General features: G+C 45.7%; 61 protein-coding genes and 4 tRNA genes (2 of these 65 cut by a window edge). 10 read left to right on the forward strand and 55 right to left on the reverse strand.

The window, feature by feature from the left end; translation table 11 throughout:
- On the forward strand, positions 1–588 hold the end of the coding sequence (locus tag MKY95_RS23385) for a tyrosine-type recombinase/integrase (protein WP_339194695.1). Its footprint begins 711 nt before the window's first position; 588 of the gene's 1,299 nt are visible here — the last part of the coding sequence; the start codon falls outside the window, past its left edge; it ends in the stop codon at positions 586–588.
- A gap of 106 nt (positions 589–694) precedes the next feature.
- Here the strand turns inward: MKY95_RS23385 and MKY95_RS23390 are convergent.
- Both MKY95_RS23390 and MKY95_RS23395 read right to left on the reverse strand, forming a co-directional pair.
- Positions 695–766 (reverse strand) — tRNA-Val (locus tag MKY95_RS23390).
- Between the two features lie 298 nt (positions 767–1,064).
- The gene (locus MKY95_RS23395; protein WP_155985130.1) at positions 1,065–1,226 is read right to left on the reverse strand and encodes a hypothetical protein; all 162 of its coding nucleotides are present in this window, start codon (positions 1,224–1,226) and stop codon (positions 1,065–1,067) included.
- 240 nt (positions 1,227–1,466) lie between these two features.
- Between MKY95_RS23395 and MKY95_RS23400 the strand changes: the two genes are divergently transcribed.
- Both MKY95_RS23400 and MKY95_RS23405 read left to right on the forward strand, forming a co-directional pair.
- Positions 1,467–1,910: a GNAT family N-acetyltransferase gene (locus MKY95_RS23400; RefSeq protein WP_036614958.1), complete on the forward strand. Its 444-nt coding sequence runs from the start codon at positions 1,467–1,469 to the stop codon at positions 1,908–1,910.
- Positions 1,911–2,022: 112 nt separating this feature from the next.
- Positions 2,023–2,259 carry a DUF3892 domain-containing protein gene (locus MKY95_RS23405; protein ID WP_017687389.1) on the forward strand — a complete coding sequence of 79 codons (237 nt, stop codon included), beginning with the start codon at positions 2,023–2,025 and terminating at the stop codon, positions 2,257–2,259.
- A gap of 75 nt (positions 2,260–2,334) precedes the next feature.
- Here the strand turns inward: MKY95_RS23405 and MKY95_RS23410 are convergent, their stop codons facing one another.
- The 4 genes from MKY95_RS23410 to MKY95_RS23425 form a co-directional block, all read right to left on the reverse strand.
- Positions 2,335–2,616 carry a hypothetical protein gene (locus tag MKY95_RS23410; protein ID WP_036614741.1) on the reverse strand — a complete coding sequence of 94 codons (282 nt, stop codon included), beginning with the start codon at positions 2,614–2,616 and terminating at the stop codon, positions 2,335–2,337.
- A complete protein-coding gene (locus MKY95_RS23415; RefSeq protein ID WP_017687387.1) occupies positions 2,600–2,821 on the reverse strand; it encodes a hypothetical protein in 222 nt (73 codons plus the stop codon). Before MKY95_RS23415 ends, MKY95_RS23410 begins: the two co-directional genes overlap by 17 nt.
- 196 nt (positions 2,822–3,017) lie before the next feature.
- Positions 3,018–3,338: a DUF3889 domain-containing protein gene (locus MKY95_RS23420; RefSeq protein WP_036614744.1), complete on the reverse strand. Its 321-nt coding sequence runs from the start codon at positions 3,336–3,338 to the stop codon at positions 3,018–3,020.
- Between the two features lie 56 nt (positions 3,339–3,394).
- On the reverse strand, positions 3,395–3,703 hold the full coding sequence (locus MKY95_RS23425; protein WP_036614747.1) for a hypothetical protein: 309 nt from the start codon (positions 3,701–3,703) through the stop codon (positions 3,395–3,397).
- A 261-nt stretch (positions 3,704–3,964) separates the two neighbouring features.
- Between MKY95_RS23425 and MKY95_RS23430 the strand changes: the two genes are divergently transcribed.
- Positions 3,965–4,867: a manganese catalase family protein gene (locus MKY95_RS23430; RefSeq protein WP_036614750.1), complete on the forward strand. Its 903-nt coding sequence runs from the start codon at positions 3,965–3,967 to the stop codon at positions 4,865–4,867.
- 220 nt (positions 4,868–5,087) lie between these two features.
- On the opposite strand, the gene MKY95_RS23435 is transcribed toward MKY95_RS23430, so the two are convergent.
- From MKY95_RS23435 to MKY95_RS23490, 12 genes are all read right to left on the reverse strand, one after another.
- Positions 5,088–5,381, reverse strand: a complete 294-nt coding sequence (locus MKY95_RS23435; RefSeq protein WP_036614752.1) for a DUF6809 family protein — start codon at positions 5,379–5,381, stop codon at positions 5,088–5,090.
- Positions 5,382–5,522: 141 nt separating this feature from the next.
- On the reverse strand, positions 5,523–5,702 hold the full coding sequence (locus MKY95_RS23440; RefSeq protein WP_047843716.1) for a ribbon-helix-helix domain-containing protein: 180 nt from the start codon (positions 5,700–5,702) through the stop codon (positions 5,523–5,525).
- Positions 5,703–5,887: 185 nt separating this feature from the next.
- Positions 5,888–6,973 carry a DUF3626 domain-containing protein gene (locus MKY95_RS23445; protein WP_076318891.1) on the reverse strand — a complete coding sequence of 362 codons (1,086 nt, stop codon included), beginning with the start codon at positions 6,971–6,973 and terminating at the stop codon, positions 5,888–5,890.
- Positions 6,974–7,064: 91 nt separating this feature from the next.
- Complete coding sequence (locus MKY95_RS23450) at positions 7,065–7,334, reverse strand: hypothetical protein (RefSeq protein WP_076318890.1); 270 nt, start codon at positions 7,332–7,334, stop codon at positions 7,065–7,067.
- 42 nt (positions 7,335–7,376) lie between these two features.
- Complete coding sequence (locus MKY95_RS23455; protein WP_076318889.1) at positions 7,377–7,787, reverse strand: DUF5071 domain-containing protein; 411 nt, start codon at positions 7,785–7,787, stop codon at positions 7,377–7,379.
- A 48-nt stretch (positions 7,788–7,835) separates the two neighbouring features.
- Entirely contained in the window at positions 7,836–7,964 is a 129-nt protein-coding gene (locus tag MKY95_RS23460) for a hypothetical protein (protein ID WP_339194705.1), read from the reverse strand.
- Positions 7,965–8,065: 101 nt separating this feature from the next.
- Positions 8,066–8,404, reverse strand: a complete 339-nt coding sequence (locus MKY95_RS23465) for a DUF3221 domain-containing protein (protein WP_083669814.1) — start codon at positions 8,402–8,404, stop codon at positions 8,066–8,068.
- Between the two features lie 126 nt (positions 8,405–8,530).
- On the reverse strand, positions 8,531–8,860 hold the full coding sequence (locus MKY95_RS23470) for a hypothetical protein (protein ID WP_076318888.1): 330 nt from the start codon (positions 8,858–8,860) through the stop codon (positions 8,531–8,533).
- Positions 8,861–9,093: 233 nt separating this feature from the next.
- Positions 9,094–10,809 carry an ABC transporter ATP-binding protein gene (locus MKY95_RS23475; RefSeq protein ID WP_076250814.1) on the reverse strand — a complete coding sequence of 572 codons (1,716 nt, stop codon included), beginning with the start codon at positions 10,807–10,809 and terminating at the stop codon, positions 9,094–9,096.
- Between the two features lie 44 nt (positions 10,810–10,853).
- Positions 10,854–11,885, reverse strand: coding sequence for an iron ABC transporter permease (locus tag MKY95_RS23480; RefSeq protein WP_036674863.1), 1,032 nt, complete (start codon positions 11,883–11,885; stop codon positions 10,854–10,856).
- 2 nt (positions 11,886–11,887) lie between these two features.
- A complete protein-coding gene (locus MKY95_RS23485; protein WP_036614761.1) occupies positions 11,888–12,943 on the reverse strand; it encodes an iron ABC transporter permease in 1,056 nt (351 codons plus the stop codon).
- 272 nt (positions 12,944–13,215) lie between these two features.
- On the reverse strand, positions 13,216–13,953 hold the full coding sequence (locus MKY95_RS23490; RefSeq protein ID WP_076250811.1) for a glycerophosphodiester phosphodiesterase: 738 nt from the start codon (positions 13,951–13,953) through the stop codon (positions 13,216–13,218).
- A gap of 231 nt (positions 13,954–14,184) precedes the next feature.
- Here MKY95_RS23490 and MKY95_RS23495 point away from each other — a divergent pair, with 231 nt between their 5' ends.
- Entirely contained in the window at positions 14,185–14,451 is a 267-nt protein-coding gene (locus MKY95_RS23495; protein ID WP_076318886.1) for a hypothetical protein, read from the forward strand.
- Between the two features lie 218 nt (positions 14,452–14,669).
- Here the strand turns inward: MKY95_RS23495 and MKY95_RS23500 are convergent, their stop codons facing one another.
- The 5 genes from MKY95_RS23500 to MKY95_RS23520 all read right to left on the reverse strand — a co-directional run bounded on the left by MKY95_RS23500 (position 14,670) and on the right by MKY95_RS23520 (position 18,312).
- Positions 14,670–14,798 (reverse strand): hypothetical protein, encoded by a 129-nt coding sequence (locus tag MKY95_RS23500; RefSeq protein ID WP_255319930.1) that lies wholly within the window; start codon positions 14,796–14,798, stop codon positions 14,670–14,672.
- Between the two features lie 120 nt (positions 14,799–14,918).
- Positions 14,919–15,503 carry a TIGR00730 family Rossman fold protein gene (locus MKY95_RS23505; protein ID WP_047843721.1) on the reverse strand — a complete coding sequence of 195 codons (585 nt, stop codon included), beginning with the start codon at positions 15,501–15,503 and terminating at the stop codon, positions 14,919–14,921.
- Positions 15,504–15,742: 239 nt separating this feature from the next.
- Positions 15,743–16,162 carry a hypothetical protein gene (locus MKY95_RS23510; protein ID WP_017687369.1) on the reverse strand — a complete coding sequence of 140 codons (420 nt, stop codon included), beginning with the start codon at positions 16,160–16,162 and terminating at the stop codon, positions 15,743–15,745.
- A 19-nt stretch (positions 16,163–16,181) separates the two neighbouring features.
- Positions 16,182–16,850: a uracil-DNA glycosylase gene (gene ung / locus MKY95_RS23515; RefSeq protein ID WP_282320785.1), complete on the reverse strand. Its 669-nt coding sequence runs from the start codon at positions 16,848–16,850 to the stop codon at positions 16,182–16,184.
- 241 nt (positions 16,851–17,091) lie between these two features.
- Positions 17,092–18,312, reverse strand: a complete 1,221-nt coding sequence (locus tag MKY95_RS23520; protein WP_076318884.1) for a MalY/PatB family protein — start codon at positions 18,310–18,312, stop codon at positions 17,092–17,094.
- Positions 18,313–18,562: 250 nt separating this feature from the next.
- Between MKY95_RS23520 and MKY95_RS23525 the strand changes: the two genes are divergently transcribed.
- Entirely contained in the window at positions 18,563–19,270 is a 708-nt protein-coding gene (locus MKY95_RS23525) for a helix-turn-helix transcriptional regulator (protein WP_017687366.1), read from the forward strand.
- A 150-nt stretch (positions 19,271–19,420) separates the two neighbouring features.
- Here MKY95_RS23525 and MKY95_RS23530 read toward each other — a convergent pair whose 3' ends face one another.
- From MKY95_RS23530 to MKY95_RS23540, 3 genes are all read right to left on the reverse strand, one after another.
- Entirely contained in the window at positions 19,421–22,342 is a 2,922-nt protein-coding gene (locus MKY95_RS23530) for an insulinase family protein (protein ID WP_076318883.1), read from the reverse strand.
- A 371-nt stretch (positions 22,343–22,713) separates the two neighbouring features.
- A tRNA-Leu gene (locus MKY95_RS23535) sits at positions 22,714–22,799 on the reverse strand.
- A gap of 426 nt (positions 22,800–23,225) precedes the next feature.
- A complete protein-coding gene (locus MKY95_RS23540) occupies positions 23,226–23,675 on the reverse strand; it encodes a general stress protein (RefSeq protein ID WP_036674857.1) in 450 nt (149 codons plus the stop codon).
- A gap of 207 nt (positions 23,676–23,882) precedes the next feature.
- Between MKY95_RS23540 and MKY95_RS23545 the strand changes: the two genes are divergently transcribed.
- Positions 23,883–24,107: a hypothetical protein gene (locus MKY95_RS23545; RefSeq protein ID WP_076318882.1), complete on the forward strand. Its 225-nt coding sequence runs from the start codon at positions 23,883–23,885 to the stop codon at positions 24,105–24,107.
- 194 nt (positions 24,108–24,301) lie between these two features.
- Here MKY95_RS23545 and MKY95_RS23550 read toward each other — a convergent pair whose 3' ends face one another.
- Complete coding sequence (locus tag MKY95_RS23550; RefSeq protein ID WP_051450038.1) at positions 24,302–24,784, reverse strand: NucA/NucB deoxyribonuclease domain-containing protein; 483 nt, start codon at positions 24,782–24,784, stop codon at positions 24,302–24,304.
- 109 nt (positions 24,785–24,893) lie between these two features.
- Positions 24,894–26,042, reverse strand: coding sequence for an ATP-binding protein (locus MKY95_RS23555; RefSeq protein WP_076318881.1), 1,149 nt, complete (start codon positions 26,040–26,042; stop codon positions 24,894–24,896).
- Between the two features lie 313 nt (positions 26,043–26,355).
- Between MKY95_RS23555 and MKY95_RS23560 the strand changes: the two genes are divergently transcribed.
- Together MKY95_RS23560 and MKY95_RS23565 are read left to right on the forward strand one after the other, a co-directional pair.
- Positions 26,356–26,544: a DUF6199 family natural product biosynthesis protein gene (locus MKY95_RS23560; RefSeq protein WP_083669812.1), complete on the forward strand. Its 189-nt coding sequence runs from the start codon at positions 26,356–26,358 to the stop codon at positions 26,542–26,544.
- A gap of 140 nt (positions 26,545–26,684) precedes the next feature.
- Positions 26,685–27,908 (forward strand): MFS transporter, encoded by a 1,224-nt coding sequence (locus tag MKY95_RS23565; RefSeq protein ID WP_339194718.1) that lies wholly within the window; start codon positions 26,685–26,687, stop codon positions 27,906–27,908.
- 41 nt (positions 27,909–27,949) lie between these two features.
- Here the strand turns inward: MKY95_RS23565 and MKY95_RS23570 are convergent, their stop codons facing one another.
- The 21 genes from MKY95_RS23570 to pyrR all read right to left on the reverse strand — a co-directional run bounded on the left by MKY95_RS23570 (position 27,950) and on the right by pyrR (position 49,536).
- Positions 27,950–28,279, reverse strand: coding sequence for a DUF1904 family protein (locus MKY95_RS23570; RefSeq protein WP_036614785.1), 330 nt, complete (start codon positions 28,277–28,279; stop codon positions 27,950–27,952).
- Positions 28,280–28,439: 160 nt separating this feature from the next.
- Complete coding sequence (locus MKY95_RS23575; RefSeq protein WP_082219140.1) at positions 28,440–28,553, reverse strand: YjcZ family sporulation protein; 114 nt, start codon at positions 28,551–28,553, stop codon at positions 28,440–28,442.
- A gap of 91 nt (positions 28,554–28,644) precedes the next feature.
- Positions 28,645–29,343 carry a hypothetical protein gene (locus tag MKY95_RS23580; RefSeq protein WP_076318878.1) on the reverse strand — a complete coding sequence of 233 codons (699 nt, stop codon included), beginning with the start codon at positions 29,341–29,343 and terminating at the stop codon, positions 28,645–28,647.
- A gap of 171 nt (positions 29,344–29,514) precedes the next feature.
- Entirely contained in the window at positions 29,515–29,694 is a 180-nt protein-coding gene (locus MKY95_RS23585) for a hypothetical protein (RefSeq protein ID WP_036674855.1), read from the reverse strand.
- A gap of 138 nt (positions 29,695–29,832) precedes the next feature.
- Positions 29,833–31,389 (reverse strand): hypothetical protein, encoded by a 1,557-nt coding sequence (locus MKY95_RS23590; protein WP_076318877.1) that lies wholly within the window; start codon positions 31,387–31,389, stop codon positions 29,833–29,835.
- A gap of 236 nt (positions 31,390–31,625) precedes the next feature.
- Positions 31,626–32,048 carry a hypothetical protein gene (locus MKY95_RS23595; protein WP_036614795.1) on the reverse strand — a complete coding sequence of 141 codons (423 nt, stop codon included), beginning with the start codon at positions 32,046–32,048 and terminating at the stop codon, positions 31,626–31,628.
- A gap of 182 nt (positions 32,049–32,230) precedes the next feature.
- Positions 32,231–32,304: transfer RNA gene (locus tag MKY95_RS23600), tRNA-Ile, on the reverse strand.
- A gap of 56 nt (positions 32,305–32,360) precedes the next feature.
- A tRNA-Met gene (locus tag MKY95_RS23605) sits at positions 32,361–32,434 on the reverse strand.
- A 71-nt stretch (positions 32,435–32,505) separates the two neighbouring features.
- The gene (locus MKY95_RS23610; protein ID WP_047843730.1) at positions 32,506–32,697 is read right to left on the reverse strand and encodes a hypothetical protein; all 192 of its coding nucleotides are present in this window, start codon (positions 32,695–32,697) and stop codon (positions 32,506–32,508) included.
- A gap of 106 nt (positions 32,698–32,803) precedes the next feature.
- Positions 32,804–34,255, reverse strand: a complete 1,452-nt coding sequence (locus MKY95_RS23615) for an extracellular solute-binding protein (RefSeq protein WP_036674852.1) — start codon at positions 34,253–34,255, stop codon at positions 32,804–32,806.
- 20 nt (positions 34,256–34,275) lie between these two features.
- Positions 34,276–35,139: an ABC transporter ATP-binding protein gene (locus MKY95_RS23620; protein ID WP_076318876.1), complete on the reverse strand. Its 864-nt coding sequence runs from the start codon at positions 35,137–35,139 to the stop codon at positions 34,276–34,278.
- Positions 35,140–35,141: 2 nt separating this feature from the next.
- A complete protein-coding gene (locus tag MKY95_RS23625; protein ID WP_076318875.1) occupies positions 35,142–38,060 on the reverse strand; it encodes an FtsX-like permease family protein in 2,919 nt (972 codons plus the stop codon).
- Positions 38,060–39,169, reverse strand: coding sequence for an efflux RND transporter periplasmic adaptor subunit (locus MKY95_RS23630; protein ID WP_036614803.1), 1,110 nt, complete (start codon positions 39,167–39,169; stop codon positions 38,060–38,062). Before MKY95_RS23630 ends, MKY95_RS23625 begins: the two co-directional genes overlap by 1 nt.
- Complete coding sequence (locus MKY95_RS23635) at positions 39,132–40,061, reverse strand: ABC transporter ATP-binding protein (protein WP_339194725.1); 930 nt, start codon at positions 40,059–40,061, stop codon at positions 39,132–39,134. The genes MKY95_RS23630 and MKY95_RS23635 overlap by 38 nt, the downstream gene beginning before the upstream one ends.
- A 289-nt stretch (positions 40,062–40,350) precedes the next feature.
- Complete coding sequence (gene pyrE, locus MKY95_RS23640; RefSeq protein ID WP_036614805.1) at positions 40,351–40,992, reverse strand: orotate phosphoribosyltransferase; 642 nt, start codon at positions 40,990–40,992, stop codon at positions 40,351–40,353.
- Complete coding sequence (gene pyrF, locus MKY95_RS23645; protein WP_076318873.1) at positions 40,989–41,729, reverse strand: orotidine-5'-phosphate decarboxylase; 741 nt, start codon at positions 41,727–41,729, stop codon at positions 40,989–40,991. The genes pyrE and pyrF overlap by 4 nt, the downstream gene beginning before the upstream one ends.
- Positions 41,730–41,832: 103 nt before the next feature.
- Positions 41,833–45,051: a carbamoyl-phosphate synthase large subunit gene (carB, locus tag MKY95_RS23650; protein ID WP_036614808.1), complete on the reverse strand. Its 3,219-nt coding sequence runs from the start codon at positions 45,049–45,051 to the stop codon at positions 41,833–41,835.
- Position 45,052: 1 nt separating this feature from the next.
- Positions 45,053–46,195 (reverse strand): glutamine-hydrolyzing carbamoyl-phosphate synthase small subunit, encoded by a 1,143-nt coding sequence (gene carA, locus MKY95_RS23655; RefSeq protein WP_047843735.1) that lies wholly within the window; start codon positions 46,193–46,195, stop codon positions 45,053–45,055.
- A 435-nt stretch (positions 46,196–46,630) separates the two neighbouring features.
- Positions 46,631–47,935: a dihydroorotase gene (locus MKY95_RS23660; RefSeq protein ID WP_036674849.1), complete on the reverse strand. Its 1,305-nt coding sequence runs from the start codon at positions 47,933–47,935 to the stop codon at positions 46,631–46,633.
- Positions 47,936–48,061: 126 nt separating this feature from the next.
- The gene (locus MKY95_RS23665) at positions 48,062–48,976 is read right to left on the reverse strand and encodes an aspartate carbamoyltransferase catalytic subunit (RefSeq protein ID WP_276314456.1); all 915 of its coding nucleotides are present in this window, start codon (positions 48,974–48,976) and stop codon (positions 48,062–48,064) included.
- Complete coding sequence (pyrR, locus tag MKY95_RS23670; RefSeq protein WP_017687330.1) at positions 48,973–49,536, reverse strand: bifunctional pyr operon transcriptional regulator/uracil phosphoribosyltransferase PyrR; 564 nt, start codon at positions 49,534–49,536, stop codon at positions 48,973–48,975. Before pyrR ends, MKY95_RS23665 begins: the two co-directional genes overlap by 4 nt.
- A gap of 709 nt (positions 49,537–50,245) precedes the next feature.
- Between pyrR and MKY95_RS23675 the strand changes: the two genes are divergently transcribed.
- A complete protein-coding gene (locus tag MKY95_RS23675) occupies positions 50,246–52,921 on the forward strand; it encodes a YhgE/Pip domain-containing protein (protein ID WP_076318872.1) in 2,676 nt (891 codons plus the stop codon).
- Positions 52,922–53,018: 97 nt separating this feature from the next.
- Here MKY95_RS23675 and MKY95_RS23680 read toward each other — a convergent pair whose 3' ends face one another.
- From MKY95_RS23680 to MKY95_RS23705, 6 genes are all read right to left on the reverse strand, one after another.
- Positions 53,019–54,323 (reverse strand): DUF6080 domain-containing protein, encoded by a 1,305-nt coding sequence (locus MKY95_RS23680; RefSeq protein ID WP_076318871.1) that lies wholly within the window; start codon positions 54,321–54,323, stop codon positions 53,019–53,021.
- Between the two features lie 31 nt (positions 54,324–54,354).
- Positions 54,355–54,672, reverse strand: coding sequence for an EamA family transporter (locus MKY95_RS23685; RefSeq protein ID WP_082219210.1), 318 nt, complete (start codon positions 54,670–54,672; stop codon positions 54,355–54,357).
- Positions 54,662–54,991 (reverse strand): EamA family transporter, encoded by a 330-nt coding sequence (locus MKY95_RS23690; RefSeq protein ID WP_036614823.1) that lies wholly within the window; start codon positions 54,989–54,991, stop codon positions 54,662–54,664. Before MKY95_RS23690 ends, MKY95_RS23685 begins: the two co-directional genes overlap by 11 nt.
- On the reverse strand, positions 54,979–55,611 hold the full coding sequence (locus MKY95_RS23695) for an HAD-IB family hydrolase (RefSeq protein ID WP_036614827.1): 633 nt from the start codon (positions 55,609–55,611) through the stop codon (positions 54,979–54,981). Before MKY95_RS23695 ends, MKY95_RS23690 begins: the two co-directional genes overlap by 13 nt.
- A gap of 18 nt (positions 55,612–55,629) precedes the next feature.
- Positions 55,630–56,520 (reverse strand): decaprenyl-phosphate phosphoribosyltransferase, encoded by an 891-nt coding sequence (locus MKY95_RS23700; RefSeq protein WP_047844436.1) that lies wholly within the window; start codon positions 56,518–56,520, stop codon positions 55,630–55,632.
- Positions 56,521–56,723: 203 nt separating this feature from the next.
- A protein-coding gene (locus MKY95_RS23705; RefSeq protein ID WP_047843740.1) for an LL-diaminopimelate aminotransferase crosses the window boundary here: on the reverse strand, positions 56,724–57,671 show its 3' portion. It continues 306 nt past the right edge of the window; the window shows 948 of its 1,254 coding nt (coding positions 307–1,254); its start codon lies beyond the right edge, outside the window; it ends in the stop codon at positions 56,724–56,726.

The raw sequence follows: 57,671 nt of genomic DNA on the forward strand, positions 1-57,671 counted from the left end.
TTACTGGTCTTAGGGTCAATGATGGGAGGGTTTCGAAGAGGAGAGTTAGTTGGATTAGAGTGGCCTGAAGTTTTGTTTGAAAATAGTGTAATTAGAATCGAGAACAACATCCCGTTCACGCTGAAAGGAAAGGCTGTTGAAAAAGAACCGAAATCTAGGGCTTCCTATAGAGACGTAGACATGCCTGACTGGTACATGGATGAGTTGCTGAGCTATAAAAAAGAGTGGCAAGAAGAGAGAGAATTCTTAGAAGATAAGTGGCTTGGCGGGGATCGGAAATACGTATTTCATAACGGCGCCGGAAGTCCCTATTACTTTCAACACCCTTCGAGATGGTGGAAAAGGTTTTGTAAAAGGCATGGTATAAGATATATTAAGTTTCATGGCTTGAGACATAGTTCCGGGACCTTGTTGCTTGAAGATGAAGAAGAGGCTAATTTCGACTCTATTCTAATTGTTATTCAAAGGAGATTGGGACACGCTAGGCTTTCCACAACATCCGACATTTATGTGCATGCCACTAAAAAAGTAAAGACTAGAGTAGCTGGAAAGCTAAATAAATTTAACCCCTCAGGATCACAAAAATGATAAAATTTTTCGTCCGTCCCCAGTCCGTCCCCAATCATGTATTTTTCGCGCGGCTACGGTTATCTAAAAAATAAAAAAAGCCTTGCTGTGCAAGGCTTTCGTGATATAGGACGAGTGGGGATCGAACCCACGACCCTTACCCTGTCAAGATAATGCTCTCCCGCTGAGCTATCGCCCTGTAATAATTATGATGTATCAATCACGGTCGTACTACTAAATTTAACTGAGCTAACAGATCATGATATATAATTGTTTCCCAATCAAGTAACAGTATCATATCAAGTAACCGTGTTCATTGTCAATGATTTATTTGGTTATAATTCACCCGAAATGGTGCACAATAAAGGAAAGATTACCATTTCTATAGCGAGGTGAATTCTCTATGAGAAACATAACAAAACGGTCAAAATCCAATAAACATACATTCGCCAAATGCTTCTTTCTCTTTGCTGGGCTTATGATTCTCATTACAACCGTTACTGGTTGCGGCTTAGAGAGGGATGAACATACAGTTCAATTCCAACAATTACAACAGCCCAATGAAAATGGTGAATCTCTGCCCGTTTGGCTGGACGTATACTCCAAATCTGTAATTCAAGATGTGTATTCTCCGCGAGGAAGCAGTGAAGTCTTGCCATGAAGGTTAACAGGTGAATTACTCATCTTCATCCCACTTGCGTGAGTATGCTTTCTTCGTAACGTAATACAACAGAGTAATCATTCCCGCCGACATTAGCAATGTAATTACCATGATGCCTGTCATGCCCATCACTACCCCCTCCTCTCCCAATATGTGTCAGACTTCACTATACAGGAAAAACATTTTTTTGTATAATTCAGTCTGATATGTCGCGCAAGAGCAGAAAGAAGGAATGGAATTGGCAGCTGAGATTAGTTATGTATCGACAGAAGAACAACTGGAGCAAGCCCTGGGAATTCGCCATCACGTTTTTGTGATCGAGCAACAGGTGCCTGCCGAGATTGAGATTGATCAATATGATGTCATCAGTCCGGATGTGCATCATGTATTGTTAAGTACGGATGGCCAAGCTGTAGCCACAGGACGTCTGATCTATTACAGCAAGGATACGGCCAAAATGCAGCGGATCGCAGTGCTTGAATCTCATCGTTCATTTGGTTATGGACGTGTGCTTCTGCTCGCGATGGAGGAGCTGGCACGTGAACTCGGCTTATCCTATTCTGTACTGGATGCGCAATGTCAGGCACAGAAATTCTATGAAAAACTGGGTTATGAAGTGATTTCGGAAGAACCTTTTTATGATGCAGATATTCTGCATGTTCGTATGAGAAAGAGCTTGTAAAACCTCGTCGTTGGAAGGTCTCATCAGCATATGGTGCATACTTCCGATGATTTCGGATAGGCTAATCAGGTAAGCAGATTCCTATCTCGTCATATAAGGAGAGTGTGACATCATGGATCAAACGACACGCGAGAGTTTCACAGCAGTACAGAAAAATGGTGACGGTGACCTGACAGCTTTTCAGACTTCAGCAGGACGCGTACTGGATTATCAGCAGGCACTTGCAGAAGTAAAAGCTGGCGCTATTGCCGGTGTGAATGTATTTAAAGGCAAGGATGGCGAAATGTACATTCGCGGCGATGCCGACGGTGACCCAACCAACAACCTGGACCAACTCCCCCATTTCTAAAATAGATGCACATGTCGTACATGTGACACAATAAGCGCCGATCCGGTTACCCGGGTTGGCGTTTTCTTATTATGATTAGTAGTCCGTAAAATATTTTACGGAATCACCGGAAGGTTGGCTTTTGCGAATCGGCTGTTGTACCTGTTCCCATGCCTGCAAAATCTGTATCCCTTCGAGAGTAGACCGATTCTCCCACGCGATGTGCCCGGTTCGTTCCAGCTCCTGCAGTGACTCATGAATGTATGCTCTGCTTCGTCCCGTCTTGTTCTCCAGTTCATCCATACGCGGCAGCCTGCGCCGTTGTCCTGCATAGTTCACCATAATACGCAAAATCTTGCGTTCAAAGTCGTTCAGCATACTTTACCTCCCCATTCAGATCGGTAACAGGACGCCATGCCAGAATACCTTGCTCCAGAAATGTTCGGGGTGAGCCTTCTTTTCCCGCTGATGCTCTAATCATCCCACCACGTACACTGTTAATTCGAATCTGTCGCTGCGTAATCTGCCCTGCACGATCCATGTAGACAAGCTCCACCATCTGGCCAATATATTTCCCTAGCATAATCATCCCTCCGATAAGAACGTTTGTTTGTATTTCATATTATATGCGAACATAAGTTCTTTATTCAATAGTAAAAAAAGGATTTTGTAAAATAAAAAAAACCAGACTTTCACCTTAATGATTAAGGCAGTCTGGTTTCTCTAATAATGCTGCTCATATAACTACGTGACTTGTAATGACCTAGTTCAGTAGCGGATCAGTGTCGATCCGATTCCGAAAATTGTACTTTCTTTAATTGCTGTGTAGATGGATTAAAATCGACATTCACATAAACTGCAAATTGTTTGCCGTCTTTCGCACGAACCCATAGCTTGAACTGTTCCCGTGATTGATCTGCTGTTAGAGAGGTGCGACCGATATGCTTATAGTCCAAAATATCCACATTATACTTGGTCTGTGTTTCTTTGACCGCAATAATTCCCCACTTCGCATAATCAGGGATAGCGGCACCTGTTCCTGATGTAATTCCGGCTAAACTCAGAACTACCGACATGACGGTAACGATAAGCATTCTCATTTCACTCACTCCTTGGGACAATATGTTTCTGTTATATTGCCCGTCCGGGTTTCATTTTACACGAATAAACGAAAGATCCAGGCCAATGGCCGTAGGGAAAAAGGAACCACATGAACAAGCCGGTCAAACGAATCAGGAGGCTCCGTCCGAAAACTCATTCCCCAGTCACCCGAGAAAAAGTGTTGTTGTGTCTTCGGCTCCTCAGGACGATCCAACCCGTATTTCTTTTCAAGTAACTGCCGTGTTTCTTCATCCACCTGAACCTCATTCGTAACGACATATGCTGTGGCAGGCTCGCTGCTTATGTACATTTGGATCATTAGAAACATCACAATCCCAACTATTTGTATCCAACGCTTGTTCATCTCTTACTCCTTTATGGATTCATGACTCTCTTCTCTTGTACGTGAAGACTCGTTTGAATGTTTGATTATACATAAATTTGACCGTATTGGAAATAACAAATGGGAGAAGAGTTGGGGCATGCGTTATGCGATGCTTAAGTCCCATTTGGTTGATTTTTTGTTTAAAAAACCCAATAGACGTGTAATAGGCCATGACAGAGTGACTTCACGATCTGAAACTCTACACGATCTGCAATACCAATAAGAGGAGGTTACACCCGAATGTTCAAACGCTTGGATGAAATCCTGATTGAGATTCCCAATGTCGAGAAGCCAGATCCGAATGCTGCGGCAGCTATACAAGAATTACTCGGCGGCAAATTCGGAGAAATGTCAACGTTGAACAACTACCTCTATCAATCGTTTAATTTTCGATCCAAAGAAAAGCTGAAGCCCTTCTATGACCTCGTCATGAGCATTACGGCCGAAGAATTGGGTCATGTTGAACTCGTGTCTCATGGTATTAACAAATGCCTCAGAGGTTCAACCGAGTACAAAGAACCCGACGACACACCGCTAGGTTCCGTGAAAGATGCTCGTCTGTCGTATCACTACCTGGCAGGTGCACAAGGCGCAATGCCTTTTGACTCTATGGGTAATCCATGGACGGGAGCAAACGTCTTCAACAGTGGCAATCTGGTCGAGGATCTGCTGCATAACTTCTTCCTAGAATGTGGCGCTCGTACCCATAAGATGAAAGTATATGAGATGACGGATCACCCGGCAGCCCGGGAAGTGGTTGGTTTCCTGCTGGTACGTGGCGGTGTGCATGTCGTGGCATATGCAAAAGCACTTGAGATTGCAACTGGCGTAAATGTGACTAAGCTGGTTCCTATTCCTTCACTGAACAACAAAGCCTTCAACGAGGCTCGCAAATATGAAGAAAAAGGGGTACACACCAAGCTGTACACCTATAGTGATAAAGATTTCAACACGATTGGACAGATCTGGAAAGGAACTCACCCCGAAGATGGACAACCTCTTGAAGTCATCCAAGGGATACCTGAAGGATTCCCGATTCCAGAAGCTCCTGCGGTCGAGGAAGAATTTGCACCGGGCATATCGCAAGAAGACTTTAAGGAAATTGCACGTCGTCTGAAGATGGCAGGGAATATTGCGGATTAAGAAACAATTTTTTTAACAATTTCTTTCCCTATATATATTGTTAACTCTATGTTTAAGTGAAGCCCTCGAACCCTGCTGCTGAATGCAGAGAGGATTTGAGGGCTTTGTTCTAATCAATTTTTGATACCATTTTATGATGCAAAATAAGTATTTTGTATGCCGTCATTTCCTGAGAATTTAGCTGTAAAAGTAACCCTGATCTCTGCTCACATCGTTAAACTTAGTCAAACTCCAACACCGATTCCTCCCGCTGACTCATGACTTCAATCAGCATATTGGCACCCAGACGAAAACCTTGTGCAAACGCTGCTTCCGTATGCATGCCCTTACATCTGCCACACAAGTCAAATAACTGTTCAAGCTCACGGAATTCTTCCTCGCTCAATCGATTCTTCCACTGCTCTGTCAGAGCTGCAATCTGCCGTCCTAACGCTTGGTATTCAGGATGTGTCGGCATCATCATCTCATCCGGTCGAAGTCGTCCATTATATAATGCTTCTAATATCGAATTCATGTGCATCCTCCTGTATATCAATTCGCACCTCACTTGAATGAACGTTCTGCACATGGTAGGATATTTATGCAGTCGCTCATTTAAGTGATTGCGGGATAGGAAGCAGCGGTGTTCTTCGTGGGACTTACGCTGCTTCCTTTTTTATTTTTGGAGCTCGTCGTAAATCTTCTCAATCCCTTTGCGAACGATGTCTGATCGATTCGTATTCAGCTTCTCAGCCGAAATATCGAGCTTGTTCATAATTTCCTCGTCGACACGTATATCAATCGTTCTGCTTTTGGGTTTGTCAGATTTAGGCCGCCCCATCTTTTTGGCGGACATTTGCTTCACCTCTTTTTTTGTCCTGACAACAATATATTATTGTCAGGACAAAAAGTCAATTTAATTATAAAACATACGTTCGTTTTTGTGACAGCAGATTCATAGATAAATCTATAGTCAGTAATCAGTTTCAATAATAAAACAACCTTGAAAGGTTAGGCGCTCAAGGTCGTTAGAGTACTATTTCACTCTTCCATTGGCTTTCCATATCTCACCAAGACATGCCAGAGTAATTTCAACTCTTGTAGAACTTCTTTGTAGGTTCCTCTATCGCTCCAATGACTTGGGTTTTGTTTCAATTCCATAGCTGCAGAACCAATGATATTTGCATCAATCAAATCACTTTTTGCAATTCTCTTGGCTAGTGATGGCATCGAAGGACCTCGAAAATCCATAGGAACGTCATCAACCAATAGTGTAAAGCCCATGTGCCAATGGAGATCAATGGAATACTTTAAACATATCTGCTCTAAGATTCTTCCTGTATGGGTGCCTTTAAATGATGGGTCGGCAACAAGCATCTCTACATCCTTTTCAAGGGAAATGTCACCATGAACCTGAGCTTCGATATAATGATCCAGATTTCGGTTTGGCTCTTGGTTTGATGGATTTTGGAATGGTTTCTCAAGATTGACGTGCATATGGTCAATTAACTTTTGAACCGTTAGATTTCTTTCACCAATGGCAAAATTACTATAGAATACATCCCTCATGAGAGTAGCCAAAACAAGGTCAAATTCCTCATACGTTCCCTTTTCCTCGGGGTCTTGGTGAGAATCCAAATATGTATACGTGCAACGTTGAGAGACCTCAGTGGATAAAAGGAAGTAACATGATCCAAAACGCGGAGCAGGTCCATCGGGATGTAACATAACATTGAGTGCCCCATACTTGGGCCGTTCGCTATCGGTTGAGCCATTTATTTGGTACGCTCCGCCAAACATTTTATTCTCCCAAACGTCACGTTCACCGCCTGAAAATGCGGAGACACTTCCATTTGATAAGAAAGTCTCAAACTGACTTTTATAAACTCCCTGCTCAAGTAGTGCTTCAGCAACGCTTTTCATGGTCGGATCTAATCGATCTGGATGAAAGTGTAACGCGATACTTTCATGAGCTTTTAGTTTGGTGATAGCTTTTTCAAATGTCTTCAGCTCGATGTTGGACATACGAAGGATTTCTCTAATGGTTTGCTCCGCCTCATTTTTGCGGCTTCTTGCATAATTGGTTACATGCTCTAGAGCTAATTGCTGAGACCTTGATAGTTCCATGGGCAGAGGAGTCCTTTCCCTTACTATAAAATCATAATGGCGGTTTCCTTGTTTATCATATAGATTGTAGCCTAATTATAGTTTTGGATCTTCAATCTATTTTTCTAGGGATTAGTTCATTCTCAGAGAAATTCCACCAATTGGATTCCTCATAATAAATTGTTTTTGCCCAAAACTCAGGGGACTCATGAAAAATCAGGTCTTCTTCTGATAAAAAATCATTGCCTTCCCAAAAAGAATTAATCCTGAGAAAAGCTTCCTTCTCTGAAATATCAAATAATTCAATTAATAGTTGAACAATGTGCAAACAATATATTTCCGAACTCAAAAAGGTAGGGAAAAGAAGTTGGTATTTTAGCATTTTTATCACTCCATCTTCAATATTTCAGTCTTTCTTAGAATGCTAATTCCAAGTCTCTATGTATCCAACCTTCATCTTTTCCAAAAGCTCCAAGATAACCTCATCCAACTCCTCAAGTACCTCACTCGGTGTAGGAGATTCCAGTATCCTTACCAAATCCGTCTGTAGCATACTTAGATGAGATATAGGTAATCGATCAATTAATCCGACCAAAATGAAATATTCCCACTGTGGATCTTGGGTTTGCAATACATCTTTAATATGAGGAATTAAGTCTTCGCCTAGTCTCAATAGTATATCCTCTACCGGCTTAGAGATAGGCCAATTCCCGTCTTGCAACCACTCCATAAGCTCTGGGATGATAACTTTTAATTCGACATCACTGAACTTACTTAACTTACGCACCGCTTCATAATCAAACTTATCGCGGGGAAGGCACTCCCTAATATCCATTTAAACTTCCTTCCTCATCTCAATGCGCAAAATCATAAACTCCCTGTGTTAGTCGACTGTCGCTACATCGTCTACTCTGATCTCAATCTCATCTTGATTCTTCGTCGTTGACATCGCATCTCTCATGCGAATAGTCCACGTTCCTGCATCCTGATAATAGTGTACATCTTCAATCACAGGAACACGTAATTTTTCTCCATCTGGTGAGTATAGCCCACCCCGAATTGCGTCCTCCTCACTTAGATGAGCACCATCTGGAGTATTTGGACAAGATACCGCTATCGTTTCTGCTCTAGCCTCCCCACAGGATAGGGTTGATTTTCCGGGCCTCCATCCGTCCAGACTTCAACATAGGAGCCGATCTGCGGATCAGGCGCATTGGAGAACCATTTTGCCGGATAATACCGACTTCCTCCTCCGTTCGCATTGAAATCCTCATATGCGGGATCAACCACAAGAATGGAATTGTCTTTACGATCAACCACATAACCAGTGAATCCATCTTCACTTGGTGCATTCGCTTGAGTCTGCACAGAGTTGCACTCGATCTGTTCTGAACATCCGGTAAGGCATACGATTAGGGTTGAGAGCAACATAAAGACTTGACGATAGGACATATGTAAATCTCCCTTTAATGACACCTCTTTTCTAAATTTAACGTTCCATATCAGTTTATTGTTACAAATACAGCTGTCAGCTCACCCTTAACTTTCTGACGGGCTCAACACGATCAACCCAAATATTCACTTCTTCATATCCCTTTTGTACACATACCTTCCCCATACCACCAACGCCGCACACAACAAGATCACACAATAAGCCCATACAAAAAACATGGCAAGCCCCAACCCGATGTTGGCATCCAGGCGCTTATCAAAGATCTCTGTGTATAGCGAAAAACCGAGTGGCACGGCGCCAACAACGAAAAGTCCAATGGACCATCCACCCCAGCGTTGGAAACCGGACCCCGCACGACTTCTGGAAATTTTGCGAATCCCTTGAGTCAGTAGCCACCAAATCAGAATAAATAATAGACAGGTTATAAGAATTTTCAGCATATCGTTCAACTGCATATCGTGTACCTCCTATATCTTGCAAGATGATGAACATATCTTACACGTTAAGTGTTCTCTTTACTATATTACCCGTTTCCACATCCATGATCACAGGCAGATATGAGCACAGTACCCCTGACCCACTGATTATGAAAAAGAAAAAAACGCCAACGTCCTGACTCCTTCCAAGTCAAGAACGATGGCGTTACTTCTCGTATTTACATTGTTATATCCACATAGGATAGGATAGGTTACGCACCAAACTGCGCATAGTGAAGGCGGCTGTATACCCCACCTGCTGCGAGTAATTCTTCATGACGTCCCTGCTCCGTAATGCCTTGTTCAGCAACGACAATAATGCGGTCTGCATTTTTGATCGTAGCCAATCGGTGGGCAATAACCAGTGTGGTCCGGCCCTCGGACAGCTCAGCAAGGGATTGCTGAATCGCCGCTTCCGTTTCTGTATCCAGAGCAGATGTTGCTTCGTCCAGGATCAGAATTGGCGGGTTTTTCAGGAACATACGGGCAATCGATAAGCGCTGTTTCTGTCCACCGGACAGCTTCACACCGCGTTCACCAATTAACGTATCCAATCCTTCCGGCATCGATTGAATTAAAGGCTCCATCTGGGCCCGTCTAGCGGCCATCCAGATTTCTTCTTCGGATGCATCCAGCTTGCCGTAGGCAATATTCTCCCGAATGCTTCCATCGAAGAGGAACACGTCCTGTTGTACAATTCCGATATGACTACGCAAGGAGTCTAGTGTCATATCCTGTATCTCCTGCCCATCGATCGTGATGCGACCTTCCAACACATCATAGAACCGCGGCAGCAGACTGCATAGCGTTGTTTTACCTGCCCCCGATGGACCGACAAGCGCTACAGTTTCACCTGCACGTACGTTTAGATCAATACCTTTGAGAACAGGTTCCTGATCGGAATAACCAAAGGTCACTTGCTCATAACGGATATCTCCACGCAAATGGGATACCGTAACGGCTCCTGGACGATCTTCCACATCCGGTTCCATATCGAGCAGCTCCGTATAACGTTTGAAGCCTGCAATCCCTTTTGGATACGTCTCAATAACCGAGTTGATCTTCTGGATCGGTGTCAGGAACACATTGGACAACATAATAAATGCAATGAACTGACCGTAGGTCATACTGCCTTGAATGACAAACCACGTTCCGCATACCAGGACAAAGAGGGATACCAGCTTCATCAGCATATAACTGACAGAGGAGTTCCAGGCCATGATTTTGTATGCGATTAGTTTGGTCTGACGGAAACGACCGTTGTTCACAGCGAATTGTGCTTTTTCATGCTCTTCATTGGCAAAAGCCTGAACAACACGAATACCTGTAATATTGTTCTCAACACGAGCATTGAAGTCCGCAATATCACCAAACATTCGGCTGAATGCCTTGGACATTTTGCTACCAAAGTAGAGTGACAGATAAATAATCAGCGGTACGATGATAAAGGTTAACACCGCCAGATTCCCGTTAATGCTCATCATGATGCTGAATGCACCAATTAGCGTCATGACCGCGATAAATACATCCTCCGGACCATGATGGGCAATCTCACCGATATCCATCAGATCGTTAGTCATACGGGACACGAGGTGTCCTGTTTTTGTATTATCGAAGAAACGGAACGATAACTTCTGCACATGATTGAACAGACTTTTACGCATATCCGTCTCGATGTTAATACCGAGCTTGTGTCCCCAATAGGTAACCACGAAGTTGAGAAATGAATTCAATAAGTAGATGCCGAGCAATGCCAGACACGCCCATAGAATCCAGTCCCAGCGGCCGCCTGGCAGCAGATCATCGACTACCCGGTTGACTGCCAGTGGAAAAGCCAGCTCCAGCAGGGCGACTAAAATCGCACAACTGAAGTCAAGAATAAAGAGCTTTTTGTAAGGCCTATAATAGGCAAAGAAACGGCGAAGCATGGACTGAAGTCCTCCTTATGCAACCACACAATGGTGATTACGTTTTATTTCGTCTTGCTTAAGAGGTACAGGAAGTATGGCGCACCAATAATGGCAACCAGGATCCCCGCAGGAATCTCCGAAGGCTGCAGGATGACACGACCCAGCGTATCTGCAACCAGTACAAGCAATGAACCGATCAGTGCAGATGCGGGTAACAGGAATTGATGTTTTGGACCCACCAGACGACGTGCCAAATGCGGTCCGATTAGACCAACAAAACCGATCCCCCCACTCACAGATACACATGAGCCGGCAAGTCCTACAGCAGCCGCAAGCAAAATCAGTCGCTCACGCTCAACCGGAGTCCCGAGTCCACTTGCAGTCTGGTCACCCAGATTCAACACGTTCAGTACACGCGCCTTATACAGGACAAGCGGTACAAGAATGATCAGAAACGGTAGCAATGCCGTTACAAATTTCCAGTTCGAACCCCAGATGCTGCCTGCCATCCAGGTAGCTACAAATTGATACTTTTCCGGACTAAGCCGTAACGTAAGCACGATCATGGCAGAACTGATTCCCGCCGCTACCCCGATCCCCGTAAGTAACATACGAGTAGGCATAATGCCCTCTCCTTTTTTGTAAGAGAGAACGTAGATCAGAAATGCAGCAAAACCCGAACCGATCAGGGCCAGAATTGGCAAAAGAAATACCGGCGCTGCTGTCGTTGTCGGGAAAAAGGAAACAAATAACATGACGACCAGACCAGCACCTGCATTAATCCCCAGGATCCCCGGATCTGCCAACGCATTCCGAGATACTCCCTGCAAAATACAACCAGATAACGCAAGTCCGGCCCCGACCAGCACCGAAATCACAATACGTGGCAGACGGAATTCAAACAGGATCAATTCCTGTTTCGCCGTGCCTCCACCAAACAGGGTTCGCAACACCTCAAGCGGCGAAAGCTTGGTAAAACCTGTGTTCATGCTCACCACAAAAGCCGTAATAATTAATAGGGCAAGCACAATGAGGACAATCGTACTCTTGGTTCTCTTCTTGCGCTCTGCTCCAACTATTGTTGAGGATTCCATCGTTACAGAGTCCTCCTTTCTTTACGCGCCAGATACAGGAAGAATGGTACCCCGATGAGGGCAACCAAAGCGCCAATTGGCGTCTCGTACGGCGGGTTAATCATACGTGCAGCCAGATCCGCAAATACAAGCAACAGACTGCCCATCACAGCGGAACATGGAATAATCCAGCGATAATCGACCCCAACCAGCTTCCGCGTGAGATGGGGAATAATGAGTCCGACAAAACCGACCGCACCCACCACGGACACAGCTGTACCCGCGAGAATCAGTACAACAATCAGGCCTATGAGCTTGATCAGCCCAGTACGTTGCCCCAAGCCCACCGCAATATCTTCTCCGAGACTAAGCAGAGTAATGGAACGGGAGATGAGAAGACCTGCAATCAGTGCCGCGAGTACCCAGGGGAACATGACCTCAAGTTGAGACCACTTCGTTCCGGCTACACCACCAGCTGTCCAGAAAGCCAAATCTTGTCCAATCCTGAAATACAATGCAATCCCTTCACTGAGTGCCGACAACATCGCTGATACAGCCGCACCTGCAAGAACAAGGCGTAGTGGCGTAAGACCCGATTTGGAAGCTGCACCAAAACCATACACCAACAGGACACCAAGCCCTGCTCCAAGGAAGGAATACATGATGATATACATAAATGGCAAGCCAGGGAAGAAGGCAAAACAAACTGCAAGTGCAAATCCAGCTCCTGCATTTAACCCAAGCAGACCTGAATCGGCCAGCGGGTTACGAGTCATGCCCTGCATGATCGCACCAGCTACAGCGAAACATGCACCTACCATTGCTCCTCCAAGGATACGTGGTAATCGAATCTCCCATATGATCTGATGTGGAGTCAACTCAGGATTGAAATCAAAGATAGCCTTCCAGACTACACTAAGCTTAATATCAGCAGCGCCAAAAGAAATGGACAACGCCATACCCAGAGCGAGTAGCAAAACTCCCCCTGTAAGAATAAGTGTGGCCGCCCACGGACGAGTGTGTATCTTCGCTGTGGGTGAATCCGGATTATGTTTTTCTGGTGAAGCTTGTGAACTCATACGCGCCCACCCTCGTTATGAGTGGAGCTGCTCAAACCTATGTACATAACAATCACCTCTCTATAAATACCGAACTTTAATGATATTGATTCTCATTCCCATAGACCATTGTAAGTGAATCCACCGGCTCTGGCAATGGACAAATAGGACATGTTTATTGCATATATGAATATTTGCACACAATTTCACACGCAAAAAGGCTGCGCAAGAGCCAAAAAGCTCGAACACAGCCTTATCATTGCATATGTAGAACATGTAAAATACAGACTCGTTTAACGGGCATGTACCGTAAGTAAGGATGCCAGGACATCCGGAACATCGGTAATAATCCCTTGCACACCCATATCAATCATGGCCTGCATCTCGGCAGGATCATTCACCGTAAATGGATAGGTAACAACGCCATGTGCCAGTGCAGCAGCAACATCTTCTTGTGTGACTGCCAGCTTGTAGGGATGAAGGCCGGTAGCTTCGAGTTTGGCGGCATAATCATAGGGACGATATAACTTTTCCATATATAGAAGTGCTGTACGAATCTCCGGGGCAAGACGTTTACATCTCACGAGCGAAGCATGATTGAAGCTCGACAGCACAACCTGTTGCTCCAGATTCCAATCCCGGATCGCCTGTATGACCTTCTCTTCCATCCCTTTATAACTCACAATACCATTTTTCAATTCCAGATTAAGCAGTGTTCCTTTCCCCTGTACCAGCTTGAATAATTCCTCCAGAGAAGGAATACGTTCCCCAGTAAAATCAGCATGGAACCAGGACCCCGCATCCCGTGTGCGCAATTGATCGTAAGTCGTATCCTTAACCCAGCCTTCTGCGCCGCCAGTTCGGCTTAACGTCTCATCATGAATCAGTACCAGTCTGCCATCACTCGTCATCTGCACATCGGTCTCAATGCCTGTCGCTCCAAGCTCCAGACTCCGTTCAAAAGCGCTCATCGTATTCTCCGGGCATACGGCAGATGCACCACGGTGGGCAATAATCTCCATGTTCCTCATTCCAGCGCCTCCTGTGTTCAAGCTTCACTCTATGATCATCACTATAAACACGGTTTGTTAGACCTGTATTAACAGAACGTATAATCGGTTGCCTGCTTCGCTAATACTAGCGACCGGGCCCAACATCTAACGGGCTGGGGATTCACTCATTTTTGCGAACTCAATCTGAAAATCGACATAACATAGTATGAACGATGGAAGCACTGAACTCCGTTATAAGGAGGTTGACTATTGAATACCTCAAAGAAAAAATCGATACCTACGCGTCCTCACACATCCCAGTTACAGTCGGCTTCCAGGCTTTCCAGATCATCTGTCCATATCAAAAACAAATCCGGCAAGACGGCTAATCAGCGTTCTCTTAACTCCAGTTCACCCAACACACTGGATCAGCTGGCTATTGTTGCAGCAATACTCTCCTTAATTGCAGCCGCCATCGGGCTATATATCGCCTGGAAATCGTTAAGTAATCCGGATCAAACTGCTGTTGTGGTGTAAGCTGCTTGTTGCGCAGCTAATGGCTCAGGAGGCTCTCTCCTGCTTCTGACCTTATTCAGGGGCAGGTTTTTGCTTTTTCAATTACTCAACGTATGCTGGAAACGTCAAAAAACCGTTCCCCTGAAACGCCGGCATATACCGGCGTCTCTTTGGAAAGGTCATTTTTTATTCGGGCGCTGCCTCTGCAGCTTAATCCCCGTCCCGGGATACTGACCGAATTACAGAATGAATGTGCGAGAGATAATAACCAACAGAATGAACAATACCAGAATCGCACCTGTTGATGTCCATGCTCCACCACCGAAGCCTCCGCAATATCCGTAACCTGTACCTTTGAGTTCGCTCATCAGTGACACTCCCCTCTTCATCGAAGTACACTATAGACTATGTCCGATAACGCAACTTGCTTGGGCAGATCGAAAATTCTCCCGAGGAACGAGTAGATTCAGGCCCGTCTTCTTATGCACTCATTTCCCGTTGAGTTGTGACCACTTCTGAGTCAGCTCTGCAGGAATATAGGATGACATTTGTTTGAGCAGTTCAGCCGGATCAGCTTCCAAACTCCATAGACTGAGATGCGAGGTGTTGGAGAATCCTTCCTGTACGCTATGTTCTACCATCTTCATCAGCGGTCCATAATATCCGTTGACATTTAATAAGCCAACAGGCTTACGATGAATACCGATCTGTGCCCAGCACAGTACCTCAAATAGTTCTTCAAATGTACCCATACCTCCGGGAAGTGCAATGAATCCATCGGATAATTCAGCCATCGTTGCCTTCCGTTCATGCATGGTTCCCACTTCAATCAGTTGTGTGAGCCCTCCATGAACAACCTCGCCCCGGAACAATCCGGTAGGCATAACCCCGATTACCTCTCCCCCTTGCTCAAGAGCAGCATCGGCTACTGCACCCATCAAGCCCATGCAAGAACCACCATAGACCAGTGCATAACCACTATCAGCAATCTGTTTGCCCAGTTGAACAGCCTTCTCTGTATAATCGGGGTGATTTCCCGGATTGGAGCCTGCAAAAACAGCTATACGTTTCATTGGGTTTCACTCCTTCTCATGATCTATTTTAATAATATATAACATGAATGTTATGGGTATGTACAACGTACAACAGGTTAACAGAACCAATGGGCAAAAAAATACCCGACCGTTTGCAGCCGGCCGGGCTCCCATTTCAATACACATCAATTTAGAAGGGGTTGTTATTACCTAATATACAGACCGAACATTAAATCCGTATGATCTTTGCATGAAATGAATATTAAATCTTCGTATAACTAACGTATCCCACGGCGTGAACGTACGACAAACATATGCTTGTCTTTACGAAGAACCCGACCATCTGCAAGTTCAACCTGATCCTCGTCATGACGCAGAATCGTCGTGGATAATGCTACAATCTTGGCCCGGCGCCAGATCATCACCTGTGACTTGAAATAGATCGCATTTTCGAACTGAATCGCCTTTTTCATCACATATCCAACCTTGTGCACTTCAGAACGTGCTTTCTTTAAGGGAAGACTCTCTTCGGGAAGAGGTCTGATCATTGCGATATTGTCAAACGATACCTTAATCCGTTTCGGTCCGATCCGTACACATTCCGCTTCTTCATCCCACTCGACCAGCGTTCCCTTTAATGGCTCCCGTATGCCTGTTGCACGATATACCGCTACTTTTCGTCCTATCCAATGTCGCAATGTTCTCACCTCCATCTGTCTAGTTTTCAGGTATCTTCCAATCGATCGGTTCAATACCTTTGGAGGTCAAGAAATCATTGGCTTTGGAAAAGGGACGACTGCCGAGGAATCCACGATGCGCAGCCAGCGGACTGGGATGTGTAGACTCCAGTACCAGGTGCTTGTCCCTGTTAATAAAAGCACCTTTCTTCTGGGCATGACTGCCCCATAGCATATATACCATTGGCTCTGAACGTTCATTCAGCGCACGAATGACAGCATCCGTAAACGTCTGCCAGCCCAATGCCTGATGGGAGTTTGGCTGACCTTCACGGACCGTCAGAACGGCATTTAATAGCAAGACTCCCTGCTGCGCCCAATGAACCAGAGATCCATGATTCGGAATGGGCAGGTCCAGATCGGCCTGAAGTTCCTTATATATATTTTTCAGAGAAGGCGGTACACGTACCCCCGGTCTAACCGAAAAACTTAATCCATGAGCTTGTCCCGCTCCGTGATAAGGGTCCTGTCCAATAATAACGGCCTTAACCTGATGATATGGCGTCAGCTTCAGTGCGGAGAACAGGTCTTCTTTGGGCGGAAAGACCGTCTGCGTTTTGTACTCGGCGGCGAGAGTGTAACGAATCTTGTTAAAATAGTCGGCTTCCGTCTCTTCCTGAAGCACCTTGTCCCAATCGTTTCCAAACATATGTATAGGCTCCTTTCCCCTGATGAATACAGTTTCGTTCAGCCCAACTACTGGGCTCTTCCTTCTGAGAGCCGCATGTCATGCAACTCATAGACTATCCACCATTTTAACATAACCGGGGACAGCAGACCAGAATTGCACATCAGGGTATACGTTCACCTCAAAATAAATCGTATTCTCGCTACATTCCGTATACTCATCCAAAAAAGTCACCTCGCTATTGCGTGGTGACTTGATGACTTTATACTTGAACGGGCACCTCTTCGACTTCTTTCACAAGCACACTGCTGATTCTCCGTAACCCTTCCTGAAGGACAGAACGCGGACAAGCCAGATTCAACCGAATGCAACCCTCACCATTGGCTACAAACATATGACCATCTTCGAGCAATACACCCGCTTGCTCAGCGAAGAATAAAGGTAAACTTACATTTTGTGGAGCATATGCCGAGATATCAATCCAGGCCAGATACGTGGCTTCCGGGATGTGAAAAACAGCCAGTGGCAGATGCTGCTTCACATACTGTTCTACGCAGGCGAAATTGGCGTCTAGATACTCTTTTAATTGTTTCAGCCATTCATCACCCGTTTCGTAAGCCGCTTGCGTGGCAGCAATGCTCAGTGGGTTTTTGAAACCATAATGGCGTGCCTGCCAGATGTCTCGAAGTGCCTCATTCGGAATGATGACATTGGAGAACATCAGACCAGCCATGTTGAATGTTTTGCTCGGGGACATGCATGTAATGATTCGATCCGTATCCGGGAACAGCTTTGCAAGTGGCGTATGTCTTTTGCCAGTCCGCAGCAGATCACAGTGAATTTCATCCGAAATAATCCATACATTGTTCCGCAGGCAGATCTCACCCACACGTTGTAACTCTTCGGTTGTCCAGACACGTCCAGACGGATTATGGGGGTTGCAGAAAATACATACCCTTACCTTCTCATCCTTCGCCTTAGCTTCAAAATCCTCAAAATCAATCGAGTAACGCCCCTGCTCGTTGATCATATCCGAACATACCAGTTCAAGATCATTATGCTCCGCAGCCGACTTGAAGAAACCATAAGACGGGGTCACGATCAGTACTTTCTCATCCGATTGACAGATGTATTCCACCAGTTCATATAAAGCGGGGATGATCCCGTTTGAGGTCTCCAAATGCTCCTTTGGGAAGGACCAGTCATAGTATCTTTTCATCCAGTTCGAGACAGCTTCATAGTATGCCGGATCAAATACCTGAGAGTAACCCATGATTCTACGGTCCAGACGTTCCTTAACTGCATCCAGAATCTCGGGAGGTGTGGCGAACTCCATATCTGCAATCCACATGCGAATAAATTCTTCATCTTTGAATGGAAAAGTCATGTCCTCTGTGGCATTAAAAATATATTGACGGAAACCATCCGTATTCATGGCATTTGTACCTGTGCGGTCTATAATCTCATCAAAGTTATATTTCATAGCTTCTGCTCCTCTGTCTGCTCAACATTTCATTGTCGTTTCATGTCGTATTACATCTATTATTTCATGACGCAGGAGTTGCATCAAATGCAATACAATCTATTCTGACGAAACAAATGAAGTTTATTGTTTCTCCAAAATAGGTATTTCCGTGAAAAAGTGATATATTTCTCATATAACATCATTTTTATGAATGACTTTCATCATTTTCACGTACTCTCAAGAAACATTGGCATAAGGAGAACCGGTTATGAACAATATCAATCAGGAAGTTGGCAAGAAAATACGAAACTTTCGGAAGTGGCGGGGACTGACCATTCAACAGCTTGCGGATCAGATCTTCAAAAGCAAAGGAACCCTGTCCAAATATGAGAGCGGAGATATTACACTTGATCTGGTCACGTTACATCATATTGCTAATGCACTCAACATCCAGGTGGAGCAACTCTTGTACCAAGAACCAAGGCATGCATCTCCCCTGATGAATGCGGTCCCGTCCAGCTTTTTCAAGAACTCCACACGTTTCTATTCCTACTTCTATGACGGGCGTAACAACAGTCTCATTCGTTGTGTCATTGACATGATGGCTCAATCGGATGCCAACCGTTATCGCACCGTGATGTATATGAATGTGAAGGATTTTGAGAACTACCAGGAGTGCGAGAATATGTATTGGGGCCACACCGAGCATTATGATACACTCACCACGCTGATTTTGAAAAATCAGGCCACGCCGCTGGAGAATCTATATATTAATATTCTGGCGTCTTTTCAGGAATCAGAGAAAAAGTGGGGACTGATGGCTGGTGTCTCCTTCAGACCTTTCATGCCTATCGCGCTCAAAATGTTATTCTCCAGAACCCCGCTGCCCGAGAATCAGGAGTTATATAATGAATTAAAAATCTCAAAGGAAGATCTGCGGACCCTGAAAATATACAACATGCTCGCCGTCACCTGAACAACGCAGAGCGTCACACATTCTCATATCATATGGTATGGAGACAGTCCCTCCCCATTAGAAAAGGCACTTCTATAAGCTGTTGGAACCAGCTCATAAAAGTGCCTTTCGCTTTGACGCTATTCGATCAGGGAATAAGCGAGACTACGCTTAGTTTTTAATTAAATCAAGCGTTTCGTCAAACATTTGTTTCTGTTCCTCAATCTTGTTCTCATTACCGATCACGCAGCGCTGTTGCTGTTCAAGTATGGCCGATAAAAGCTCAGCAAAACCGATAATGTCGCTTTCCTTCGTGCTTAACACTTCGTCACGTTCCTGTTGCAGATCCGCTTCAGTCACATTCGACAGATAACACTCCAAAGAGAAAGCTCCTTCGCCATAAGGCGTTCTCGGCGTATCGAGATCCTGAATGGCACCAATGATATAACGCGTCATTTCCCGCTCGTCTGCCCGGAAATCTTTCAAATATTGCGGTATTTCTTCATATACTTTGTACGTTTTATCGAGGTTCGGATCACGATACGATGCAACGTAGCTGTCTCCGTTTCGTCTGAAGCCTGACATACAGCCATAGGCTCCGCCTTTGGCGCGGATATTGGTCCACAAGTAATCCAGAGACAGGATTCCCTGCAAGACCCGTAGTGAGCCGGTGTATTGATATCCTTTGTCGATATAATTGCCCGTTTGCACCACGTACTGCACCTCCGAAGGAGAACGGAATCCTTCCTTATGAATAGCCGGTGTGAATGTAAATTCTTCCTTGGCAACTTCATGTGTGAACAGCTTCGCTTTCAGGTCGGATACCTGTTGTTCCAGTCCTTCATATCCCTGCTCATCGGCAGTGTAACTAACAAGCAAATTCTCCGGTCTGAAAATATACCCCGTCAACTCTTGCAGACTGGAAGATAACTCTTCTTTTCTCGCCTCAAAGTTCGCCTGAAGATCCTCAAGCCACTGGTAAAAGGCAATGCCACTTACAGCTTCTCTGAAATCCGCGACCGCTGAATGTTTGGACGAAGACCGACCAATTCCCGCAGAGTGTCCGCTATTGATCAGATTACGTTGCAGGTTACCTTTCATCTGAGAGATGATCTCATATAACCGCTTCGAATTATCAAATTGGGAAGTGAACACGATTTCTTTGATCATATCAAAGGCAAATCCAAGCTTGTCATACAACACTTTTGCGTTGAACTCATAGGTCGCCTTGAATTCATTGTGCTTATGCGCGTTAGCATAAGATCCTATCCCGCTATGAATACCACCCGAATGGATATGGATTTCATTGGACAGTTCATTGAACGAGTAGTTTTGAGTATCCACGTAACCCAGTACATTTTTCAGCAACCCTGCATACGGCAGGAGATGACGTGGCACTTCTTTGATATCAAACAACAGTCTCAGATAACCAATTCCATTGGTATAAAGGTTATGATGGAGAATGGTTGTGCCGTCGACCTGTTTCACCGTTTGATGCAACGTAGAGGCCTTTGGTTCAATATCTTCAATCGATAACGTTGGAATGACCTGCTGCTGCTCTTTAGTTGAAGGTGTATTCTGATACTCGGCGAGTGCCTCCGTTTTCTGAATCAACGTCTGAACTTCTTCCTCACTAAGACCAGCCTGAATAGTTTTCAGACGTTCTTTCAACGCTTCTTCTTTGCGTGAGTTCAGCCCCTTATCCGGGGTAAGCGCCACAAAGGAAGTATGTGTGTTTTGCAAAATATATTTCTCAATCAGTTGCTCGAAGTAACCTTCGTTCATTTTTGTCCGCAGTTCAGCAAATACGTCATTGGCTTCCAAATGAGTGAAAGGTGCATCTTCATCGTACAACCAGCTTTGCAGGGAGGAGAATCCGTAGATCAGACCCTTCGGCATTCTGCCATAGTCCGCTTCTCTATGATTGAACTCATACGAGTTAATTCCAGCAAGCAGCGCTTTTGGATCAAAACCTTCTTTTACCACACGCTCAAGCACTTCTTTGACCGTTCCTAGGAAATCCTCTTTGCTCATCAGATTGCTCTTCTTCAGTCCAACGGTGAATACAGGCTGATATAGACTATCATCATACGAACCGTAGACGTCCTTCGCAATGCCTTTATCCAGCAAAGCCTGTTTCAATACCGCTCCCGGAGCGTTCAGCAGTGCGTATAACAAAATTTGGAACGAAATGTTCAGTTCCTTGTCCAGACTTGTGCCGATCACCGCATTGTAGGTCAAGAAGCTGTTATCCACTTCCGATTCCGTACTTCCCGCAGAGTAAGTCTTAACTGTGTCTACCCGTTCTGCAAAAGCAGGTTGAAGTTGAATGGCCGAATCAATCTCGATTCGATCATATGCACTCAGATAGTTTTCATCCAGCCATTGCAGCTTCTCTTCCATATCCATATCCCCGTAGAGATAGATGTAACTGTTGGAAGGATGGTAGTATCTCGTGTGGAAATCCAGCAGCCCCTGATACGTTAGATCCAGAATAGCTTCCGGGAATCCACCAGACTCGGAGGAGTATGTGGTATCCGGGAAAAGGGAGTTCAGCACTTCTCTACGCACCATTCGTTCCGGTGAAGAAAAGGCACCCTTCATCTCGTTATATACAACTCCGTTGTAGGTTAACTCATCGTCAGCAGAGGTCAGGTTGTAGTTCCAGCCCTCTTGTAGAAATATCTTTTCATTCTCATAAATATTTGTATTCAATACTGCATCCAGGTAAATATCCATCAGGTTATGGAAGTCATGATCATTACGACTCGCGATCGGATAGATCGTCTTATCGGGATACGTCATGGCGTTAAGGAATGTATTTAATGAACCTTTCAGCAACTCAACAAAAGAATCCTTGGCCGGAAATTTCTTGGACCCACAGAGCACGGAGTGTTCGAGAATATGGGCTACCCCTGTATCATCTTCCGGAGGTGTGCGGAAACCGATACTGAATACTTTGTTATCATCCTGATTGGATAAGAGTACAATTTTGGCTCCGGATTTCTGATGTTCCAACAGATACGCATCCGATTTCAGTTCTTCGATTCTGCGCTCCTGTAACACCTTGTATGGCTTAAGCTGTTTCAACATAAACTTGAGTCCTCCGTCCATAAGATTGTTTTATTGGTTTTGTGACTCTACATAAGTTCAAATATGTTTATTTACACGGGCACTCCGATGACAGAACAACATCTGTCCTCTCCGTTATCGTGTACATGTGTAGTTGAACCTATATCGTTCAGCAAGGTAAAGGTAATATATGCCTACGGATAGTATACACCATTGTTCTCTCTCTTCATAAAAGTCAGGTAAATGTCCCTTCTGATATGTATTATGCAGGGTTTATGTTTATGAGCTGCATGGTGATGTGGTCTGCAATGAAGTGACGATCATATTAAAGAACACAAAAAAAGATCGCATGCAGCTTGGTTAACAAGCGTCATACGATCTTCTTTTTAAGATGCCGAGGACCGGGATCGAACCGGTACGGTAGTCACCTACCGCAGGATTTTAAGTCCTGTGCGTCTGCCAATTCCGCCACCCCGGCAGGATTATGTATTTCTTGGCGACAAGAAATATCTTACCATGAACTAATTAACTTTGCAACACTTTTTTATAAAATAATCTAACTATATAAGTTTAACTAATGATTTACACGATAACGGAGAGGACAGAAAAAACTGAAAAAGCGAAGCGTTCGCCTTTATCACCAGATTTTCCCTTGAGAAGAGGGAATCGAAAAAATCTGGGGATAACAGCGATTAGAAGGTTATTCTGTCATCGGAGTGTCAGTGTAAATAATCTTTAGTTCAACTTATATAAATGAAACAGGCACTGCAAGCGTCAGCTCACAGTGCCTAGAAAGTCCGAGTTGCGGTCCCGGACTTCCGGTAAACCAATCTATATTAAGGGAGGTGTGAGATAAGAATACCTCCCCAACATTAAAGAAACCTAAAATCAGCCTTAAATTAAACTAAAAAAGTAAAATAGGTCGAACACGAGCCGCTTCTTCCTCACTGCACTCCACGATAACCAAGATATGGTCCTTTAAGAGCCACTCTTCGTAATACCGCGCATCCTCCTCCGAGATTCCCGCTTCAGTCAGTGTAAGCACCAAATCATCGGTCTCACTCCCAATCTCATTACCAGCGAGTCTACGCACTGCATTTCCGATCGACATCGTCTGATCCATTCGCTTCCCCAGACCAGCCAATATGCCTTTCAGAGCGCCAAAGGCACCATCTGTTCCGGCACCCTTCAAAGGTTTGGGCAGCCCCGTCTTTTCGCTCACCAGCTCCAGATTAAGCTGCTCCTTCGCCACCGCTCCCAAATATTTATCCTTGATGCCTTCCTCTTTGACCTTATTCAGCATAATTATAGCCTCGTTCTCGGTACGGGCCAGCCCAATAATCAATTGTGTCATTCCGTTCCCCTCCTTTTACCCTAATATAACCCCGTAATCCCCATTCAAAAACGGATCATCCACAGCTAAGACAAATCACCTAGAAGATTGTTGATTTCTCTTCTGGAAATCTATACCTAGTTCTGATAGACTAGATAAAGAAGACAAATTAACCATTGAAAACATTGACATATGGATTTAACATCTCATAATCAGGAGCAATGACTTATGAAAAAAGAGGTAGAAATTGCCATCCGGCGCAAGCAACAGATCATGGTTCGTAATACAAGCGGTCAGACGGTAACCGGATTTCCCGAGCGTACCGCTGATTCATCCATTCTCTCCTTACGTACGGTTCACGGCAGTCTGTGGATACCGTTTGATGAAATTGAACATGTTACGCGTCTGTTAAGCATCCGGTCTCATCATTTAAGCGGAATGCAACTCGTTTAGTCGGCTCTGCAATCCTTGAAACTCCAGTTCCCGTATAGATACGTTAACTAGATCTATTTATGCCAGCACTTTACACCAAAAAACCAGACGCATGCACGTCTGGTTTTTCTCTTCTACTTATCCTGTACCACGCTGCCACTAACCTCACAACAAAGGCCTTACTATCCTTGTTTCTGCCCAACCATATGCTGTTGTTACTTCACTACAAACTTCACTCGTGTTCCATCCGGATATGTACTTAACTGATTCCCTACCCATGAACCTGCACCACGATTATCTTTCGGGGTGATGTACTGGATATCTGCACCTGTTCCTCCCTCAGCGCACATCGCCATGGGCCACTCGTCACGATCCTTACCTTTTTTGACCGGAACACCCTTAAGTGATAAATCCCGATTGCCTTCCGCTCCATTACGATCAATGGTGCATACATCCGAATGCCCTGCCTTGATAGCAGCTTTAATATGGTTGGCTGTTTCGGGGTAACGCTCTGAAGGGAACGTAATGGTATGGTCTACACTCTTATTAGTCCCACCGAATGGATTAGGTATCTCCTCGGGCCATTCTCCCCCAGCCCAGGCGTAGAGGGCTACCAGCAGCATTGCTACCAGCGTCAGTACCTGCTTTTTGAAACCTTGTTTGCCTTTCCGCTTTCTTCTTGTGCGTCTCTTACTCATGCTGTGTCTCCCCCATTCAACACTTGCATTATAACAGAACGCCCGTTCGTAAAACAATCCAATACAATAAAAAAACAGCCGAGACCGCCCGGCTGTCCTGCTTGATTGATTATCCTACATTGGGAATGGCCTGTTGGCGCAGCAAGGGCAGTGTCACCTCAAACTGTGTACCTTTCCCCTCTGTACTCTCCACCGAAATCTGACCATTCATCAGTTCCAGCAGTTCTTTGCAGATGGTCAGACCAAGACCGCTTCCGCCAAATCGGCGCGCATGGGAGATGTCGGTCTGGGTAAATGCATCAAACAATTGTTCGATCTGATGCTGAGGAATGCCAATCCCCGTATCGCGCACAGAGAATACCAATACAACGGTATCCATCAGTTGTTGCCTCACATCCACCTGTAACTGCACTTCACCTTGTTCCGTGAACTTGATCGCATTACTAAGCAAATTATCCAGTACCTGCCGGAGTCTTAGCGGATCACCGATAAGCACATCAGGAACATTCAGATCAGCATGACAGAGCAGACGTATTTGTTTATTCCGTGCCGCAGGCTCATGTGTCTTCACAATCTGTTGAATCAGCTTCAGAGGTTGAAACTCAATGTTTTCAACATCCATTTTGCCTCTGCCCAGTTTCGCCATATCCAGGCTGTTGTTAATGATGTTCAGCAGCGCCTCCCCTGATTGACGTGCAAGCTCCAGATATTCTGTCTGCTCATCCGTAGTTTCACCCATACTGGCAAGTTCGATCATACCCATAATGCCGTTAAGCGGGGTACGAAGCTCGTGATTCAGCTTGCCGATGAATTCCAATTGCCCTCTACTGTTCATCTCAGCCATGGAAGTTGCAAACTTCAACTGCTGTTCGGCATACTTCCGTTCTGAAATATCGTATTGAATGCCTACAAAATATAAACACTCTCCGGATTCATTAAAGATCGGATCGATATTCAATTCGTTCCAGAACTTCTGACCACTTTTTGTATAATTTAAAATATCAATCTTAATGGACTGTTGTTTCTTTAACGCATCACGAATCTGCATTATCGTTTCCGGGTCTGTATCCTGCCCTTGCAAAAATCGGCAATTGTGTCCGACCGACTCTTCATACGTATATCCTGTCAGTTGGGTAAAGTGTTCGTTTACATACATGAGCGGAAGCTCAGGCAAGGTAGCATCGACCACCGTCACGGAGGATTTCACTTTCGAGATGATAAATTCCCATTGTAATGAGAGTTGATTATGTTGGCTCATGCCTTCCTCCTTCATCTCACACACATTAATGTTTATATATTCTGCAATCGTACATTATAAGGAGAGAAAACTAACCAGTCGGAATGTGTTGATATTAAATCAATATATTTTAATTGTAACATAGTTATTCAAGTCATGTGGTTTATGGGTAATAGTTGATAACTAACATTCCACAATAACCTAACTACTCACCAGGAGGAACATACATGAAATTTCTGTTAATTATCATCATTATTATTTTGATTGTAGTCTTTTTTACCAGACGCAAACGTTAAAATAAGATCCGTTATGTAAGTGAGAAAGGAAGATGGGTATGAGAACCCTCTTTTTTATATTCATGGTACTCTGTATCATCAATCTCTGTTTCCCAAAATTCGGCTGGTATCTGCGCTATGGCTGGATTTCCCGGGGCGAAGCCGAACCCAGCAGGCCTTATATGACTATGGTCAGAACGACCAGCCTGCTGATGTTGCTTATCGCCTTCACACTTGCTGTGGCATGAACTATAGGCATTAGAAGATAACTGCCCTGTTGGGCAGTTTTTTTGTGATGAAATGACGGGAAAATGATAACTTTGTTTGTGGTGCAATGATGACAATGCCCGTAATATAGATATATCGTTTCGGAAAGGACATCATTGGCATGAACATCGCATTTTATCCGTACTGGGCCGCCAAAACGCTGCTCTCGCTTATTAATGTCATATATATCATGGTCATTACTACATTTATATACGGTCTCACTGGATCGGTACTCTCTGCTGCAATGTTTCCACTTATTCAGATCATTGCACGCATAATAGCCGGTCTCACTTTGCCATTACTTGTGAACCGTTTCCCATTCTCCAGACTATTGATCAGCATTTCCATAGCCAAAACATTAATCATGACCTGTATAGCCATTTCGTTGAATCACTTGATTTCACAACTGCCGCTTCTATTGCTCGGAGTGATTGTATTATCCTTCTTGGACGGATGGGAAACTCCGTTACTGAAGACTTTAACGCCACGATTGGTTCAAGGTGAAGACCTTATAAAAGCAAATAGCCTACTATCTTTCTCCAATCAGACTGTAACCATTGTCGGTTACGCCATGACGGGATTCGCCGTGATGAACTGGGGGGCGTCACAGACCTTCTGGGCAGCTACAAGCCTGTCCTGGGCCGTTCTGATCTTCATGATTGCCATGGGCTCGCTCACACGGAATGTAGAACAACCTCAGAAATCTGCTGTATCGCGGAATGTATTGAGGGAAGGTTGGAGTATACTTTGGAAGAATCCATCCTTACGGCTGATTACGCTTATGGACATTGCCCAAGCACTTGCGGGTTCCATCTGGATCGGAGCTGTTACGCTGGCCTTTGCAAAAGAAGCTCTGGGACGAGGAGAAGGTTGGTGGGGACTCATGAACTCGAGTTACGCTGCTGGAACCATGCTTGGAGGTATTCTGGCTCTTTCGCTGGCCAAACGTATTCAGAAGCATCTATTCGCAAGTATGACCATGGGTTCTCTTCTCTGCAGCCTGCTGACAGTCGTTTATGGTCTAAACAACCTGCCATGGCTCGCTCTGGTGTTATGCATACTCATGGGTCCAGTTCATCAGATCCGTGATGTGGCTCAGCAGACAGCGCTTCAGAACAGTGTACCTGTCGAATCCCTAACCAAGGTATACGCCACCCATGGCGTCCTGATATCCACGGTTATGAGTGTATCCATAGTTATCTTTGGTCTAGTCGTCGATCTACTAGACGTTCGATGGGTATACCTTATCGGCGGAGCCTTGTTTATTGTGTCTGCGATATGCTCATTATCGTTGAGCAGGGTTCACAGGAACCAGCCCATTGGTAAACATACGAAAAATATGTAAAGCAAAAGAGACGAGCAACATTCTGCTCGTCCCTCACAATCTCAATCCAATCGATAATCTGTCAGCGGCTTGCCTTTTTTATAATACAAAGTAGGTGACAATATATTGAAGAAAATGTGCACATCCGGCATATATGCTTCTTCCAAAATAGCTTGCACCGACGATGCAATCCGATTATGAATCTCCTGGTCACGTTGAAACATCAGAATCTCTATAGAAGCCGGAGAAGGTGTTAGCGCTTGTACATCATGACGCTCTGCCTTCATTCTCTCCCTTGGAATATGAGTAATTAGGGCCATCTGCTCTGTAATTTGGGGTACAACTTCCTCTAGTTGAGGACCTGTGAATCCTTTAAAGCGAATAAACGGCATTGCTATCCCTTCAATCTCTGTTAATAGTCTCTTATGTGATTTTAAGCACATTGTTTTCAGTTGTCAAATGTCATGGATGGCATATGTTGTTTCTTATAAACAGGAAAAGCCCCGCTGAAGTCTCAGCGGAGCCCACTGTTTGCACGTTTCTATACGTGACTTACAGCCAGAAAGATTTTGTGATGATCACGAGCAGGATAAAAAGCACAAGAATTGCACTTGTAGAAGTCCATCCGCCACCAGCATTACAACAACCGTATCCAACTTGACTCATTTGATTGGCCTCCTTTGAATTTCAAGGTATGCCATAACATATGCGTATTCCGCGCAAGTGACCGGGCGAATCGGCAAGTTCAACAGCCCATTCATCCGGGATTCATACCCGTTGATTTAACCGAATGGGCGATGGAGATTTTCAGTTGTTTTTCTTGTGACTCCTGAGGTGAAGGGTCTGTATTTCCTCTGTCCAGAAGGATTGTAAGAGTACGTGTATCACTTCGGGATGCCAGAACAACCTCTCCATCAGGTGTTATACAATACGCGATTGGAATGGATATCTCGCTATCACGGTACGAACCATCCGCATGGCTTGTCCCCATGACAATACATTGATGCTTCAAGGCGATCTGCCGAGCCTCTTCTACCCACTCACTGTACTGCTCTTCACTGAACATGCCCACACCAATGGAATGCATCACAATGTCCACATTCCCTATATTCTCATTGCGAAATCCTTGCAAGACCAGCTCATCACACAACAAAGTGCTTATTACCCAACCCTGTTCCTGAGCCGTCTCAGCAGGTGTATATTTAGCTTTCTCCAATACAACCTCTCCAGCCGTACTGATGATGATCGATCGGTCCTTCGGGCGTTCGTCCAACCTGCGATGACCTGATACAATCATGGTTCCATATTCAGCCGCCAGGCGGCAAGCGTCTTCGACATTCTGGTTCAGATAACCTTCAGGAAAAAACAATATATCCGCATCAGGGTGTTGCTTGAGTTCGGCTTCAAGCTGCAGCAAATCCTGTTCCAGCCTCGGTTGTCCAATAATAATCTTCATCTGGTATCCCCCATTCATAAATAAAAGCCGGTTCATACCTGAATAAGGTACGAAACCGGCTTAAAGGTTGTACGGACAGAACTCCTGCTCATCGTACATCACTTCAAGAGTAATTGTTTCTCATGTTATTGCTCGACGACACAATTACCTTTACAGTTGAATGATATGTAGTTAGGCATTTCTACGTTCAATACTATCATATATAGCCTGCCCATCATAGCTTCGATCTGTAGCGATATCTTTCACAAAGAGGGCGCTGCCTGCAGCACTGTTTGCATTAACAGACAGAACGCTAAATGCACCCACAACCCACATTAATGGATATAATGCAATGGATAAGGCTTTTTTCATGTTTTTGTCTCCTTTTCTGTTGAAATAGATGATTGGTTGAATATCCCATTAATACGATTACAACCCAATTAGGTTTCAATTTTATATACAACCATCACTATTTCTAGACATACAGGAGATAAACTAAAATTGTTCCGTTCAGATCAACTCGAAACTCTGGAGCAAGGCTGCCGCCTCTTCATGATCAGGTTCCAGAGCCAATACTTTATGGGTATATGACAGGGTTTCTTCTTCCAGTTCAAGTTCATAACAGCACACAGCCAAATCGTATAAGACCGCTGGATTATGGTTACTCGGATCTGCAACCAATGATATCTCCAGAAACCGTTTTGCATCCTCATACATATACATCTCATATAACAGCTGCCCTGCCAGAAATGCGAGACCTCCTTGTTGCTCCATCACATAGTAGGACGACCACATCGTATGAATACCAGACTGAATATCGAGCATTTCCTCATCACTTGCATCAGGAAGAAGACTGGAAATGTGGGTAGCACTGTGAATCAAGAACTCCGCATCATATCCACCCAGACGCCAAAACGGCAAAATATGCTTTAACTCCATACTCTCTATTCGAGAGTCTACCCATTGTTTCATGCTGAAAAAGTCATCCGGTCCAAAACGTTCAACAAATCGATGGTAGGCCAGACGTGTGTTCACATAACTAATGGGTTCTTCAACCATCAACATACACCCAACATTCAGATCTTTATAATGATGTGTTGTGAATCGAGTATGAGCGCCCTGTTGTTCAAGAACATATTGAATCGCATGGTAGTTAGCCGTTAGAGAAAAACTCCCGTGAAGAACAAATTCAGGTGGCTCTGCGAACTTCCAGTTATCCAGGCGATGATCCCCTTTATCAGCGGTAATCAACACATAACCTGACTGTGACAGCTTGTTCAACCGTTCGAGACAGGACAACCCGATTGCAGGGAACAGAATGTGCGAGTCCTCCAGTTCCTCTTTGTACAATGTGATAAGCTCCTGATACGGATAGTTATCCGCACTGTATTCGGGCGCTTGGCGATACTCATAACTCAGCGTCATGTTCTTCAGCATCTCAGCGGGCTCAAGATCAAGACGACGATCCGGAGACTGTACAAGCAGATCACACTCATAGATCTCGCCATCCCCAATGTAGATTAATTCCTGTGGAATGCTGTCAAAAAAGTAATTAGCAATCAACAACAACGGTTGTTTCAGATCACCGGGCTGAATAACCGTTCCTGCAACGACCAGATTCAATTCCGTATCCGCTACAGCGTCAAAACGTGCAAAATCCACTATACCTTGTTGAATAAAGGATTGCATGGATGGATGCTCCTGCCAACCCAGCACATTCTCCGCTACGAGATCCGTCATCACATATCTGAAAGGCGGTAAAGGTATTCCAGCAAATTCTTTTAACTCAATCAGTTTCAGGAGAACTTGATGTGCCAAACGCCCTACACCCGCTCCAAGTTCAAGAATGGTTACGGTCTCGCTGATCTTTCCTTTGTTCGAGAGGTCCTGAAGAAAGCCAAAAATCATCTCTGCATACGCCGTGGCAATCATCGGATTACTCGTAATATATTGAGGAACTTGGTTCTCTGTCCAAGCTTGTAGCCCCTTCTGTTCATAATAAGCTCTCTGCCAATCCCAGACCGGAGCTTCACTGTAACGAAAACGTTGACTTTCATTTGACGTCATTAAACGGAAACCTGCTTTCTATCACTAATTTCATACGTTTCTCAGATGTTCACGTATTATTTGATGTCCAATACCATTCAATCTCTGTAATGCATTATATCATAGAACCCTACCTACTCGATGAAGTTCAGTTTTCCCCTTCAACAGGAAAAAAACCTGCTTTTGAGGGCAGGTCCTTGAGGCCTTTCAATTAAGAAGACTATTGATCTAGTTTACTTAGGCAAGGACGCTCAACATTAGTCGGAATACACAGCTCCATCAAAGTTCTCAGGGCCTACACGGATCGTACCGAGCAAGTTGGAACTGATAAATGCAGTGTACGTCAATTGAGGTGTGATAGGCGGGTTGAAGTCATCTGCAGAGAACGTAATAATCTGAGGTGCAAGGACACTCAAGCTAAACGTAGACGTTGCGGAATAGATCACAGGGTCCGTAGCCAAAGTCCCCCTAACAATTGTAATAGTTACACCAACGAGTGCCAAAGGAAGTTGCACAGACACCGTTCCTTTGAATTGTACACGTGGGTTTGCCCCTGCTCCTGCTGTTTGCAGACCAATCTGGCCGAATAATTGTGGTGTATTAATAACCAGGATTGGTATTGCAATAGAGTTAGCCAAACTCGCATTCTGAGATGTTCTTGCATCAAGAAATTGACTCATGAAATCTACCTCCTATGGGTTGGGATAAGGTAGTATATGCGAGATTTGAGATATGGCATGGACATACATCGTGATTCGAAAAAAAGGGCATACTAGAAAGACACCATTAACAATATACTTTTTCCTCCAAAGCTTACATGTAGACAGAAAAAAACCCTTGCTAGGCAAGGGTTTTAAGAGTATGGGCCCTACAGGACTCGAACCTGTGACCAATCGGTTATGAGCCGACCGCTCTAACCAACTGAGCTAAGGGCCCTAGACATAATGTATAACGTGCAGATGATGGCTGTGAATCATCCAAGTGAAACTAAATTGCGGGGGCAGGATTTGAACCTGCGGCCTTCGGGTTATGAGCCCGACGAGCTACCGGGCTGCTCCACCCCGCGTCAGTAAGAAATATTAAAACAGCGACTTAATTAATATACACCATTCTATCCCAATAAGTCAAGGGGTAATGTCAGGGAATAAAACGTACACCGTAACGTCCTTTACGTGATCGATAAACTTCCACTTCCGCTGGTTCATTATGACCGTAAATCCACCCATCCTGCTCCATACGTTTGGCCAGACACCCTGCCTGAAATTTGGTTGCATACAACTTGCTGAAATATACCCAGTGCATACCGCTCGTCCTTTCCGGAGTCGTCATTTATTCCTGCTTTTTGTAGAATACCCCATTTTCATAAAAATAGCCGCCAAAGATTAAAATCTTCAGCGGCTATCCTTAACTTATGATATGACTACTACATCAAATCTCATTGAAACGTAGCTTTAGGATCCTTTTTCAATTTCTCCAGCATCTCGTTTCCTTTAGCTGCCCACTCACCAAGTGCTTCTTTTGGTGTCTTTTTGTTCTCTAGTACCTGGTTGAAATATTCCATACCTTTTTCATTGACTTGCCATAAACCTGGGGATTTTTGATACATTTTATCCAGATTGGTATTTGTTGGCGGAATCGGCTTCAGCGAATAGAATGCTTGAATGTTATAATCCAGGCCGTCTTTGGGCTTGATGAAGCTCTTCCGTGATACCATCTCATAGCTGCTACGTGCTTTGATCTTAGCCCAATCCTCACTGTTCATGTACTTGATCAGTTCCCATGCATCATCCGGGTTCTGAGCCGCACTATTAATCGCCATGAGGTTGCTCAGGTAGATGCTACCTCCAATTTCAGGAGCTTCCGGGTGAACTGGAGGTGTTACCACATCCCAATCCACTTTCGTAAAGTCTTTCATTTTATCCGCATTTTTATTAGCATCAATTAATTGATTAATATAGCTGTAATCACCAATAACCATGGCTGACTTGCCACTCAGGAATAGGTCACCCTGTACCGGATCATAACGCCCACTCGGATTCTGATCCTGTGGCTCGTCGCCTTTAGGAATAACTTTGTCAATCGCAAGTTTGCTGATGGTGCTCCACACTTTCTCCCATTGAGGAGAATCTACTGTCATCTTCTCTGCTTTGTCATCAAACGTCTTCAGCTGCAACGAGCTGTAGTACTGCTGCATGGAGTAGTACGGCGGACCACCCTGATATGTCGTGAAGGAGAAACCAAATACATGATCTTTACCTTCACCTTTCGTTAGACGGGTACCCAGATTGAAAATATCATCCCAAGTCATATTGTCCGTTGGTGGTTCCACGCCTGCTTTTTCAAACATACCCTTGTTATAGAACAAAGCGGAGGAGGAAAACGTTGGTGTCAATGCATAGATGCTCTGGTCCCCAAGGTCCTTAATTCCCTCCAGCACACTAGGCACAATATCACTGGTATCAAACTTGTCTTCCTGCATCAATGGGTCCAGCTGTTTCACCAGATTCTCCTGAATTAATGATTTGACTGTAGAGGTATCAGCCACGATGACGTCAACCGGATTATCCCCAGTCATAATTTTCTTCAGACTTTCCATCGTATCCGGAGCTTCCTGCTGTTCTTCTGTGTTACCGTACCCATACATGCTGCTCTGATCAACGGCAGCCACAATCTCGATCGTTACATTGGGGTGTGTCAGTTCAAAAGCATCGGTAAATTGCTGACGGAAGTAACTGTCATCCTGTCCGCCCCACATCGTAGCCACACGCAATACACGCTGCTCCGTATCCTTCGCCTCACTTGCCGTACAGCCGGCAATCAGCGGCAGTGCTAGCGTCGCAGTAGCGATGACAGCCAGCACACGTTTTCCCCACATACTATTCTTCATTTCCCAGTTCCCCCTCTTAATTATCTTGGCGGTGTAATGACAATACGTTCACCGTCAAATTCCAATGTCGCCCGGTTATCAATGGATAAGGCCTCCAGATACTCTTTTGGCACCTGAAGTCGTCCTGCACGGTCTATAATGACAAATGCTTCATGGATGTCTGGCATACCCGCCTCGGACAAGTTATGCTCATCATCCAGATTCGGGTTGCGCTTCACAAACTCGGTACTGGTCAAGCCGTCCCGAATCGCAACGATCCGGTCCACCTTGCCAGCAAGCGTCAAGTCATGGGTAACGATGACAATCGTAACGCCAAGTTCCTTGTTCATTCTTCGAAAAATGCCCATGATTGTATCACATGTCTCGGAATCGACCGAACCGGTAGGTTCATCTGCAAGCAGAATTTTGGGACGATTGGATAATGAGATCGCAATCGCTACCCGTTGTTGCTCTCCTCCTGACAATTGATGCAATTTGTTATGCATCCGATCCTTAAGGCCTACCCATTCGAGCAACTGTTTCGCGTAAGCACGATCACGCTTGCCTCCCAGAATCATGGGAGTCTCCACATTTTCCAGTGCAGTGAGATAAGGCAGCAAGTTACGACCGTTATTTTGCCAAATAAAACCTACCGTATGACGTTTGTATTCGACCAATTGGGCATCTGTCATCTTGAGCAAATCCCACTCTCCCACAACAGCCGTACCAGCCGTAGGACGATCAAGCCCGCCCAGAATATTCAGCAAGGTGGATTTACCGCTACCGCTGTTACCGATGATCGCCATCATTTCACCTTGATTGACAGTCAGGTTGAGACCCTGAAGGGCAACGACTTCCACATCGCTGGATTTAAAAATTTTGACAAGTCCTTCGCATTGGATCACGTTTACCTCTCCTCTCCCATTTTGACTGCCTGGTGAACCCGCAATCTGCGAATCTGCCAGAGCAACATCGTTGCACCAATGACCAGCATCACCACGGTGACCCCATACAGTTGCAACATATCCTGCTGTTCAAACACAATCCGGAACGGAGGTACCTGAGCAGATACATTATCCGTCGTTTGCAGGAATGGCAGGAATAAACGACTGGATACCTGACCAATCCCAATACCTAGCAGGATCGACAGCCCCGCTGTGAACACCTGTTCCAGCAACAGCATTCCGCTCAGTTGTGCACGGGATAAGCCCATGGCCCGCAATACCCCAAACTGTACAACACGTCCGGACAGGTTGAAGAACCAGTACAGCACGTATCCGATCAACGAGATAATAACCGATACCAGGAATCCAAGGCTCAGTATCCCGAATACGCCACCTCGTGACGGATGTTTAGCCTGAGATACCAATTCGGTACGTACGTCACGTACCGATGATAACTCAATGCCTTCTGCTGCGAGTTTCTCCATTAGTGGAGCCACTTTGGCATCCGGTTCCATTTTCAGCCACACCTCATAAGGAATCAGAGGCACCTGATCATAGATATAATCCAGATTCGCCACGAAGAATGGCATCTGATCCGGATACTGGGCTGGCCAGTAAGGAATAATTCCGAAGACTACGAATTCAATCGCCTGTCCCTGTACACCCATGGAGACGAGGTCTCCAGTTTTGAGTTTGAACTTGTCAGCAAATTTGGAAGAGATTAATACAGCCCCTTCATATTTACCAAGCAAGTCAAGGTACTTGTATGGATGTGCCGGGAACAGATCATTGCGGAACCACGCCACTTGAGCAAAGTCCACATTATCAATTCCGACCAGCATCCCCTGTCCACCCGATTTACCAGAGACGATAATATTGCCTTTGGTCTGCAGCACACGTGCTGCATGTTCAACCCCGTCTAATCTGCGGAACACCTCGAATGGAGGTTCGGAGTAGATGACTTTGGATGGCTGCGAAGAACCGCCACCACCTGGAGCACCTCCACCGCCGTTGCCTCCGCCGGAACCACCACCAGCAGAACCTCCTCCTCCATTGCCACCACCTTGTTGACCTCCACCCGTACCGCCATTCTGTCCGGAACCACCAGGTTTAACCTCAGGTGTCCCTTCCCACACAGTCTGCATAATCACATCAGAACCATAACGGTACAAGGTACGCTCAGTGGAATTCAGATCAATCGTCCGAGCTGCAGCCGAGTTGTACACCCCAAGTCCCAGTGTCAGTACAAGGAGGATCATCAGCGGGTAATAGGAAGAAGATGAACGCGATAACTGCGTTAATGTCAGATACAACGGGACCGGGAGAAACTTGCGACCGATCAACTGAATAAGCTTTAATATCCACGGGAACAAGCGCAAGAAGAATAGTCCAAGCGCAAAGATCGCGAGTGCGGGTACAAAGAATAGAAACGGTTGTACCTGCAACTGATCGGTTGTCATTCCGGTCTGGAAGGTCAACATCTGACGTTCATAGAACAGGTAGTATCCATATCCAGCCAGACCCAACAACACAACGTCCAGGAACCAGCGCTGCCATACTGGAGCACGGTCTGTTCGTGCTTGCCGCCGTTTGGCAGATACAATGGTTGCCCGTGCATAGGTTATCGCAGGGATAAGTGATGCGATGATCGCTACAAGGACCGCTGCTACTCCCAGGAGAATAGCTTCTTTTGATACACCGATCGGAATAGACTTCCGATCTACGAACGAGAGAAAGCCACTTGCTGAACCAATACTCTTGGCCATAAACCAACCAAGCAACGGCCCAATAACCAGCGCAATAGCGCCCAGAAATATGCCTTCAAGCAAGTAGAGAGAGAAGATCTGCCGAGCTGAAGCTCCACGACTGCGCAATACCGCAATATCACTCTCTTGCTTCTGTAATGACTGTCTGGCGTTCATCGCAATAAAATAAAAGACCATCGCAATCATCGGTGCTGCCAAGGTAAACAACATGGTCTGCAGTTGCAGACTCTGACTGCGGAACTGCTTGAGCAGATCACCAAAGGTGATGTCCACTTTTGTATCTTTCAGCCGCTGGTACAGATCGATATCCAGCCTTTCCAGCATGGAAGTCAGACCTGATAACTGGCTGGTTTGAATTTCTTTCAGATCAAAGGCATAATACCAACGTGAATTTTGAAGTGGAATCCCTTTTTCCTTCAGTAAAACATCATTAAAAACCGATTCATCCACATATAGTCCATTCATCATGCCGTCAAATCCTTGTACCCAGTAAGGGCTGTTTGGATCATCTGCCTTGAAGGACCCGGTGATCTTCACACGTAACGTGATATCAAGACCGCTATACACCGGATATTCCAGAATATCGCCGATATGCAGGTCGTTACGGTACATACCCTCTTCCAACATGACTGCCTCGATCGTGTCATCTTTGACCTGGTTTCCAGGTTTCACCCCGGCAGAGTAATTCACCTGTGCATCCAGCCCACTCATCGTACCCAGACTCATACTGCGCGCCCTGCTGGCATCCACTTTGGTTGGATCTTCCGGGCTCACCTCTGTGCTGCGAATGGATCTCGAATTCACATACGTATGAAAAGGAAACCCGATGTCGCGAGGAACATCCTCACGAATATAACGATCTACTTCATCCAGACCCCGTGTGTCTGTCTTCACGCCACCGGGTGCCTGATAACTCATAAGCAACGAACCGGCTGGCAACCCTTCACTGTTATCCTGCAGCGTTTGCGCGACGACCCGTTTCAACGCACCATCGGCATACATTGGAATACTGACGGTGAACGCTACCGCCACAATCAATCCGATCAGTGTGCTGAAGGTCATCCAGCGCGTGTTCCACATTTTGCGGAACAGCAGCCGAAGCAATGGCAGCCCCATTAGCGTCCCACTACTTTCTGACCTACGGTCAGACCTTTCAGAATCTCGACATCTGTCGATGTCTGCTGTCCAACTTCAACGTCCACTTCACGCTTGCTGCCATCACTCTCCACCACTTGTACATACGTTCTTGAACCGATGGAGCGTAAAGCGGATACAGGAATCACAATTGCGTTCTCGGTACGCTGCGTTACAATCGAGACCGATAGTGGTGTGCCACGTTCGACGCCTTTTGGCATTTTTGCAAGTGTAACGATGACATACTTATCCAGCGTTTCCTTGGTTGGAGGCGTACCGCCTTCACCCGTCCCTTCGCCACTGCCGCTTCCCGATGCTTCCGCGATAGGCATAACTTTAATTTTGCCAGCGACTTTACCAGCTCCATTAATATCTACTTCTGCCTTCATACCGGCCGAGAACTTCTCCAGATCTTCCTTGGCAAAGGTAGCTGCCACAACCAGATTCGATGTATCCGCAATCGTAGCAATCGGATCATACGCTTTCACGGTTGCACCCTTCTCTACCTGCACTGCAATAACGGTGCCGCCAAACGGAGCGGTCAACGTGGCTTTGCCCAGTTGTTCCTCCAGATCAGCGAGTTCCTGGCGTAGTTCTTCAAACGCAATCGTTGATTCTTCGAACTCTACCGGGTCCATCTCATCCTTCTTGCGGAGTGTTTCCTTCATTTGAACTTCGGATTTGCGAATAGCCAGTTTCTTGCCACGGATCTCCTTTTCTACACTCTCCACATCGAGGACAGCAAGAAGTTGACCCTTTTTCACTTTATCCCCTGGTTTAACATTTAACTCTTTGACATGCATGCCATCAAGCGTGAAGTACACCTTCTCTTCCCGCTGACTCATCATCTTGCCGCTGCCACTTACTTTTTTCTCCAACGTTTCCGTCCGGACTTCATATTCCGGTTTCTTGGAGATCGTTGGTGGTGTAATAGGCGGAAGCACTTCTTCCTCTGTTTCTGACGGCAGCAATGAGCAGCCGGACATCGTTGCAACCATTATCGCACCGAGTACAATAATCGCTGCGCGTTTCCCCCTCTTCGGAGCGGCCCCTTTACTTGATAAATCTGCCGTCCGCCATTTCATAAACATGGTCCGCAACCTCCAAAATTGTAGGATCGTGTGTAGTCATACATATTGTTACTTGTTCTACTTCAATAATATTGCGGAATACGGCCATGACCTGAGCGCCCATCTTGGAATCCAGTTCAGCTGTAGGTTCATCCGCAAGCAACAATCTGGGTCTATGGGCAATCGCCTTGGCTATAGCCACCCGCTGCTGCTCTCCCCCGGACATCTCGAAAGGTCGGTGCTTCACCCGTTTGGATAGTCCAACCAGATCCAGACAGTGACCAACCCTGTCCTTCCACTCCGCTCGCGGAACGTCCGCCATGCGCAGCGACAGTTCTACATTTTCCCAAGCAGATAATAAGGGCATGAGTGCATATGCCTGGAAAATAAAACCGATCTCTTTGCGCCGCAAAGCGGTCCGCCGCCGGTCTCCCCAATCCTGAAGAGGCTGACCAGAGAACAGAATGTCTCCACTTGAAGGCTGATCCAGTCCACCGAGCATATTCAGCAGTGTTGTTTTGCCTGAGCCCGATCGCCCCTTCAGCATGACCAGTTGTTGCGGATTCACTTCCATATCAATGCCTTTGAGCACATGGATAATGCGACTGCCTGTCTGGAAACTGCGATGCACGTTACGCACCTCCAGTACAGGTCCATCATATGGAGGCAGCATATCCTTCTTTGGTTTGATCTTCTTCTGGGGTTCATCAACGGTAGTGACAGCAGCTGCAGCCACTTCATCTGAAGCGATTTCACTTTCAGGTAACGAAGGTTTACTTGTCGGGTAATCGTGTTCATTGTTGTATGTATTTTCCCCCGACTCCGTCGATGCCTCCAACGGTGTTTCCCCCTGTTGATGTTCATCGCCTGACTGGCTCTTGGCAGGTCTTTTTCTGAGAAATAAATTCTTCATGCCAGCAATCACGCTCATCCTTTCTTGAAATCCCGTTCATTTCTTCAAAAAACCTAAAATTAGAAATCTGTTCCATCCTACACTGAATTATAAACGACCGATCACAACTAAAAGTTACAAGCTTTTTACAACGGTAGAGAGAAAAAGTTAATATTTTGATGAACAAACAAAAAAAGCACCCCAAAGTGCGGGATGCCTCTTGCATATTCGATGGTTTTGCCGCTATGACGGCAATCATTACAATTTTGATACCGTTCATTCCTGAACATTTTTTGAGGTATCAATGATATTATTTACCAAATGAAGAAGGATCTTCACGCCAGGATTTAAGCAACTCAAAGTCACTCTCCTGAATCGTTCCCTGAGCCAAAGCCACATCCATCAGCGCCGTGTAATTGGACAACGTCTGAAGTGGAATTCCAGCATCTTCAAATGCTTTAACACCTTTATCCAGCTGGTAGCTGAAAATGGCAAGTACGGCGAGAGGTGTTGCGCCTGCTACACGTACGGCTTCGGCTGCTTTGATCGAGCTTCCACCTGTAGAGATCAGATCTTCGATGACAACCACTTTCTGTCCTTCGGTAATCAGACCTTCGATCAGGTTCTCCTTGCCGTGTCCTTTCGCTTTATCACGAATGTAGGCCATCGGCAGATCCAGCTTCTGAGCCACCCAGGCAGCATGCGGAATACCTGCGGTTGCTGTACCTGCGATGACTTCTGCATCCGGGTACTGGTTCCGAATGATTGTTGCAAATGCTTCAGCGATATCGTTGCGAATCTCCGGATAGGACATCGTTAAGCGGTTATCACAGTATATTGGTGATTTGATGCCGGATGTCCATGTAAATGGCTGCTGCGGACGTAACGCCACGGCTTTAATTTTCAAAAGTTGGGAAGCAATATGATTCGGAATCTCATTCAGTTCGATCATGCGTTCAACATCTCCTTCAAAATGGTTTCTACCGCTTCTCGCGGATTGGGAGCGCCTGTAATGGGTCTGCCTACAACAATGTAATGACTGCCTCTGGCGATGGCTTCACCTGGGGTCAAGACGCGTGTCTGATCTCCCAGACCACTACCCGCTGGACGAATTCCTGGAGTAACGGTGTGAAAAGCACTGCCACACGCTGCCCGAATTGCGGGCACTTCCAGTGGAGAAGCAACAACTCCATCCAGTCCGGCCTCTTGGGCTAGTCCTGCATAACGGACCACAGCAGCTTCCACACTTCCCGGGATGCCAATCTCGTTATTCATCGTTTCCAGACTTGTACTCGTGAGTTGAGTGACTGCAATGATCTCGGGCTTGCTAAGGGAAGGATCGGCAGCGATTGCTGCCTCAGCACCTTCACGTGCAGCACGCATCATGAGGGCTCCACCTGCTGCATGCACATTAAACATGTCTACACCCAGACGTGTGATACTCTCACCTCCGCCACGAACGGTGTTGGGAATGTCATGCATTTTCACATCCAGAAAAACGGAGTAGCCTTTGGATTTCAGCTCCCGAATAAAGTCAGGTCCTGCTGCGTAGAACAGCTGCATACCCACCTTGAGATAACAGGGAATGCCCTCAAGAGCTTGTACCAATTCTTGAGCTTCTTCCGCTCCAGGATAATCCAGTGCCACCATCAGACGGCCAGCCATTTCATTGAAACTCGCTTGATTCATCACCAGCGCTCCCCTCCACTTGCTCATTTTTTCCGTTTTTGCCCGATATAAAGGACATCCCGCCAGCCCGCAGGCTGACTGATGTCCTTCATCAGAGAGTTATTTATTTTACAAAGACAGGCATTGCTTCCGAAGAGAAGTTGATCGTTTGCAGCATGATCAGCAGCGCACGAATCGTATCCAATGAAGTCATACATACAATGCCGTTTTCTACCGCTTCACGACGGATACGGAATCCATCACGCTGCGGTGTTTTGCCTTTGGTGAGTGTGTTGAAGACAAAGTTTGCTTCGCCGCTACGGATCATATCCAGAATGTTCGGCGAACCTTCACTTAATTTGTTAACAGTCGTTACCGGAATGTTCGCTGCTTCAAGCGCAGCTGCTGTTCCACCGGTAGCCATGATTTTGTAACCCAGTCTGTAGAAACCTTCGAGCAAAGGAACCGCTTCGTCTTTGTCTTTGTCTGCTACAGTTACTACGATCGCTCCGGTTGCCGGAATTTTCATTCCTGCGCCGATGAGACCTTTGAACAACGCTTTAGCGTAATTCGGGTCACGACCCATAACCTCACCTGTAGACTTCATCTCAGGTCCGAGGGTTGGCTCTACACGACGCAGCTTCGCGAAGGAGAAGACCGGAACTTTAACAGATACATGATCCGATTCAGGCCACAGCCCGTCAACATAACCAAGATCTTTTAGTTTCACACCCAGAATGGCTTGTGTTGCCAAGTTCGCCATCGGAATGTTGGTTACTTTGCTCAGGAATGGTACGGTACGGGACGAACGTGGGTTCACCTCGATAATGTACACTTGGCCATCATGGATAACAAACTGGATGTTGACCAGACCAACCGTTTTCAGTTCTTTCGCAATTTTGATTGTAATCTCTACAATTTTCTCTTTCAAATCCTGGGACAGATGTTGAGGAGGATATACCGCGATGGAGTCACCAGAGTGAACCCCTGCACGCTCGATATGTTCCATGATTCCCGGAATCAATACCGTTTCACCATCACAGATGGCGTCAACCTCAACTTCTTTACCCATCATGTAACGGTCGATCAGGACCGGATGCTCCGGATTGATTTTAACCGCCTGTTCCATGTATGTCAGCAATTCAGCATCGGAGTATACAATCTCCATCGCACGACCGCCGAGTACATAGGAAGGACGAACCAGTACCGGGTAGCCCAGACTTTGAGCTGTTTCTACCGCATCATCAACGGAAATGACTGTTTTACCTTTTGGCTGTGCAATCTCCAGACGGGAGAGCAGACGTTCGAACTTCTTACGGTCCTCCGCCTCATCAATGCTTTCCAGATCCGTTCCGAGAATGGTTACACCTGCATTACGCAGTGGTGCTGCCAGGTTGATGGCCGTTTGACCACCGAACTGTACGATAACCCCTACTGGTTTCTCCTGTTCAATCACGTTCATGACATCTTCGAAGAAGAGCGGTTCAAAGTACAGGCGATCCGATGTATTAAAGTCCGTAGACACCGTCTCCGGGTTATTGTTGATAATGACTGCTTCATAGCCTGCTTTTTGCAATGCCCATACTGCGTGTACAGTTGAGTAGTCGAACTCGATCCCTTGACCGATCCGGATTGGTCCTGAACCCAGCACCACAACTTTTTTCTTGTCTGAAGGGATAACTTCATTCTCTGTCTCGTAAGTTGAGTAATAATATGGCGTTGTTGCTTCAAACTCAGCCGCACATGTATCTACCATTTTGTACACTGGGCGCAGGTTCTCTGCTTCCCGACGAGTTCTAACTTCCGCTTCAGTTGTTAATGTGCCTCCTGGTTGACCTTGCGCACGCAGTTCAGCAATGGCACGGTCTGTAAATCCAAGGCGTTTCGCTTGATACAGAATGTCGGAAGACAATTCGGATTCTTCGCGAATGCGATCTTCAAATGCGATCAGACCTTCGATTTTGTCCAGGAACCACCAGTCAATCTTGGTCAGATCCTGCAGCTGTTGCAACGTATAACCTCTGCGGAATGCTTCGGCAATCAGGAAGATACGCTCATCATCTGCTTTGATCAGACGTTCGTTCAAGGTCGCTTCGTCCAGCGTTTCGGCATCCTTCAGGTAGAGACGATGTACGCCAATTTCCAGGGAACGAACTGCTTTGTGAATCGACTCTTCGAATGTCCGGCCAATAGCCATTACTTCGCCTGTTGCTTTCATCTGAGTTCCCAGTTTACGGTTCGCCGAGATGAACTTGTCGAACGGCCAGCGTGGGATTTTGCTCACGATGTAATCCAGTGTAGGCTCAAAGCAAGCATACGTTTGGCCTGTTACCGGGTTCACGATTTCATCCAACGTGTAACCCATGGCAATTTTGGCAGCCATTTTTGCAATCGGATAACCCGTTGCTTTGGAAGCCAGAGCCGATGAACGGCTTACCCGTGGATTTACTTCGATAACATAGTATTGGAAGCTGTGTGGGTCCAGTGCAAACTGTACGTTACATCCACCCTCGATGTTCAGGGCACGGATGATTTTCAGGGAAGCTGAACGCAGCATTTGATATTCACGGTCCGACAATGTTTGGCTTGGTGCTACGACGATACTGTCACCTGTATGAATACCTACCGGGTCAAAGTTTTCCATGTTGCAGACAACGATACAGTTATCGTTTTTGTCTCGCATAACCTCATACTCGACTTCTTTCATACCTGCAATGCTCTTCTCGACCAGACATTGCCCAATCGGGCTGTAACGAATTCCCGCTGCCACCGTCTCACGCAGTTCTTCTTCGTTCGCACAGATTCCGCCGCCAGTTCCGCCCAGTGTATAGGCTGGACGCACGATGATTGGATAACCAATCTCATTTGCAAATTCAAGTGATTCTTCAAGTGTCGTTACGATGACACTCTCTGGTACAGGTTGTTCCAATTCACGCATAAGGTCACGGAACAGATCACGATCTTCCGCTTTCTCGATGGATGTCAGCTGTGTTCCGAGCAATTTCACATTTTCACGTTCCAGCACGCCAGCACGAGCCAGCTCTACAGCCATGTTCAGACCTGTTTGACCACCCAGTGTTGGCAACAAGCCATCTGGACGCTCTTGACGAATGATTTGGGTTACAAAATCCAGTGTAATTGGCTCAATGTAGACTTTGTCAGCCATGTTTGTATCCGTCATAATGGTCGCCGGGTTGCTGTTGATAAGTACAACTTCCACGCCTTCTTCTTTCAGAGCCTGGCAAGCTTGTGTACCGGCATAGTCGAACTCGGCCGCTTGACCGATGACGATTGGACCGGAACCAATCACCAGGATTTTTTTGAGATCTTTGTTAATCGGCATGTTATTGTGCTCCTTTCACTGCGGCTGCCAATACGGCTTGACGCGGCTTTTGCGGGTTAGTGATCTTGTGCTCGCGAATCATCTCGATGAAGCGGTCGAACAGATAGCTGTTGTCGTAAGGACCCGGGGCTGCTTCAGGGTGATATTGAACCGAGAATGCCGGGAATGATTTATGTTTCAGACCTTCAATGGTCTTATCGTTATTGTTGATATGTGTAACTTCCAGGTCTGTACTCTTCACAGACTCTTCGTTTACGGTAAATCCATGGTTCTGGGATGTGATGAAGCAACGTCCGCTCTCCAGTTCTTTCACCGGGTGGTTTCCTCCGCGATGTCCAAACTTAAGTTTTTCCGTGTCTGCTCCTGCTGCAAGTGCAAACAACTGGTGACCCAGGCAGATACCGAAGATCGGGTATTCGCCAAGCAGTTCACTGATCATGTTAACCGCGTGAGGTACGTCTTTCGGGTCCCCAGGGCCGTTGGACAGTTGAATGCCGTCCGGGTTCAGGCGACGAATCTCGTCTGCTGTTACATCGTGTGGAACAACAACAACGTCACAGTTACGTTTGCTGAGTTCGCGCAAAATCCCTGTTTTTGCACCATAATCCACAAGCACAATACGTTCAGCCGTTCCCGGGCTGTTGTAGACATGCTCTGTAGAAGTCATTGGCACCTGGTTACGCAGTTCTGCAATGGTGGTGTCTCCCATCATCTCCAGCAGTTCTTCCACAGGCTTCGATCCTGTTGTGAGAATTCCCTTCATTGTGCCGTGGTGACGAATCCGGCGAGTCAACATGCGTGTATCAATTTCGCTGATTCCTACGATGCCGTATTCTTTAAGCAGATTGTCTACGCTGTATTCCGCACGCCAGTTGCTTGGCGTTGGCTCATGGCGACGCACAACAAAACCGTGTACGTATGGACGAATCGACTCAAAGTCATCACGCGTAATGCCGTAGTTTCCGATCAGCGGATACGTCATGGTCACGATTTGACCGCAATAGGAAGGATCCGAAAGCACCTCTTGATAGCCTGTAATTCCCGTATTAAAAACGACCTCACCTGTAGTTTCACCTTCAGCACCAAATGCTTTCCCGGTGAACAGTGTGCCGTCTTCCAACAATAATCTTGCCTGTGCCTGCATCCCATTTCACTCCTCTGTGTTTATCAACGTTGAATGCATTGGGGTTGAACATGGGGGACGTTACGATTGTGCGGCTCCGCGTACAGAAAACCCTTTGATCGCTGTTATCACCGGATTACTTTTTATCATTTTTTAAATGATGTAATCCGGTGATAAAGGCGAACGCTTTGCTTCTTCGGGTCTTTTCTGTCCGCTCCGCAGTTACGTTGGTGTCCAAGTTCAAAATCATGACATTCAACTTTGCTTGTTTCGTATGTTAGACTCTCGGCATGATTTGCCTCGAGTTAGTTGAAAAGATGTTACTGGTGTAAAAGTTGTAGATTAAGTTTTAGAGTTAAAAAGATTTGTTGTTTTAAAAAGTTAAGATTTACTGTTACTGATTTAAAGAGTTAAAGATATAGAGTTACTGATTTATTAATTTGCTAAGTTACCGTTTTACTGTTGTACCGTGTTATTCCACACGCTTTTGCCATCCACCCAAGTTTGTACGGCCCAGCCTTTCAGCTTCCAACCTGTGAATGGTGTGTTTCTTCCTTTGGTTGCAAACGTTGCAGGATCAACCGCTTTTTCCTCGTTCAGGTCAATCATCGTGATATCGGCTGGTGCTCCTTCTTCCAGTTTGCCTGTATCCAGTCGGAATACACGTGCCGGATCAGCTGTCATGCGTTTCACCAGGAATTCCAAGCTCCACAATCCTGTTTCCACAAACTTGGTGTACAGCAGCGGGAAGGCTGTTTCGAATCCTACGATTCCGAAAGGTGCCAGCTCCATGCCTTTGGCTTTCTCTTCTTCACTGTGTGGCGCGTGATCAGTTACGATCATATCCAGCGTGCCGTCTAGCAAACCTTCGATACAAGCCTGCACATCGCGTGGTGAGCGTAGCGGCGGGTTCATTTTCCAGTTGGCATCCATGCCTGGGATATCTTCATCCGACAACACCAGATGGTGCGGACATACCTCAGCAGTTACTTTAATGCCGATGGACTTCGCTAGACGAATCAAGCGAACCGATTGCTCTGTACTTACGTGACAGACATGGTAATGAACTCCCGTTGCTTCTGCCAGCAGGATATCACGTCCAACGTGGATGGCTTCGGATTCATTTGGAATCCCTTTGATGCCATGACGCTTCGAAAACTCACCTTCCGTCACATATCCACCAACAACCAGTGAGTCATCTTCACAGTGAGCGATCACTGGCATATCCATGCTTGCCGCGAGGCTCATGGCATCCTTCATCATTTGAGCGTTTTGTACGCCTACACCGTCATCTGTGAATCCAATAGCGCCTGCTTCTTTTAATGCGGCAAAATCGGTAAGTTCACGACCCAGTTCATTTTTTGTAATGGCTGCATAAGGCAACACTTTAACCAGATCAGCTTCTTTGGCTTTATCCAATACCAGCTTCACAACTTCCGCTGTATCTGTTACTGGTCTTGTGTTCGGCATGCAAGCGATTGTTGTAAAACCACCTTGTGCTGCTGAACGGGCACCTGTCTCGATCGTCTCTTTGTGTTCGAATCCAGGTTCACGCAGATGCACATGCATATCGATCAATCCCGGAATGACCAGTTTGCCTGATGCGTCTGTCACACTTTGCGCTGACTTTTCGGCATCCAGAACGGCTTGGTCTTCCAGACCAGCGATCTTTTTAATTTTACCTTCATCTATAATGATGGTTTTCCGTTCAAGTTCCCCTTGTTGGTTCAAGACGTTTGCGTTTTTTATAATCTGTAGCATAATTGCCCTCCGCTTCGGTTCTGTCCGGCTTACCAGGCAAGCCGGATGATTTTCTTTATCGTGTACTCTCTTATTGCTCTATAAGAACTACCGTACCGTCAGCCTATGACCCACAGCCAGACCCTGTTACAGTTTCATCGCACGTTCCATAACCGCCATGCGGATTGGAACGCCGTTTGCCATCTGCGGGAAGATCCGGGATGCTTCACTTTCCACAACCGCGTCATCTACCTCGACGTTGCGATTCACTGGAGCAGGGTGCATGATAATGGTGCTTGGTTTTAGGCGTGATGCCCGTTCTTCCGTCAATCCGTAGTGTTCGCGATAATCCTCAGCTGAAGTAATTAAGCCATGTTGATGACGTTCCAGTTGAACACGAAGCATCATGACTACATCTGCATCCAGCGCTTCTTCAAGACCGACATAAGGAGCATGCTCTGCGAGTTCCGGTGCCTGCATCGTTTGCGGAGCACAGAAGCGTACATCTGCACCAAACTTTTGCAGTGCCCACAGGTTCGAACGCGCTACACGGCTATGCAGGATGTCACCAATGATGGAGACACGCAAGCCCTTCAGTTCGCCAAATGCTTTCCTCATCGTGTAGAGATCCAGCAGTGCCTGTGTGGGATGCTCATTGTTGCCATCTCCGGCGTTCACGAGTGGTACATTCACTTTCTGAGCCAGTTGTTGCAGAACGCCTGCCGGTTTCAACCGGATCACGCCTGCATCAATGCCCATCGACTCAAGTGTTCGTACCGTATCGTAGATGGACTCTCCTTTTTCCACACTGGATGCGGCTGCCGTAAAGTTCAGTACTTGTGCGCCCAGGCGTTTCTCTGCCATTTCGAAGGAGAAGCGGGTACGTGTGCTGTTCTCGAAGAACATGTTCGCAACGAAGCGTGATTCCAGTACCGGAGCCAGTTTCTCTTTCTGCGCTTCCCAGTGAGCCGCTCTGTTCAGAATGGACTCGATTTCTCCTCGACTAAGTTCCTTCAGTCCAAGCAAGCTTCGGTCTCTCAATGCTGTCTGTGTAATCATTATGCTTGCTCCCCCCGGTTCTGAGTGATTTTGACTTCGTCCTGTCCGTCCGTTTCCATAAGTGCAACTTCAATCTCCTCTGATTTGGAAGTCGGCACATTCTTGCCGATAAAATCAGGTCGAATCGGAAGTTCCCGGTGTCCGCGGTCTGCGAGTACAGCCAGCTGAATGTTCTGCGGTCTTCCACAGTCCATCAGGGCATCCATCGCTGCGCGAATCGTCCGTCCGGTATAGAGCACATCATCGAACAAAATCACTTTTTTGTTATGGATCGAAAGTGATTCAGGTGTCATAATCAACATTTCCTTGCGATTCGCTTTATTTTCGTCCAAGCGGTCATCGCGGTAAGGAGTCACATCCAGCTCTCCCCAGGGGACTTTGGCGCCTTCGATTTCTTCAATCTTGGCGGCAATCCGTTCTGCCAGGTAAACCCCGCGTGTACGGATACCGACCAACACACAATCGTCGATTCCTTTGTTTTTCTCCAATATCTCATGGGCAATCCGTGTTAATGCGCGGCGGATCGCCGTCTCATCCATAATGACATGTGTCTCTGTGCTCATGCGTTCAGCCTCCTCAGGATTTCCCTTCAGCATCATGGCCCCGTGACGAGGAGAAAAAAAAAGACTCCTTGCCGTGTTTATTGGCAAGGAGTCTCCGAACTTCAGACCGCTCTGAAGAAAGTTTACTCTCGGGGATGCATCGCTTCATTTGCCGCAGCAAAAAAACGATGTATCGTTCACGTTACCTTGCCAGTCTCACGGGACTGATTTAAAGGTGCTATTCATGTCGTTCATATTGCAGGACCTCACAGGGTTCTGTAATCAATATGTCCGTTTGTCTTCATGAATTATGACAGAAAGACAACCCCCTGTCAACACCTCACCATCGCAGGTGAAAACCCTCTGCTACGTTCTTCTTAGAATCAGCAGTTAGGCTGAAAAACATCCATGCACAATACATCTCATTGGTTATTCATAATTATACAACATTTCTGCATATTTATCCATAGGCAAATGAGAAATTTGATATAACCAAAATAAACCTCTTACTGTACTCAAAAGAGATAAAACACTTCTTTTTAGAACAGACAGTGAGTTTCATTTTACGCAATATATGAAGGCTCTGAATTAGTACCAAGTGAAATGGGTACAGTTTATAAACATGAACCCATTATTAGATACTGCAATAATACCGATATACATAAGATTCACAAATTTACGACATAGAAATAAGTTACGCCCTACATTTATGTACATTTAGGAGGAAGTCATGCGTCACATTTGGCACGTTTACAAAACAGACTGGTTGCATATTCTGAAGGTTCCCACAGGTATATTTCTAATTGTGGCTATTATTCTACTGCCCGGGGTGTATGACTGGGTCAACGTGAAGTCCGTCTGGGACCCATACAGTAATACCCAGGGGATCAAAATTGCGGTGACAACTGAGGACAAGGGTGCGACTGTTGAAGGAACCCATGTTAATATCGGAGACGAACTGGTATCCAGCCTTAAACACAACGAAAAGCTGGGTTGGACTTTTGTGGACCAGGCTGAGGCTAATCGGGGTGTGCAAACTGGAGAGTATTATGCAAGCCTGCTCATTCCGGGGGACTTTTCATCCAAAATTACAGGCATCGTTGATGGGAAGCTGGAGCGACCGGAAGTAATCTATACCGTCAATGAGAAGGTGAATGCCATTGCTCCTAAAATCACAGGCTCTGGTGTATCTGCCATAACAACGCAAATCAATGAAAATTTCACTGAAGCCGTCAGTGAGGCCGTTCTAACCAAGCTGAATGAAGCCGGGGTTGAGATTAATTCCCAGCTTCCAACATTACGCAAAATGGAGAATGGCATTTTTACACTGGAGAAAAATCTTCCGGCTATTCAAGCCGCAGGTCAAAAGGTTCTGGAAGTAGAAAAAGCCATGCCCGAGATTGTAAAAGATGCTCAAAAGATCGTTGAAATCGAGAAAAAACTGCCTGAAATCAATGAAGCAGCACAGTATGTGCTCAAGGTGCAGGAGTATTGGCCACAAATTAATGATGCGGCTTCCGAAGTGCTGGCTATTCAAGGGCGGATACCGGATATAAAAAAAGCGGTAGATCGCATTCGAGAAGTGGATGAAAACTTTGGACAGGTATCAGATGTTATCCAAACGGCGCTGGATAAAACGAACAAAGCTCTGTCTATCGTAACGGCCGCAGAACAAGATTTGGACAAAGTATCACAAATCGCTGGCAACGGGATTGAGCTTGCAGAGGGATTAAATCAGTTCGTGGATTCCAGTGAAGAAGCGTTTCAGACAATTGGCCCGACGATCCGCCAAAATCTGCTGCTGGTGCAGCAGATTACTAACGCTGCAGGAGACGTATTTGCACAATTGCAAAATTCGGATCTTAATAACCTTCCTACAGTAGAAGATCTCGACCGGATTGCTTCACGTTTAGGGGTTGCGGTAAAACTCGTGGACAGTATGGCAGAACTACTGGGCAACATCAATAACTTGCTTCCAAGCCAACCACTTGCCGATAAAATCACACAACTGAACTCCATTTCAGATAAACTTCAGTTGCAGATCCGCTTGGCTGGCATCATCAGTGATGCCATGCGTCGTAATACAACTCCACCAACAGAGGTCATCGCTCAGTTAAATACTCTCTCGAAGGACATCAGCAGCGGGATTGGCAATATCTTAAACACCTATGAAAGTGAAATATCGCCTGCACTTGCAGCTGGTGCGGATAAGCTCAGGTCTACCCTCTCCACTTCAGCAGAAACTCTGCAAGGAGCAAAAGATCGTATTCCGGATATTGCGGACATTCTTGCATCAGCCAAAGAAGGAATTACGTTTGGGCAGGCCGAGTTGACAAAAATCCAGAGCGAACTGCCTCAAATACAATCTAAGATCCATGAGATATCAGAAACACTCGCGAACAAAAGTGAAGGTTTTATCCAAGCTCTGAACACAGTGTCTTCATTAATTCGAAACGATCTGCCCAAGCTGGGAAACAAACTGAACGAAGCAGCTGATTTTGTTCGTAATGATCTGCCTACTGCCGAGAAACAGATAGGCAAGGCATCCGATTTTGTACAGAATCAGCTGCCGGAGGTCGAAAAAGGAGTTCACCGTGTTGCCGCGCTTGTACGTGATGATCTGCCAGCATTGGAAAGTGCCATCAGCAAGGCTGCTGACAAACTTCGGGAGGTCGAAGGTAATAACCAGTTTGCGGAGCTCGCCAAACTTTTGCGCGGCGATATTGAAGAAGAGAGTGCTTTCCTTGCAAGTCCGGTGCAAATTAAGGAAAAACAGCTTTACCCAATTCCGAATTATGGATCGGCCATGTCACCATTTTATGGCGTGCTGTCTCTGTGGGTTGGCTCAACACTGTTGATTTCTCTGCTTCGTGCCGAAGCTGAAAATCCAGGGGGCAAGTTCCGGGGATATGAGTTATATCTTGGACGTCTCGCTACTTTTCTGACCATTGGGTTACTTCAGGCGATATGTGTCACCCTGGGAGATATCTTAATCCTGGGTACCTATGTTGCAGATAAACTGTGGTTTGTCCTGTTTGCCATGCTGGTGAGTGCCGTATTTGTCACCATAACGTACACCCTGCTGTCCGTATTTGGAAATATCGGAAAAGGGATCGCCATTATCTTCATGGTGTTCCAGTTCTCCAGCTCTGGCGGTACGTTCCCAATCAGCATGACATCACCCTTTTTCCAAGCATTGAATCCGTTCATGCCCTTCACGTATGCGATCAGTCTGCTGCGTGAGTCGGTCGGCGGCATATTGTGGTCTACTGCCATCAAGGATATTCTGTGGTTGTGTATGTTCATCGCGCTGAGTCTCATTGTTGCTCTCGCTTTGAAACGTCCACTCAGCAGTCTCACCAAACGTTCAGCCGAGAATGCCAAGAAGACCAAAATTATTGCTTAACTCATTTGCTCAACACTAATTAAGAAAAGGCCATTGGACTTTACATCCAATGGCCTTTTCTTATTTCATTATATGAATCGATACATTTACTATTTGACTATTTCACTGAGCGTTCCTGTTCCAACTGATTATAGGATTGTTTGATTGTTGTTAATGTTTCTACATGGCGATAGATGTTGTTACTTGCCGTAACGATAACACATAACATGATCAAGCCTATAACCACTTTTTTCCCCAATCCCGGACGAAGACTGATGACGAAACCTCCACCCAACAGGAAGAACGCAAACAGATAATGTCCCGCATACAGGTACATATCATATTGAAATACAGCCAGACCAAAGCCCACGACGACATGAAGCAAAAAGGCAAACAGAATATATGGCACAAGGGTCCACACTTCTCGTTCACGAATGCCCTTAATGAAGCCCATGAATGCCAGTAGTAAAACAAAGATACCTGTCATCTGCACATAGATTGGATTGGAACGGGATAGATCCGTAACAAAGGCTGCCATGCCCGGGTCCAGTAAATGCATCTTCGGTGTCAGCATTGGATTAATCGTTAACATGTTCAATGCTTTCCAATGAACAGCGAACTGGAATGGTGTTGCATAGCTTGTTCCGCCATTTTGAATGCCCAACAGCCAGTTACTAACCCAGCTACGGCCCCCAAAGGCAACATACTGAATGCCAGTTAATACGACGATGATCAGAACCGCCCGTGCCATGATGCCGATGTATTTTTTCAAATTCGCCTTATTGCGCCATGTATTCATATTAAAGAATGTGGCAGCAGCAAATGGTACGATATTGGTCGAGGTTAGTCCAAAGTTAATCGATGCAAGCAATGCATTGGGTACATAACGTACGTCCTGACGCTCACGAGTATACTGCATGTAAACCACCGACAACAGAATAACGAACTGTACATAAGGATACGAATCCGGGATCAACGCGGTATACATCAGATAGGAACTGAAACCAAACAGCAAGGCAAACAGTAGCGGTATGATGGTCGGTTTATCTTCTTTTTGACTCAGGAACAGATACGCCAGCACCACTGAACCCGCATTTATCATCGATTGCAGGATTAGAAAGAACCAGTTGCCTCCCAGAAATTTCGCTACAGCCGCAAGGGTGACTGCGAGAAAGGAAATCAGCGGATGGATCACGGAAGAACTGTTGTCCCCATAATACATTGAAGGATCAAAGTTGAATAAATTGATTGGAAACAGCGTTGTATTAAATGGGGTATACGCCCCAAGCATCTCTGTATTATTTTCAATGTACAGAACATACGAGCCGTTCATTAAACCATAGAACAGAGCAAATCCTGCAAACAGGTAAAAGGCTGTCCAGTTGGCTCTGCGATTATAAAATAAGTAATCTAAAAAGTTCATGCTTTCATTTCACATCCTGATTAATTAAGTTCTAAAATACCAATAAACATAGGCCACCCATAATACATGCCACGCCTATCCAGCGTAAAGGGCCCACGGTCTCTTTAAATATCAGCCGAGCTATGATAAGAGTCCACACATATGTTAATGCGTTCGCAGGCAACACTACGGTTAATGGAAGAAACTTCAGCAATACAATATTCAGCAACGCGCCCGTTCCGTAGAATCCAAGTCCCATGAGTACATGCAGACGATTGCGACTGGAAGCATAAGCTTTCAGTCCGGCCCCACCCAGTGCACCACACAACGTCATGACAATTAATACGGCAACCATCCAGCTATCGATCAACACTGGTTAGTGTCACCCCGATTCCAAGCAACACAACTGCTGCCAGCTTCTGCATCGTAATTTCTTCCCCAAGCAAAAAATACCCATAGATTAAGGCAAATACATAGCTGGCACACATCAGAGGATAAGCAACTGAGAGTTTTTCCAGAGCAAAAGCTTTAATCATCAAAATCGCTCCAAGTCCATAACACAGAAAACCTACACCCAGGTAAATCCACTCGGTTAGTCCCCATTTCCAGAACAATTGACCCGTTGCTGTCAGAAAAGCGGAAACGAGCATTAACCATTTACCAGTATGACGCGATTTTATTTCCCCCACGTTAATGCCTCCATGTCCGGAACACGCTTGTTAATAAAGTATCGTTGACTCACAAGTTGCATGACGGGAAGGTCGGATAAGGAGTCAGAGTAGGAACATGACTGGTCATAATCAATGACCATATTCTTTTCACTCAGATAAGCCTGAATTCGGCGTACCTTCTCTTCCCCTTTGCAGTTGCTGCCGTCAACTCTGCATGTGTAACCATTCTCATGACGGACAAGTTCAGTTCCAATTACATGATCCACCCAGGGAAAATTATTAAAGTATTTCATATAGGCATGCGGAGATGCAGTTACCAGCAAGACATGATACCCTGCTTCTTTGCGATGTTGCATCTCTACACTGGCCTCGGCAAAAATGGACGTACGCAAGCGAGTATCAAAGAAATGTTCGAGATCTTTTTCAGACATACGCTCAATTTCTTGAAAGTAGGATCGTTTGACTTGTTCAACCGTCATGAAGCCTGCCTTGAATAACACGGTATGTAATGCAATGACAGGTAATCTCCATACCTGCCACGGGTAACGGCGAACACCGTAATGCACAAATTGAAACATGGAATCACTGCGTATGATCGTTTTATCAATATCAAAAATTGCGACTTTCGTGCTTTTCACCCTGATCCCCCTCAGCCTTTATTCAAAGATTGCAAAGATTGTAACAACACTTATCACATACAACATAACCGTAATTAATATAGGCTTGTCCTCAAACAGCACACGATCGGGCGAACCTCCCTGGTTCTTCATGTGGATCAGATACAGGTAACGGAACATGCCGTAAATGACCAATGGAATCGTCCACATGAGATGAATGGTTCGATCTGAAGTGAATGTGAACAGGGAATAACTGATAATCGTAGCTGTCGTCACAATTGTATTGAATTGATCCAGTAATGTAATGGAGTAGTTATCCAAAACCTTACGATGTGATCCCGTATTTCCCTCAAGCAACGTGAGTTCATTTCTACGTTTTCCAATGGCCAAAAACAACGACAACAGCATGGTACAGATCAAAAACCACGGCGTGAATGGCACATGGATCAGCACACCACCTGCAATGGCACGAAGTACAAAGCCGGCTGCAATGGTCATCATATCCAGGATAACGAGATGTTTCAGCACAAATGAATAAGATACATTCAACAGGAAATAGACGATACATAACACCCCGAATAGAGGGTTCATCATGAAGGCCGTTCCTACGGAAAGGATTAATAGAATAATGCCAAACAACAAAGCATGACTCGGATTCACCTGCCCAGAAGCCATAGGACGATACCTTTTCACCGGATGCTGTCGATCCCTGTCTCGGTCTACAAAGTCATTTAAAATATACACACAGCCTGCAACAAGGCTAAATAGAATAAAACCAAGCAACGTCGCAAGAATGGTTTCAGTCCGAATCTCCTCAAAAGAAAATAGTAACGCAGCAAATAACAGCAGATTTTTAGTCCACTGTTTGGGTCTTAACAATCTGAATAATCCTGACACTGTACTGCCTGTTCCTGTAGCCGGTGAGGACACCGTACTTGTTCGTGATGATAACAATTGTAATAACTCCCTTCAACAACAACTTCTGTATATAACAAATAACGTAAAGATCTAATCATATGTTGCTTGTATAATTTTGTAAAGGGAGTAAATGAAAAAAATCTAATATGGGCATAAAAAAAGAGACCGTTTCCGGTCTCTTCGTTAGTACATGATTTAACTATTGGGTGATGCGATTAAAATTCAAATTGTACGTCGCTCAGACGACGTTTGATCTCAGCAATAACACGTTTCTCTTCCTCTTCACCCTTCGCTTCAAAGGTTACGGAGAAACGAACAAAGTTACCGGCATCATCCCAAGGTACGGATGAGATCAGTTTCTCACGGATCAGGAATTGGGAGAAATCTTCGCCTGATTCGAAGCGACGTCCGCCAACGACACCTTTTGGTGCTTCTACATACAGGAAGAATGAACCTTTAGGTTTTTCAGCCTGGAAGCCCAGTTCGTTCAATGCGGCAACGAGCATGTCGTGACGACGGGAATATTTCTCTGCAATTTTTTCCGTGATCTCAGGGTGATTCAATCCATAAGCAGCAGCCTTTTGAATCGCGATGAACTGACCGGAGTCATTGTTGTCCTTCACATCACTGAATGCTTTGACTACAAGCGGGTTACCCGCTACAAATCCGATTCTCCAACCCGTCATGTTGTAGGACTTGGACAGAGAGTGTAGCTCTACGCCGACATCCTTTGCACCAGGTACCGACAGGAAGCTGAACGGTTTTTTGCCATCATACGTCAATGCTGCGTATGGAGCATCATGTACAACCACAACATTGTATTTCTTAGCCCATTCCACAACTTCAGTGAAGAACTCCACCGTCGCGCTTGCGCCTGTTGGGTTGTTCGGATAGTTCAGGTAGAGCAACTTCGCACGTTTTGCGATGTCTTCCGGGATAGCCGTCAGATCAGGCAGGAAGTTGTTTTCTTTCGTCAATTGGATGTTGAACACTTCTCCACCCAGATACTTCGTATGTGTACCCATAACCGGGTAACCTGGAACGGTCATGATCGTAACATCACCCGGATTGATGAAGCATGAAGGCATCATCGCCAAAGCCGGTTTTGAACCAATGGAGTGTACGATTTCAGTATCTGCATCGATACCTTCTACGTTGAATAC

Origin of the sequence: Paenibacillus sp. FSL P4-0176 (assembly GCF_037975265.1) — a bacterium.
In the GTDB taxonomy this organism is placed as follows: Bacteria; Bacillota; Bacilli; order Paenibacillales; family Paenibacillaceae; genus Paenibacillus; species Paenibacillus amylolyticus.

Coding starts and splice junctions, on each gene's coding strand:
- MKY95_RS23395 (WP_155985130.1), bottom strand. CDS start 1,226: ATGGCAAGACTTCACTGCTTCCTCGCGGAGAATACACATCTTGAATTA.
- MKY95_RS23405 (WP_017687389.1), top strand. CDS start 2,023: ATGGATCAAACGACACGCGAGAGTTTCACAGCAGTACAGAAAAATGGT.
- MKY95_RS23410 (WP_036614741.1), bottom strand. CDS start 2,616: ATGCTGAACGACTTTGAACGCAAGATTTTGCGTATTATGGTGAACTAT.
- MKY95_RS23415 (WP_017687387.1), bottom strand. CDS start 2,821: ATGCTAGGGAAATATATTGGCCAGATGGTGGAGCTTGTCTACATGGAT.
- MKY95_RS23420 (WP_036614744.1), bottom strand. CDS start 3,338: ATGAGAATGCTTATCGTTACCGTCATGTCGGTAGTTCTGAGTTTAGCC.
- MKY95_RS23425 (WP_036614747.1), bottom strand. CDS start 3,703: ATGAACAAGCGTTGGATACAAATAGTTGGGATTGTGATGTTTCTAATG.
- MKY95_RS23430 (WP_036614750.1), top strand. CDS start 3,965: ATGTTCAAACGCTTGGATGAAATCCTGATTGAGATTCCCAATGTCGAG.
- MKY95_RS23435 (WP_036614752.1), bottom strand. CDS start 5,381: ATGAATTCGATATTAGAAGCATTATATAATGGACGACTTCGACCGGAT.
- MKY95_RS23440 (WP_047843716.1), bottom strand. CDS start 5,702: ATGTCCGCCAAAAAGATGGGGCGGCCTAAATCTGACAAACCCAAAAGC.
- MKY95_RS23445 (WP_076318891.1), bottom strand. CDS start 6,973: ATGGAACTATCAAGGTCTCAGCAATTAGCTCTAGAGCATGTAACCAAT.
- MKY95_RS23450 (WP_076318890.1), bottom strand. CDS start 7,334: ATGCTAAAATACCAACTTCTTTTCCCTACCTTTTTGAGTTCGGAAATA.
- MKY95_RS23455 (WP_076318889.1), bottom strand. CDS start 7,787: ATGGATATTAGGGAGTGCCTTCCCCGCGATAAGTTTGATTATGAAGCG.
- MKY95_RS23465 (WP_083669814.1), bottom strand. CDS start 8,404: ATGTCCTATCGTCAAGTCTTTATGTTGCTCTCAACCCTAATCGTATGC.
- MKY95_RS23470 (WP_076318888.1), bottom strand. CDS start 8,860: ATGCAGTTGAACGATATGCTGAAAATTCTTATAACCTGTCTATTATTT.
- MKY95_RS23475 (WP_076250814.1), bottom strand. CDS start 10,809: ATGCTTCGCCGTTTCTTTGCCTATTATAGGCCTTACAAAAAGCTCTTT.
- MKY95_RS23480 (WP_036674863.1), bottom strand. CDS start 11,885: ATGGAATCCTCAACAATAGTTGGAGCAGAGCGCAAGAAGAGAACCAAG.
- MKY95_RS23485 (WP_036614761.1), bottom strand. CDS start 12,943: ATGAGTTCACAAGCTTCACCAGAAAAACATAATCCGGATTCACCCACA.
- MKY95_RS23490 (WP_076250811.1), bottom strand. CDS start 13,953: ATGAGGAACATGGAGATTATTGCCCACCGTGGTGCATCTGCCGTATGC.
- MKY95_RS23500 (WP_255319930.1), bottom strand. CDS start 14,798: ATGAGCGAACTCAAAGGTACAGGTTACGGATATTGCGGAGGCTTCGGT.
- MKY95_RS23505 (WP_047843721.1), bottom strand. CDS start 15,503: ATGAAACGTATAGCTGTTTTTGCAGGCTCCAATCCGGGAAATCACCCC.
- ung (WP_282320785.1), bottom strand. CDS start 16,850: ATGTTTGGAAACGATTGGGACAAGGTGCTTCAGGAAGAGACGGAAGCC.
- MKY95_RS23520 (WP_076318884.1), bottom strand. CDS start 18,312: ATGAAATATAACTTTGATGAGATTATAGACCGCACAGGTACAAATGCC.
- MKY95_RS23525 (WP_017687366.1), top strand. CDS start 18,563: ATGAACAATATCAATCAGGAAGTTGGCAAGAAAATACGAAACTTTCGG.
- MKY95_RS23530 (WP_076318883.1), bottom strand. CDS start 22,342: ATGTTGAAACAGCTTAAGCCATACAAGGTGTTACAGGAGCGCAGAATC.
- MKY95_RS23540 (WP_036674857.1), bottom strand. CDS start 23,675: ATGACACAATTGATTATTGGGCTGGCCCGTACCGAGAACGAGGCTATA.
- MKY95_RS23545 (WP_076318882.1), top strand. CDS start 23,883: ATGAAAAAAGAGGTAGAAATTGCCATCCGGCGCAAGCAACAGATCATG.
- MKY95_RS23550 (WP_051450038.1), bottom strand. CDS start 24,784: ATGAGTAAGAGACGCACAAGAAGAAAGCGGAAAGGCAAACAAGGTTTC.
- MKY95_RS23555 (WP_076318881.1), bottom strand. CDS start 26,042: ATGAGCCAACATAATCAACTCTCATTACAATGGGAATTTATCATCTCG.
- MKY95_RS23560 (WP_083669812.1), top strand. CDS start 26,356: ATGAGAACCCTCTTTTTTATATTCATGGTACTCTGTATCATCAATCTC.
- MKY95_RS23565 (WP_339194718.1), top strand. CDS start 26,685: ATGAACATCGCATTTTATCCGTACTGGGCCGCCAAAACGCTGCTCTCG.
- MKY95_RS23570 (WP_036614785.1), bottom strand. CDS start 28,279: ATGCCGTTTATTCGCTTTAAAGGATTCACAGGTCCTCAACTAGAGGAA.
- MKY95_RS23575 (WP_082219140.1), bottom strand. CDS start 28,553: ATGAGTCAAGTTGGATACGGTTGTTGTAATGCTGGTGGCGGATGGACT.
- MKY95_RS23580 (WP_076318878.1), bottom strand. CDS start 29,343: ATGAAGATTATTATTGGACAACCGAGGCTGGAACAGGATTTGCTGCAG.
- MKY95_RS23585 (WP_036674855.1), bottom strand. CDS start 29,694: ATGAAAAAAGCCTTATCCATTGCATTATATCCATTAATGTGGGTTGTG.
- MKY95_RS23590 (WP_076318877.1), bottom strand. CDS start 31,389: ATGACGTCAAATGAAAGTCAACGTTTTCGTTACAGTGAAGCTCCGGTC.
- MKY95_RS23595 (WP_036614795.1), bottom strand. CDS start 32,048: ATGAGTCAATTTCTTGATGCAAGAACATCTCAGAATGCGAGTTTGGCT.
- MKY95_RS23610 (WP_047843730.1), bottom strand. CDS start 32,697: ATGACGACTCCGGAAAGGACGAGCGGTATGCACTGGGTATATTTCAGC.
- MKY95_RS23615 (WP_036674852.1), bottom strand. CDS start 34,255: ATGAAGAATAGTATGTGGGGAAAACGTGTGCTGGCTGTCATCGCTACT.
- MKY95_RS23625 (WP_076318875.1), bottom strand. CDS start 38,060: ATGGGGCTGCCATTGCTTCGGCTGCTGTTCCGCAAAATGTGGAACACG.
- MKY95_RS23630 (WP_036614803.1), bottom strand. CDS start 39,169: ATGTTTATGAAATGGCGGACGGCAGATTTATCAAGTAAAGGGGCCGCT.
- MKY95_RS23635 (WP_339194725.1), bottom strand. CDS start 40,061: ATGAAGAATTTATTTCTCAGAAAAAGACCTGCCAAGAGCCAGTCAGGC.
- pyrE (WP_036614805.1), bottom strand. CDS start 40,992: ATGATCGAACTGAATGAGATTCCGAATCATATTGCTTCCCAACTTTTG.
- pyrF (WP_076318873.1), bottom strand. CDS start 41,729: ATGAATCAAGCGAGTTTCAATGAAATGGCTGGCCGTCTGATGGTGGCA.
- carB (WP_036614808.1), bottom strand. CDS start 45,051: ATGCCGATTAACAAAGATCTCAAAAAAATCCTGGTGATTGGTTCCGGT.
- carA (WP_047843735.1), bottom strand. CDS start 46,195: ATGCAGGCACAGGCAAGATTATTGTTGGAAGACGGCACACTGTTCACC.
- MKY95_RS23660 (WP_036674849.1), bottom strand. CDS start 47,935: ATGCTACAGATTATAAAAAACGCAAACGTCTTGAACCAACAAGGGGAA.
- pyrR (WP_017687330.1), bottom strand. CDS start 49,536: ATGAGCACAGAGACACATGTCATTATGGATGAGACGGCGATCCGCCGC.
- MKY95_RS23675 (WP_076318872.1), top strand. CDS start 50,246: ATGCGTCACATTTGGCACGTTTACAAAACAGACTGGTTGCATATTCTG.
- MKY95_RS23680 (WP_076318871.1), bottom strand. CDS start 54,323: ATGAACTTTTTAGATTACTTATTTTATAATCGCAGAGCCAACTGGACA.